The sequence below is a fragment of the Sphingobacterium multivorum genome, assembly GCF_039511225.1.
GTDB lineage: Bacteria > Bacteroidota > Bacteroidia > Sphingobacteriales > Sphingobacteriaceae > Sphingobacterium.
The window spans coordinates 1,210,454-1,268,124 of the sequence record NZ_CP154261.1 but is presented as its reverse complement, the minus strand read 5'-3'; the positions used below and the strand labels follow the sequence as shown (position 1 = coordinate 1,268,124).

Here is a 57,671-nt window from a genome sequence, read left to right as displayed (position 1 = left end):
AAACTTGAAGCACAATACGCAGATACTTTCAACCAAGTTAACCAAGGTGAAATTATTGAAGGTACTGTAGTTTCTATCAACAACAAAGACGTAGTCTTAAATGTTGGTTTCAAATCTGACGGTTTAGTTTCTTTATCAGAATTCCGTGACTTACCAGAATTAAAAGTTGGTGACAAAGTTGACGTATTCGTTGAGTCTCAAGAAGATGCTAACGGTCAATTAGTACTTTCTCGCAAACGTGCTAAAACTCAAAAATCTTGGGAAGCTATCAATGAGGCATTGGAAAATGATGCAATCATTACTGGTTTCGTTAAGAGCCGTACTAAAGGTGGTCTTATCGTTGATATCAAAGGTGTTGAAGCATTCTTACCTGGATCTCAAATCGATATCAAACCTATCCGTGACTACGATGTATACGTAGGTAAAACAATGGAATTTAAAGTTGTGAAAATCAACCACGAATTCAAAAACGTTGTCGTATCTCACAAAGTGTTAATTGAAAACGATTTAGAAAACCAAAAATCTGAAATCGTTGCTAAATTAGAAAAAGGTCAGGTATTAGAAGGAACAGTTAAAAATATCACTGACTTCGGTGTGTTCATCGACTTAGGTGGTGTTGACGGTTTATTGCATATCACAGATATTTCTTGGGGTCGTATCGAGCATCCAAAAGAAGTTTTGTCATTAGATCAAACAATCAACGTTGTTGTATTAGACTTTGATGATGAGAAAAAACGTATTGCTTTAGGCTTGAAACAATTATCTGAGCATCCTTGGGAATCTTTAGATACTGCATTAGAAGTTGGTTCTAAAGTGAAAGGTAAAATCGTAACAGTTGCTGATTACGGTGCTTTCCTAGAAATCATCCCTGGTGTTGAAGGTTTGATCCACGTTTCCGAAATGTCTTGGTCACAAAACTTACGTTCTCCACAAGAGTTCTTGAAAGTTGGTGACGAGATCGAAGCGCAAATCTTAACGTTAGACCGCGATGAGCGTAAAATGAGCTTAGGTATCAAACAATTGACTCCAGATCCTTGGAAAAACATCACTGAGCGTTACCCTGTAGGTTCTAAACAAACAGCTGTTGTTAAAAACATGACTAACTTCGGTGTATTTGTTGAGTTAGAAGAAGGTATCGACGGTTTGATCCACATCTCTGATTTATCTTGGTCTAAAAAAATCAACCACCCTAACGAATTCACTAAAGTTGGTGAAACATTAGACGTAGTTGTTTTAGAATTAGATGAAGAAAACCGTAAATTATCTTTAGGTCACAAACAATTGGAAGAAAACCCTTGGGATACTTTCGAAACGATCTTTACTGAAGGTTCTATCCACGAAGGTACAGTAATCAAAGTTGGTGACAAAGGTGATATCGTAGCTTTACAATACGGTGTTGAAGGTTTCTGTCCTTCTAAACACTCTGTTAAAGAAGACGGTTCTTCATTGAAAGTTGATGAAGTTACTTCATTCAAAATCATCGAGTTCAATAAAGAGAACAAACGTTTGGTAATTTCTCACTCTCGTATCTGGGAAGAAGAGAAAGAAGAAGCTCGCAAAGAAGAGTCTAACAACCGTAAAAAAGACGCTAAAGCTGAGTCTTCAGCTGTGAAAAAAGTAAAAGATTCTGTTGAAAAATCTACTTTAGGCGACTTAGACGTGTTAGCTCAATTGAAAGAGCAAATGGAAAATGATAAAAACGCTAAGTAATTAGCAATTGAATCCATAAAAAGCGGCTGTTCCAAAAGAACAGCCGCTTTGCTTTTATAGGGATGCTTTTGTAATTTTGTAGCAATAAACGTTATTGTTATGTCATTCAATTCAGCCTTAATTAGCCCCACCGAACTTCAGGAATCATTGGGACAGCATACAGACATTGTCCTCCTTGATTGCACCATCGACAAAGTTGGCCAATCCATCAAGGAAGCCAAGTTCGAAGTACTACCTCATTCTCAATTTTTTGACATCGAAGGGAAACTTTCCGATGCTACTTCTAAATTACCGCATACCCTTGTATCGGCAGAAGTATTCGAACAGGAAATGCAACGCCTAGGAATCAATCAGGATAGTACCGTCGTATTATATGACAGATGGGGTATTTATTCGAGCCCAAGAGCCTGGTGGATGTTTAAGGTTATGGGTTTCGAACAGGTATTTATTCTAGATGGTGGTGTTCCCACTTGGAAAAAAAGCAAATTACCACTCGTAGACCAGTATACAGCTGCCGTAAAACCCGGCAACTTTAAAGCCCAGTTTCAAGCAAACCGTTATGCTGATAAAGCGTATATCTTAACACATTATCGGGATGCTGATGTAAATATTTTTGACGCCAGAAGTAAAGGTCGATTTAGTGGTTTAGTCGCTGAACCGCGGAAAGGCCTTCTTGGTGGACATATTCCTCATTCCAAAAACCTCCCTTTCGACGAGTTATTTGATGGAATAAGTTATAAACCCGTCGATGAATTGAAACAGCAATTTGATCATTTTAATGCGACCGGAAATGAATATGTCTTCTCCTGTGGGTCGGGGATCACGGCCTCAATCTTAGCATTTGCTTGTCATCTTGCTGGTCACGAGCGAATCCGTGTATACGATGGTTCTTGGTCAGAATGGGGGCGCGAAGAGCTTAATCTTCCCATCGAAAAATAGTTTAAAACAAGGTATTCCAAGAATAGAGATTATCCTCCAAGCGGATTTTTTCCGCATCTAAGAGATCACGGATGATTTCTATTCTTTTCTTTTCGGTACCTATCGTTAAGCTACCAATCAAATCGTGGATATTTTTAGCTCCAGCGAGCAAACTGCTTTTGATTTCTGCTTTAATATCTGCCCGCTGCTTTTCCTGATGATTGCGGATCAGACATAAATCGCATACTTCACAGAACCCCGCATTTTTCTCGCCAAAATATAACAATAGTGACTGACTGCGGCAATTGCTATGTTCAATGTAACCGATCATGCCATTGACTTCTTCTTCTTTCACCTGATGGCGATCGCGAATAAAAATATGATCGATATGCAGGTGTTTGTAATCGACGCGGTTCTGCAAAAAGGTCAATTGTGGCGCATCTGTAGAAGGTAGATAACTCGCTATTTCCAACAACTCTAACGACTTCAACAGCTCGACAACACGATCATAAGGCAGACCCAACTTACGCGCAAATTCATATTCATTGATGAGAATATAATTTTCAAATACGCCTCCATAGCTACGCAAAATAGCCTTAATGAGCTTATCATATTTGACATACTGCACCTGAACTTTATACAATTCGGCGCTATCAATTTCAAACTTAAAGCGTGAGGGTATTGTTATAGCTTCTGACAAAACCAACCAAGTGTCCCGTTCCAGAAACTTCAGCGCATTCATAACGGGAACCAATGGCAGCTGATATTTTTTGGCAAAAGCAACAACATCAAAATCTACAGTCACTCCTTCTCCAGCACCATAGGGAATCTGAAAATGATTACAAAGGTAATGATAGGTCTGTTGAATAAATGGAATATCAGGAAAACTAGCTTGCAAATTATCGACAAGTTTTTGCTCATCTGTCTTTTGATAAAGAATAACGGGATAGGCCTTCTTGCCATCTCGTCCTGCCCTACCGGCTTCTTGATAATAGGCCTCCAACGAATCGGGCAAATCGAGATGAATCACAAAACGCACGTCGGGTTTATCAATTCCCATCCCAAAGGCATTTGTAGCTACAATTACTCGAACAACATTTGTCATCCACCCGTGCTGTTTCTGATCCCGTTCCTGCCCCGAAAGTCCGGCATGGTAATAATCTGCCGAAATGCCGTTATTGACCAAAATACGGGCTATCTCCTGCGTTTCTCGCCGGTTTCTGACATAGACAATCCCGGATCCGCCCAACTTATGTATAATCCGCACCATACGTCCCATCTTATCCTCTTCTTCAATGGCCATATAAGCCAGATTTTCGCGAAGAAAGCTTTTGACAAATACATTTTCTTTCGGAAAATTCAGTTTCTGCTGAATATCACTGATGACACGCTCCGTTGCGGTCGCCGTAAGAGCTAGAAAAGGGACCTGGGGATGCAGTTCCCGCAACTTAGCGAGTTCTAAATAGGGCGGCCTAAAATCATATCCCCATTGAGAAATACAATGTGCTTCATCTATGGCAAATAGATTTACATTCATAAACCGTATGCGCTCCCTTACCATATCATTGTACAATCTTTCCGGAGAAAGATAGAGAAATTTTATTTGCCCATAGACGCAATTATCCAGGGTAATATCCACTTCCCTCTTCCGCATTCCAGCATAAATTGCGACCGCCTGAATTCCATTTTTTTTCAAATGCTCAACCTGATCTTTCATCAATGCAATAAGCGGTGTTACGACAATACAAATCCCTTCTCGCATCAAGGCAGGTACTTGAAAACAGATCGACTTTCCGCCGCCAGTCGGCAATAAAGCCAAGGTATCTTTACCTGAAATGACCGATTGAATAATTTCTTCCTGCAAGGGTCTAAATGATTCGAATCCCCAGTATTGCCTTAAGATTGATATACTATCTTGCGTCATAAATTCTCCTTATCCCAAACATACGCAAAATTATCTTTCATGAGATAATTCTGTACACCCAAACTATCTAACATGTGTTGAGTTTGCAGCGATTGTTCCATTGAATTGGATCCATCCATTATAACAAGTTTTGGCCTAATTTGCTTCAATAATCGGGGTAAACCATCTAATATATTTTTCCTAAAGATAACGAGGTCAGCATGTGGCATTTTCCCTTGCGTATGTGATAGAATAGCTATTTTACCCAAGGGGAGCGTAACAAGATAGTTTTTACGCTCCCGGCCATTCAAAGCCACAAACTGAACTTCTTTTTTTGTCAATAATTGAATTTCTCTTCCACATGCATATTGCAAGCCCCGGGCTTGCAAAGAATCAAATGTGCTGTAAATGATACCGCGCCCACCTTTGAAATAACCGATCGTCAACTCTTGTTTCGTATTATAGACCCGAAATCGTTCTGCATCTTTATTTTCTAAGCGTTTTTGCACAGTGATCAATAGCATTCCAATTGCACAGCATCCCCCTAACCAAACGTATTTTTTATCTTTCCACTGAAAAGCATATAAACAAGAAAACAGTGCAAAATAGGTCAAAAATAGGAGCTCCAGCCCCATAGGATAAACTTTTATTGTTGAAAAAGCCCAATGGTCAATATGTTTCAATCCGTATAAGATGAAGGCAATGAGATGCTCCAAGAGGAAACCCATTAAATCGTTAAGCCCTTCCATTGGACTAATTGTCATGATAAAACCGAGATACATCGCTAGGGTTGAAGGAAAATCGACTAATAAGTTAGCTACCAGAAAATAAGTTGGAAACTGTCCAAAATAATAAAGGCTCAGTGGCGTTGTCAGGATTTGCGCGGCGATAGACACCGCCAGTGTATCTCTCAAAAGCCGCAATATCGGTCTTTTGACAGGAAGAAGTTCCTCGACAAGCGGCGAACATACAATCATACCTAAAACCGCTAGAAAAGACAGTTGAAATCCCACATCAGCAACCGCCCTTGGAACGACCAGCAGAATCAATACTGCGGCAATAATAAGCGAATTGAGCGTTGAAAAGCCTCGTTTAAAATGCTTTGCACAGAGTACAAAACTAATCATAATAGCCGCCCGCGTAATGGGCGGATCAAGACCTGCAATAAAAGCATATATCCAGATCATACTCAATAACAAAATTAGTGGCAACCATCTGAGATAGGAAGGCCAAGCAATTCGTTTGAAAATAAGGGATAAAAACCCGAATAAAACAGCAACATGCATTCCCGATACACTTAACACATGTATCGTTCCCGTATTAGTGAAGGCCTGTATGCTTTCGGCACTGATATCGCTCCGGGAACCATATAATAAAGCTGACGCAATCGCAAAGTTCTCATCCCCTTTAATATGGGGTCGAAGCTTGAGCAAAAAATATCTTCTCATTTGTAAAGCGAGCGCAATCAACGAAAAAGTCGTTGTTTCTTGCCGGCTGATCAGCTTATATTGACCAGAGACTGCGAAAAGTTCATGGTAGACATGCTGCCTTTTCAAATACGCCCTATAATCAAACTCCATTGGATTGAATGGCGGAGCTATTTCTTGGGGCTGACCTTTTAACCACAGTAGGTCACCAAACTGCAGCGCATTCTTCTGGCTGGATTTTAGGGATAACATAAGTCTACCTGTCGTTTCTATAAATTCACCTTTTTGGTAAGCCCCTATTACCTCTGTAGAAAAACGAACGATACCACGCTTCACTTTGGGCTCTTCAATAATTTTGACCACAAAACGATCTGTCATTATATGGGAGAAATGACCGATTGCAACCAAAGGGTCCTCGCGCCAAAATTGGAAAATCCCCAATAATACAACAGACACATAATATCCGCAGGTATACCCGTATTTGCGAATCGTACCTTTAAAAAAATAACTAAACATCGTTAACAGAGTCATCACAACCAATCCCTGCTGTATATAGTGAAATAAGGAAAGCGACATCGGTAATTTAGGGGTGAAGAGAAGCGTCACAATATATACGACAGCTATCTTAAGAATAGGCAGCCGCTCTAATCTTTGTGTAAAACTCAGCTCTTTCATAACTGCCACCGCAACTGCACCTTAACCTCGGATTTTCTATTGCCCTCAATTTGGTCCAATCCAGTCCCAATACGCTCTCGCCCCGGATAATAATAGACCGCATATTTGGCCCATACCTGAAGATGGCGACTTAACCGATATTGCAGATTCAAGTACATTCTCCATCCTCGTGTATTGTACATTCCAAAACCCGAAGCATATAATACATCCCGCTCATAAGCATAGATCCGATTATCATAACTTGCCGCATCGAAATACGCGATCCGCATATTCGACTGGAACCTTCCAGTGGTAGACTTCCGGAATATATCTTGATAAAACATGTATCCGAAACTATTTTCCTGATACTCTTTTTGAAATAAATTGGCTTCTATACGGGAGCGAATAGTCCACATTGAACCTAAGCGATAATGAAATTCCAGCCTTAACTGCTGTTTACCGGTATTCACAAGCCCATTCTCGGTTTGCCCCTCTCCCTGGTAGTTCACTTGTTTCAATCGGTTACGATAGCGCAACGAAAGTTGGCCTTTCTTGTGCCACATGTAACTCAGCTGACTAAAGAAATCGGCCCCAGTAGATTGGGTATCAGCCTGATACTTTGCTCCGGGAAAACGAAATATATCGGCATAATTGGACCAGAGCAATTTTCTTCCCAATTGATATGTTAACCCCACATAAGCCCCCTGCTCGTTGGAGGTATTATCCGATTCACCAAATCCCTGTCCATAAAAAGTATGAAAATTCTTCTTGTAGTCCCGAAGCAATATTACCGATGATAAACGTGGATGTAAGCTTATGATAGCTCCTGCCACCAATGCCGAACCGCCGTCGATACTATTCGCATATTCACCAAATAAATAAGCATTTCGAATCGTATAGTTTACATATAAACTTATATTTCGCAGCAAATCCCCTTCAAAGTCCGCTTTTTGCCGTATTGCTTTGCCTCTCGTTTTAAAGGCATCCAATTGAGTCTGATTGAAATGAATTCCTATTTTTATCCGTTTATAGCGCCACAATAGATTCAATCCATAGGCTAGTTGAGATGCGGCATGACGGTATTGCTGTTCGGTTGCGGTCCGATGCAGTCCGGTACTCGCGATTGTTGAAATCGTTGCAGGAGAATCGATAAGGTTAACTTTTCCATCAATGGATTGGTAGGAGATATAGGGTGTAATCTCAAATTGACCGATCTGTAGTGTCCCGGCAATACCCCGCATAAAATTTGCTTCATTTAAGGAAGTATATGACTTTACTCCAATCCCTTGTCTTGCTGTATGCTGTACCAGTCCTCCTTTTCCAAAATTCAAACCGTTCCACATGCTGAGCCCTTGTCCAAATTGCAAAGCATAGTCGCCGATTAAGATATTCCTGAAACGGCCAAAATTCTTTATCGATATGCTTAGGCTATAGAAATCGAATCCCATTTTTTGTTTATCCCTAAAAAAGGGTTCCCCAGCATCTTTCTCCATATTGACTGCGAGGTGGACTGCATCGTTCAATTGGGCTCTATACCTAAAAGCATAACGATTGGCATCGCCGAGATAATGGGACTTCGTCGTATCGACTATACGGTACCCTTTTGCTTTCTCGAGTGTCCGGGCATATCGTACCGTAAATTCCTGTTTAAAATTTCTCGATTTCAGGGTCTCAAGAGAAGATCCCGCGCCTACCCTCACGAAAGGTAACAATAAACTGATCACACGATCATTAAACCCTTCAATAGACTGTAGTTCGAGTACGTCAATAAAATTTCCTGAAATGGTTCTATGGTCCAGTAGATGCTCGATTAATAAAGGGTCTAAAAACTGTAATTCTGTGAGTTCTCTTCCATCTGTTTTGTTGAGATCGATCGGGTGTTTGAGATAATGATACCACTTTTCAGTGAATTCACTCAAATCAGCGTCCGCTGGGAACTCTTCCGATAAGCTTTCAAATAAATCTTGGAAATCGATTTTTTCATTTGTTTGCGCCTGGCAGGTTATTCCAATAAAACAACCTATAAAGAGCAAAATTTTGCTACAATATTTCATAATAGGTTTTAATTAATATTGGCTAATTGCTAGGCGATGAACCCTTTATCCCGGCAGAAAAACGATTCACTGGTATGAAATTAGGAAATATAACAGAATAAAAAAAGCCTGATAAAAAATTTTATCAGGCTTTTTTATTCTGTTATGATAAGATCAATTAAATATCAATCTTAGCGTAACGTGCATTTTTCTCAATAAATTCACGACGTGGTGCAACTTCGTCCCCCATTAGCATAGAGAAAATACGGTCACATTCCGCAGCGTTTTCAATCGTCACCTGTCTTAAAGTACGCGTCTCGGGGTTCATGGTGGTATCCCATAACTGTTCAGCATTCATCTCTCCAAGACCTTTATAACGTTGTACGTGTACACTATCTTCTTTACCTGACCCTTTCAAACGCTGAATCGCATTGATACGTTGATCTTCATTCCAAGCATATTCATGTTCTTTTCCTTTCTTAACCAAATATAATGGCGGCGTAGCGATATAGACATATCCTCTTTCAATCAATTCCTTCATGTACCTGAAATAGAACGTCAGGATCAATGTTGTAATGTGGGACCCATCCACATCGGCATCGGTCATGATAATGATGCGGTGATAACGTAATTTCTCAAGATTCAATGCCTTAGCATCTTCGGCAGTACCGACACTCACTCCCAAAGCTGTAAACATGTTCTTGATCTCCTCATTTTCGTAGATCTTATGTTCCATTGCTTTTTCGACGTTAAGGATCTTACCACGTAAAGGCATGATTGCCTGATGTTTTCTATCACGACCAGACTTTGCAGTACCACCCGCAGAATCCCCCTCGACGAAATAGATCTCACACTTTGTCGGATCATTGTCTTGGCAATCGGCCAATTTACCTGGAAGTCCGGAGCCTCCCATAACGGTTTTACGTTGCACCAGATCACGGGCTTTACGCGCAGCAGCACGTGCTTGAGCCGCAATGACAACCTTTTGAACGATAGATTTAGCTTCGCGTGGATTCTCTTCCAAATAGACGCCTAAGATCTCACCTACGGCAACATCTACAGCCCCCATAACTTCAGAGTTTCCTAATTTTGTTTTTGTTTGTCCTTCAAATTGAGGTTCTGCAACCTTGACTGAAATAACGGCTGTTAATCCTTCACGGAAGTCATCACCGGTAATTTCCACTTTTAAGTTCTTAAGCAAACCGGACTTGTCCGCATACGCTTTCAAGGTACGTGTCAAACCACGACGGAAACCGGCAACATGAGAGCCGCCTTCAATCGTATTGATGTTATTCACATAAGAATGGACATTCTCCGAATAGGTATCGTTATATTGTAAAGCCAGTTCAACAGGGATACCTTGTTTTACACCTTCAACATAAATTGGTTCAGGGATCAACGACTGACGGTTACCGTCCAAAAATTTCACAAATTCTTTAAGACCGCCCTCCGAATAGAATGTTTCTTTCTTTTCAGAACCGTCTTCATTTGTTTCACGCTCATCATTCAACGTCAAACTTACACCTTTATTTAAAAATGCTAGCTCACGAAGACGATTTGCCAATGTATCGTAATTATAAACAGTTGTCTGCGTGAAAATTGTCGCATCCGGATGGAACGTTACAATAGTACCCGTCTTATCCGAAACACCAACTTCCTTTACATCATATAAAGGCTTACCAATTTGGTATTCTTGCTGGAAAATTTTTCCATCGCGGTGAACCTCAGCCTTCAAAAGGGTGGACAACGCATTCACACAGGAAACACCGACACCATGCAGACCACCAGAAACCTTGTATGTATCCTTATCAAATTTACCTCCAGCATGCAATACGGTCATTACAAGCTCTAAGGCCGATTTATTCTCTTTTTTGTTGATTCCTGTGGGAATACCACGACCGTTATCGCGGACAGAAATCGAATTATCTTTATGGATAGTAACGAAGATATCTGTACAATATCCCGCTACAGCTTCATCGATTGAATTGTCAACTACCTCGTATACCAAATGGTGCAATCCTTTTACACCGGTGTCACCAATATACATGGATGGACGCTTACGAACCGCCTCTAAACCCTCTAATACCTGAATATTATCGGCCGAATAGGTGGATGCATTTTTATTTTCTTCGCTCATTGAAAACCTCTTAAATGTAATATTCAAAAATACGAAATTTCGGCCGATTTATCAAGTCTATAAGGAAGTATTGACCCGATATTCGGAATTAATGATACATAGGATAATTTTACTTTTTTAATACTAAAAACTAGAATTTCGATTTTTTTATGTTAGGTTTGTTTTCAGTAATAACTTGCAAATAACAAAAAAATGAATACTATATTTTCAATTGTATCGAAAGTTTCCTTTGGCCTTTTATTGGTTGGAACTATTGCATCATGTAATCAAGGTGCAAAAACAGCAAACGAACCTGCAAAAAATGACTCTAATACGGTAAGCAAGGAAAGTCAGGGAAGTAACAAAGATAAAATCGTCTATTTAAACTCGGATTCACTTTCTGAAAAATATCAATATTTTAAGGACATTAAGTCAAAGCTTGAAAACAAAGTAAAGAAAGCACAAACAGATCTGCAATCTAAAAGTACTGCCTTCCAACGCGAAGTTGCCGAATATCAAAAAAATGCAGCCACAATGTCTGCTCCTGATAGACAAGCTACGGAACAAAAACTGGCGCGTAAACAAGATGAGCTTGCACGTTTAGACCAAACAGCTTCTTCTTCCATTGCAAAGGACGAGTCTGAAGAATTCAACAATGTTTATAACAAAATTACCGAATTCCTGAAAAAACATGCTGCTGAAAATGGCTACAAACTGGTGCTGACCTATTCGAAGACCAACCCAACAGTATTGTATGCAGACCCATCTTTGGAAATCACGAATGAAGTAATTAAACAGTTAAATGAAGAATATAAATCTTCAAATAAATAGAAGATCATCCTAATTTAAGAAAGCCATCAACTGAGTTGATGGCTTTTTTTATTTTCTTTCTTATCTTGTCCTTACTAAAATTAGATTTATGGTCAGAACGATTGTTGAAAAAGAAATCGCGAACTACGAATGGATAGATATAGCTGAGCCAACCTCAGAAGACTTCGCCTTCATCAAAGAGCGCTTCAATTTGAATGAAGCATCGATCAAGGATTCCAAAGAACCAGAACATCTACCTAAAATTGAAGAATTTGAGAATTATACTTTTGTCATTCTTCGTGTCATGTCGGACAATTTTAAAGAAAATTCAGACAGTATCGGAGAAATCACCGATCGCCTGACCATCTTCTATGGAAGTGATTTTGTGATTACGGTACACAAACGTCGCATCGAGTTTTTAGAAAAACTTAAAAATATTGAATTCACGTCTATCAAGACAAAAAATAGTCGTAAACTGGCTGTATTTATCACGACTGCGGCTGTATTTACCTTTAGCCAAACGTTAGAACAACTTTCAACACGAATCGATGCTTACGAAGAATTGATATTCCTCAAACGCATGAAACAACAGCCGATACTGAAAAATCTTTATTTTATCAAAAGGCAGATTGATGTTGCGCGAAAGGTCATCTTTCTCTACAGGGAGGTCGTCGAGCATTTCCATTCTTCGTCAAAAAAAGATGTCTATACCCGGGATTTAAAAGACCTGCAGGTCCGGACATCAACCTTGTACGAAAACTTATCGGAAAATGTAGCTCAACTGCTTAATGTGTATTTCAACATCTCATCTAATCACACCAATGAGATTATGCGTATCCTGACAATTTTCTCCGTATTTTTTATGCCCATCACTTTTGTGGCAGGAATTTATGGAATGAATTTCAAAAATATGCCCGAACTGGAATGGTACTATGGATATCCAGTGGCCATGGGGATCATGGTCGCCATATCCCTTGCCATTTATCTGTGGTTCAAAAGAAAAGGTTGGCTATAATAAGCCAACCTTTTTCTTTGCCGTGGTAACCACAAAATCTTTAAGATAGAATGGCTCAAAATACGCAACATCCTCAAACTCTTGCCGCTGAAATTTATCAAAGGCCAACGTCGATAGAAAAGTTGCGGAAACATTAAACCCGCTAAGCACATTCACCCGATCCGATGCGCTGAACAAATCTTCGAATTTATCGGCTCCCGAACCAAATAAATGGACACGATGGTAGTTCTGTAATAATTCATTGAAATAATCGACATCGATAATTTCTGCTGATGTCGCTTTCACCAATGCAGCATTATGGTCATAAACTGCCGTATACACTTCCATACGGCGGGCATCGATCATAGGAAGATAAGCATCACCTGCTGTTGAACCAAATTGTCCCTTATACCCTAGAAACAACGCTTCTAACGTATTAATAGCGATTAAAGGTATATCTAACGCATAACAGAGACCTTTAGCCGTAGATACCCCTATTCGTAAACCAGTATAAGAGCCCGGTCCCATGCTCACCGCTACAGCACTTAAATCCTGCATCGTTCGGTTTGTCTGTTTAAGGACTTCCGCGATCAAAATAGTCAATTTAGCCGCATGAGCATTAGGTTCATCGAGATCGATAACCCGTAGCGTTTGACCATTTTCACTCAAAGCAACCGAGCAAATCGTGGTTGAAGTATCAATTTGTAAAATTAAATTATTCATCGTCATTATTGAAATCAAGGCACAGGATCATGTCCGTGCCCACCCCAGGGGTTACAACGTGCGATTCGTTTCAAAGCCATCCATCCACCTTTAAAAGGACCATATTTCAGAATGGCGTCCTTCCCGTACTGAGAACAGGTAGGCGTGTATCTACAATTGGCGCCTAAAAATGGTGAGATAAAAACTTGGTAGAAACGGATAATAGCCAAGAAAATAAAACTAAACAGGGGCTTAATCCCCTTTTTCCAAATAAGCTTCAGCACATTCATCCTGCAATTTTTTTAGCATTTTATTCATTGCGGCACTAAACATATCATACGCTAAGATTTGCTTGCCTACATATTGAATAGCTAAATACAAAGTTACATTATGTTCCAACAAAAATGGAATCAAATCATTCGATTTTTGTAAACGGTAACTCTCACGCATCATTCGCTTAATCGAATTGCGATCAACTGCTCTTTTGAACCTACGTTTGGATACAGAAATAATAGACTGACTGGAGGGGATATCGTCAGCCGCAGTGTTTTTCTCGAAGATAAAAACAACTCTAAACGGATACAAGACAAAAGAAGAACCGCTTTTAAAAAGCGTATCAATACGCCTTTTCGCACATAACCGTTCTTCTTTTGTAAATGTATTTTTCATACGATGACTTAATCTTATTAGAAAAAGCTCTTATAAGCGGCCACCGATCCTTGTCAAAGATTAACCTTTGTGACGGTATTCGTCAGACACTGTAAGACGTTTTCTACCTTTAGCTCTACGTGAAGCTAATACTCTTCTACCGTTTGCAGAGCTCATGCGCTCTCTAAAACCGTGTTTGTTTCTTCTTTTTCTTTGCGATGGCTGAAATGTTCTTTTCATGACGCTATTATGCTAATTTGTTCTTACTTCAATTAATACAAAACTCCCCAAGAGGAATGCAAAAGTAAAGTTTATTTTAGAGAAAAACAAACAATATTACGAACATTTAAAGTTAATGTGAAGCGGACAAGCTAATTTATTCAGCTACAGCTTCAAAAAACAATTTTCCAAGTACCATAAAATAAAAATCAGCACAGCTTGACTGTACTGATTTTTATAAAATGCAGTATCTATCCTACCCTATTTATTTTTCAGGATATCTCTGATCTCAGTCAAAAGTGTTTCCTCTTTCGTCGGTGCTGCCGGTGCCGCCGGAGCTGCTTCCTCTTTACGTTTCAATGAATTTAATGCCTTAATAACACAAAAAATACAGAATGCTACAATTAAAAATTGTATAACTACATTAATAAAGTTTCCATAATTAATAGATACTTCAGCTTGTTTAGTAGCTTCATCAGCAGCTTTCAAGATCAATTTCTTGGATGAAAAATCAACGCCACCTGTTAAATAACCAATGGGCGGCATGATAATATCATCAACCAATGAGGTAACAATTTTACCAAAAGCTCCACCGATGACAACACCGACAGCTAGATCAACCACGCTGCCGCGCATTGCAAACTCTTTAAACTCTTTTAAAAATCCCATATTTAAATTTTTTAGTCCATGAATTATGACAAAACTAATAATTGTCACATAAATCTAATTAAAATATGCTAATTTTTTATCGTTAAACTCATATTGTGCGCTATTTTCTAGCTTTTGCCCTATTTTATAAAAAAGACGTGTACCCCGTACTCCACTAATTTTTGTTAACTTAATTTCTTATATTTGGCCGTTAACTAGTAAAATATCAAGATATATTGTATATTGTTAGTACTTTATTTCATACAGTAATTAAAGCCAAGCATCAGATAGCGTATCTATGAAAAAGATTCTTATAGCAGACGACCACGGCATTGTACGATTAGGAGCCTCCGTTATTATTAAAGAAACTCTTCAAAAAGCAGAAATATTCCAAGCTGAAACCTTTGACGAGGTTCTTGAAAAAATAAAGGTAGAGGATTTCGACCTATTATTATTGGACATTAATATGCCGGGAGGAAATAATATACGTGTCGTGGAGGAAATCCTTCAAATTCGACCAAGCGTTAAAATTTTGATTTTCTCATCTTATGACGAATCACTTTACGCTTTACGTTATATCGAAGCCGGAGCAGTAGGGTATCTCAATAAAACAACAGCAATGGCTGAACTTTCCAATGCTATTTTGGCTATTCAGGATAGAGGGAAGTACATGTCGAGCAATGTACAGGACTTATACATTCAAAAATTGACGCAGAGCAAGTCTGAACTGACGAAACTAAATCCGTTGGCACGTTTGTCAAATAGAGAGGTGGACGTTGCCAAGCAATTGATAAAGGGACTGGGCATTATTGAAGTATCCAGCTTGTTGGAGTTAAGCCCTTCGACAGTGAGCACATATAAAAGCAGAATCTTTGAAAAGCTCAATGTTTCTAATATTCCAGAACTTATCGAACTTTTTAGAATACACTCCAACAACTAGTCATTTTTGTTGGAGTGTATTTTTATCATACTAAATTAACTCATCCATCGTAACAACAGGAACATCTTTTACGTTCAGGTCTTTTAAAGGTTGAGATTTCTTATAAGAATACCCCACCTCTGCTTCTAAATCCCATAACATCGGTGCCAAAAAGTTAAGACAGGTTGTAAAGCCTTGAACCGTTGCAGAAAAATCACCCGTGTCTTTCGAATTTTTAGCTTCATTTTCAATCTCAAAAGGTCCACTGAAACCACGTTCTTGCAATAAGTCAACAAACCCGCGCCAATCCATACTGTCAGATCCGCCAAAGCCTGGCAACATAGCTTCGTAATGATGTCTATCCCAGTCGTGGCCCGGTATACTTACATTCGCTTTTTTAGCCAATTCGGCGTCAACATGCTGCATGGGATACATACCACCCCAATCAATACGTGCAGCAGTCTGTAGATTACGCGTAGTCTTCACATGTATACGTTGTAAGCGCGTGATGTCCGTATTACGAATAACGTCTATGGGGTTTGTATTTTGCCAGACATCATGTGAAGGATCATAGATCTCACCATGAGCCTTACTTGGTATCATCGCATACATTAATTTACGAGCAGCAAGCACTGCTGGAAGATTGTTATAGGTAGAGCTATAACGTGATGAGCGCCATCCTTCCATTGGGCAGTTCTCATAAAGGATCGTTACACCTAAACTCTCTGCATAATTAACAATGGGCGCAAATACACGCTTGTATTCTTCAAGATTTTTCTGAAATCCATCAATTTGATTGCCCAATTCATGATTGTACCCCACAAATGTCCCTACCTTAACGTTATTTGTATCACCTCCCAGCAAATGTGCAATACGGATCAATTTCAATAAATGATTTTGATTCTTCACTCGTTGCTCAGGATCTCCGCCAATCATATTTTCAAAAGCACCAAGCGAAAGTTTTAAATCAGCCTGATTGAACAGCTCAATGATTTCCCTCGCTTTTGCAGGAGTAAAATCATCATAATCCAAATGCGTTGCGGTATGATCTTCACGGGTCCCATCTTTTCTAAACACACAAAGGTCTATCCCCCCTGCTCCGATTCTTTTGGTCGTCTGAATCAACTCTGGTAAGGATAATTTATCAAATGCAGAACTCATTACCCATACAGGGTTATTTAATTTTGTCGTCATAGCTTGTATAATTGTCTTATTTCGGTATTTAAAGATACTAAAAAAGCCATCCGATTGGATGGCTTTTTGTCATTTTATGGTGAATCAATTAGTCTACATTATCATGTAGAAAAGAATTGTTCGGTCTAATTTCAGTATTTCCGTCTTCAAAGGAAAGTGTAAAACGAGACACCTGAGATTGTGAAGAATGCGGTGTATCTTCCAATGACATTTGTTTCCGCTTATAAGCAGGCTCGTTTTCCAACTCATGTAGACCATTAGAAGATTTTAGTTTCATGCTCAATTCTTTAAGACGCAAGATGCGTTCTTTTGTACGAACCAGCTGATCTTCAAACGAAACTTGCTCTTCTTCTACCTGAGGGACTTCTACTTGCTCATTTGTTGTACTTGATGAAAATGTAGGTTTCTCCTCATATCCTGACGCAGAAGGAGCTGTGTAAGAATCAAACACTGTTGGCATCTGGAATTGAAACACTGACGGTGAGGTTTTCAATTGAAAATCACTATCTCCAAATGAAGTTTCCTCTTCATAACCACCATCAAAGCCCAAATCATGACGTATTACTTGTGGTTCCTCAACAGCTACCTGTTGTTGTACCGCATTTCTGGGAGAAGTGAACAAGTCAGATTGCAAATTATTTGGAGTAGAAGTATTTGTAGAAGGTGCTGGTGTATCCACACGTTGAACCGGAGTTACGAAACTATTCGTAGCAGGAACTTCTCTTGGCGCTACCTGAGAAACAGGTTTGATAAAAGAATTAGCCGGTTCAGCAGTTAAGGGCATAGACACCTTTGTATTTTCACGTTCTTTATCACGTTCTTCAGATGTTTGAAAACCAGTGGCAATAATTGTTACTGACAATTCGTCTTCAAAATTCTCATCAATACAGTTACCCCAGATTAAATCTGCTGACAAACCAGCTTTTTCCTGAATGTAATCCGTAATGATCGCAACTTCATCCATAGTTACTTCTTTCGTTCCAGAAGTAATATTCAATAAAATATAGCGAGCACCTTCAATCTCATTATCTTTCAACAATGGAGAAGCTAAGGCACCTTCCACTGCACGTAATGCACGATCTTCACCTTCGGCAACAGCATTCCCCATAATGGCAACACCACTATCGTTCATAACAGTGCGAACATCTTTAAAATCGACGTTTACATAACCAGGGATAGTTATAATTTCGGCGATACCTTTTGCCGCGGTAGTCAATATATCATCGGCTTTTGCAAAAGCCGCAGTCATCGTCAAATTACCAAAAATCTCACGAAGGCGGTCATTTGAAATCACAAGATAAGAATCTACATATTTACGTAACTCAGATAAACCTTCTTCCGCCTGTGAACGACGGCGTTTACCTTCAAACGTAAAGGGTGTAGTTACAATCGCAACAGTTAAAATACCCAATTCTTTGGCAGCTTTCGCCAATACTGGACTAGCACCAGTACCAGTTCCACCGCCCATACCAGCTGTAATAAACAACATCTTGGTATTGGTACCCAACATACGTTTGATATCTTCAATACTTTCGATCGCTGAATTTTCACCTACATCAGGATCTGCTCCTGCCCCCATTCCTTCGGTCAGACTTATCCCCAATTGAACTTTATTTGGGATCGGGCTCAATTCCAATGCTTGCGCATCAGTATTACACACGATAAAATCTACCCCACTAATTCCTTGTTTATACATGTGGTTTACGGCATTGCCGCCACCACCACCAACCCCAATAACTTTGATTATTGAAGATTGTTCTTTTAACATTTCAAACTGTATTGACATAACTTATCCCTATTTAACTTACAATGAAGATGATATCAAAACGAATCAAACCCACTATATGTAATGTAATAATAATATAATTTCAACAAAAGTTTTCCACATTTGTTAAATTGTGGAAAACTTCAACTATTGTGGAAAACTTACTTCTTATCTAAAAAACTTGCGTCATCGATTTCATTACCGTCTTTGATAAAACGTTTGAACCATGACAATAATCCTTGCTCCTTTTGTTGCTGTTCAGAAACCTCTTTTGTCGTCACTGTAGCGGCCTGCACTTTTTTAGATGGGGTGTGCATTTCTCTACGGCTATCTTCCTCTTCCTCGTGTGACTGGATTCCCTTGATCAACAAGCCGATACTCGTTGCGTACAACGGACTTTTCAATTCTTCAAACAACGGTTTTGGCAAAACCTCATTCTTAGAAAGATATTCATTCGGAAATCCGATACGACAATCTATTCCAGTAATATATTCAACAAGTTGTACCAGATGTTTTAATTGAGCACCACCACCGGTAATTACAATACCACCGATCAGTTTATTTTCATATCCAGAAGATTTGATTTCATAATATACATGCTCAATAATTTCCTCCATTCTAGCTTGGATGATATAAGCTAGGTTTTTAACAGAAATTTCTTTTGGTTCACGACCTTTTAATCCGGGCACGCAAATCACCTCATTTTCTTTGTTTTCATCGGCTAAAGCTGATCCAAAGCGAGTTTTCAACAATTCAGCTTGGGAACGCAAAACAGAACATCCCTGACGGATATCTTCTGTGACGATATTACCGCCTAAAGGAATCACGGCTGTGTGACGAATAATTCCTTCATGGAAGATGGCAACATCTGTGGTTCCACCACCGATATCTACTAATACAACACCAGCATTTTTTTCGTCTTCATCCAATACAGCTTCTGAAGACGCTAAAGGTTCGAGAATTAATTCAGCAACTTCCAGATTGGAATTATCAATACATTTTTTGATGTTTTTAATATCAGTTACACGTCCCGATATAATATGGAAATTTGCTTCAATACGACGCCCTGCCATACCGATTGGTTCGCGAATACCCGGCTCGTTATCTACCGTAAACTCCTGTGGTAAAACATGTATAATTTCTTCTCCTGGAGGCAGTACCAGTTTATACATATCCGAAATCAGTCGTTCGATATCGCGTCGAATAATTTCGTCGTCACCATCAGTTTTGGTAAATATTCCGCGGTGTTGAATACTTTTGATGTGTTGGCCAGCAATCCCCACGTTCACCACTTTAATATCCACATTGGACTGTGCTTCGGCTATCTCAACAGCCTCTAAAATACTCCCCACAGTTTTCTGGATATTAGCAACTACTCCGCGGCTTACACCGGCAGAGTCCGCTTTCCCCACACCTAATAATTCAATTTTGTTTCCTGAGCTACGTCTCCCAACCGTAACACAAATTTTGGTAGTACCAATATCGAGTCCCACGATAATTGGGTTTTCTCTTTCAATTTCTGCTGCCTTTGAGTTCATAATTTCCTGTATTGTTGCTGTATTACTATAATGTATTATTTGCTACTTTTTTTGTTTGATCATCTGAAAAACTCCAGTTTCCTCGCTTTTCACAGATGATCTGACCTCCATATTTCACGTTGACAACACCATAAGCATTTATACCTACCTTTGGCATGATCTGCGTATAAAAGGTGTTTAATAATTCAAATTTTTGTTCCAATGAATCTGCCGATCCAACAATCAATTGCTGTGTCCCTACACGAGGTACAAGTTCAATATCCTTATCCGGATTCACATATATCTGCACCACCTGGTTATTCCATAATTCGTCATTTTTGATAAATTCAACAACCTTGACCAAATCTTTAACCAATGGTGTTGCGATGGTATCCAATGCTTCATTATATCCTTCTGCGATATTACCTGTAGCAACCATGATGTGCGGTATATACTTCAACGTTGTCGGTATCTTCAATCCTTTGGGGTCTACATAAAATTCCTTGCCATTTTTGTTGATGACCCGCATGACAGCCTCGCGCTGATTAATGTTAATTCTGATCGTACCATCCATATCGGCATGTATACTGGCATCGGAAACATACGGTAATTTGCGCAAGGTTTTTTCAACCTTCTGAAAGGGGATTCCATTGACTTTCTTCCCCACGAAACTACCATAGTTCTGTTCGATCAATTTGGAGATATCAGCCTGATCAATAAAAGCTTCTGTGCCTTCAATGACAATCTTAATATCTTTACAAACCTGCTGCTCATCACGTTTCCCAACAATACTCATAATCACGACGACGACTATTACGCCGATAAAAAACAGCGTAAAGTAGAGGACACGATTCCATTGTATGTTACGTAATTTTTTAAGCATGCTCTAAAATGGCCTGTAACGGTTTAACCAATTTGTCAATATCACCTGCCCCAACTGTAACAATTAGTTCCGGCTTTTCATCGCGTGCGAATTCCAGGACTTCTTCTGCTGTTACAAGCTGTTTTTCCGTTGCCGTAATTTTATCCAATAACCAACTCGAATTGATCCCTTCAATGGGAAGCTCCCGTGCTGGATAAATTTCCATTAACAACAGATTGTCTGCCATGGACAATACCTCGGCAAAACCATCCACAAAATCCCGCGTACGCGTAAATAAATGCGGCTGAAACACCACATTTAGTTTTTTTGTGGGATACAATTTACGCATCGAAGTTAAAAATGCACGCAATTCCTCTGGATGGTGTGCATAGTCATCAATATACACCGCTCCAGGTTTACGGACAATATATTCAAACCTTCTTTTCACTCCTTTGAATGTCGTCAACGCTTTCTTGATCGCTTCGTTCTCAATCCCAAGTAAACGGGCCACTGCAATTGCAGCCACCGCATTTTCAACATTATGGATACCAGGAATACCCAAATGGATATCATCGATCTTTCCATTGGTATCTTGATAATCAAAAAAGAACTCTCCATCGCGTACATGCACATTGGAAGCATATGCATCAGCGATTTCATGGCCTGAATAACTGATTTGCCCCTTAAACTCAAGGCCCTTTTTTATAATACGTGTACCTCCTTCAACCACTTTATCCAAGAACATTTGAAACGATTCAAGCAAATGGCTACGGTCGCCATAAATGTCCAAATGATCCGCATCAGAAGAAGTTACTATTGCGATATTGGGGTGAAGCGTCAGAAATGAACGATCAAATTCATCAGCCTCAACCACAACTGTATTATTATTACCATAAAGCACATTGGTACCGTAGTTAGAACTAATTCCTCCCAAAAAGGCAGAGCAGTCGTAACCCGAATCCTTCAATACATGTGCCACCATAGTAGAAGTTGTTGTTTTACCATGTGTACCAGCAACAGCTACTGTAAATCTACTCTCGCTAATGATCCCCAAAACCTGAGACCGTTTATAAAGCGTATGTCCATGTGATTCGAAAAAGGCCTTAATCTTCGAATCTTTAGGAATAGCAGGTGTAAAAATGACTAGTGTCTCTGCTGTTGGGACATGAAAAATACCATCAATCGTATTGATATCATCCTGATAGGAGATCACAATTCCTTCCTCGACTAAGGTTTTAGTCAGCTCAGTTTCTGTACGGTCATATCCATTCACCTCACAGCCCAAATGCTTAAAATAGCGTGCAAGACCACTCATGCCTATACCACCTATTCCGATCAAGTAAACTTGTTTTATTGCATCTAGATTCATACTTCGTCTATTTTTTATTAACCAATTTATACACCTCCTCGGCAATCTGCACGTCAGCATCCAACCTACCGAGTTTTTTGATATTTTCACTTAATTGTGCGACCTGATCAACCTCTTTTAATAAATTTAAAGCAGCAGGTATTAAGTCTCTTTTTGCCTCACTATCCTTCACCAATAATGCAGCACCTTTATTGACCAACGCCATTGCATTTTTGGTCTGATGATCTTCAGCAACATTAGGTGAAGGTACAAGAACAACAGGTTTTCCAACCACACAGAGCTCAGAAATAGTACCAGCTCCGGCACGGCTAATAATTAAATCTGCCGCAGCATAAGCATAATCCATACGCTGAAGAAAGGCTAACATCTTAATATTACCTGGAAGCTTTCCTGCAAGCTCTTGCTGTAACTGTTCAACGTAGAAACTGCCGCATTGCCAAATCACCTGCACTTCTTCTGCTTTCAGCTCATTCAGATAGGCAACGACACTTTCGTTTAATGTTTTGGCCCCCAGACTACCTCCAAGTACCAAAATTGTTTTTTTGTGTGGATCTAACGCAAAGAACGTTAAGGCCTCTTCTCTTTTTCCTGCTATCGCAATAGACTCGCGTCTTATTGGATTGCCCGTAAGCAATATTTTCTCAGCAGGGAAAAATTGCTCCATCCCCTCATATGCCACACATATTTTTGCTGCCTTAGCGCCAACTTTTTTGTTGGTTACCCCCGCATAGGAATTTTGCTCCTGCACCACTGTTGGCACCCCCAGTTTATTAGCCATCATTAACAATGGACCAGAAGCAAAACCGCCTACACCTACAGCCACATCCGGTCTAAAATCCTTGATTATGCTTTTTGCTTTACTTAAACTTTTCATAAGCTTAAACGGCAAAAAGATATTTTTCCACAGCTGCTTTCTATTGATTCCCTGAATGTCGAGTCCAACAATCTTATATCCTGCAGCCGGCACCTTATCCATTTCCATCCGGCCATTGGCACCCACAAATAGAACTTCATTTGCAGGATCCATTGCCTTCAACGCATTTGCAATTGAAATCGCCGGAAAGATATGTCCTCCGGTCCCACCACCACTGATAATTACGCGAATTGCCATGCTTAATTTATTATTATGCAGGAATAGATCCTATAACCACTTTTTTCGGTTTAGGCTTTTCATCCAGCTCTTCTTTACCTTTTAATTCTTCAATATTTCTACTCACGCTCAGGATGATTCCCAAGGCGACACTCGTAAATAAAATCGACGTTCCCCCCATACTCACTAGTGGAAGCGGAACCCCCGTTACCGGTCCTAATCCTACTGCCACAGCCATATTAGCCAATGCCTGAATCGTCAAACTAAATCCCAAACCCGCAGCCAGAAAAGTACCAAAAGCTTTGGGACTCATCGTGACAATACGTATACATCGATACATAAATGCCAAATACAGAAATAGCAGAATCACCCCCCCGACTGTTCCATATTCTTCGATGATAATCGCGTAAATAAAATCGGAATAAGGGTGCGGCAACACATTACGTTGCACACTATTTCCCGGTCCTTTTCCAAAAAGCCCACCAGTTGCTATAGCAATTTTCGCATTGTTTGCCTGATAATTTTTATCATCCTGGAAGGATACCGTTTTATCCACTTTTTCAGTATGAAAAAAAGATTTTACCCGACTGATATAAGTCGTTCTACGGGGACCAAAGAAGATAACCATCATGAGAAGCACCCCTCCGCCACAACAAACAATGGCTATCTGCTTAAAACTAATCCGTCCGATCAAGAGCAATAAAACACTCACGCCAAACAGCATCAATGCGGTAGATAGATTGGCCAAGGCAATCAGAATAAACACACCACACACCGACCCCATAATGGGTAAGAACGATTTTTTCACATCTTTGATCTCTTCCTGCTTCCGGGATAACATCCTTGCAAGAAAGACGATAAGTGACAACTTTGCTAAATCCGATGTTTGAAAGGTCAAACCTATACCAGGGATAGTCAACCAACGACTAGCTTCATTAACTTTACTTCCGAACAACAGCGTAAACAACAATAAAGGGATTGTAATACCCATCATTATTTTGGATATACCCGCATAATACCGATAATCTAACTTGTGAGAAAGATACATCAGGACAAAGCCTATGGCAATAATAGAGAAATGCTTTAACAGATACATTTCAGTCCCTTTCCCTTCTTTATAAGCCAACGTACCCACCGAACTGTATACAGCCAAAAGTGACCATCCCGATAAGATAATCACAATGATCCATATCCATCGATCACCCTTCAATTTAGACATTATATTCTGTAGCATATCCTTCCTCCTCTTATTGGGTTACACCATTTATAATTCCATTACAGCAGCCTTAAATTTATCGCCACGATCTTCATAATTCTTAAACCAATCAAAACTAGCGCAAGCAGGAGACAATAAGACGGTGTCACCTTTTTGAGCCAAGTGAGACGACAATACCACGGCATCTTGCATGGAGGTACTGTTGACAATAATCTCTACATCTTGTTCAAATGCTTTATGAATTGCAGCCGTATCTTTTCCTAAACAAACGATAGCGCGCACCTTGTCTCTGACCAAATCAGCAAGCATACTGTAATCGTTTCCTTTATCCACGCCACCCAATAACAACACGATTGGTGTAGAGAAACTTTCCAAAGCATACCATACCGAATTTACATTCGTCGCCTTTGAATCATTAATGTAATTTACACCGCCGATACAGGCTACATGTTCAAGGCGATGCGGAATATTCACATACGACCCCATACTTTCTTTCATCACTTGATTTCTCAATTCCTGCACTTTCGCAATTAACCCAGAAGCCATGCTATTATAAATATTATGCTTCCCCTGCAATGACAATTCCTCAGCTCTCATAGTGAATGTATCGTTATTTGGTGTATTAATAATTATTGTTTTGTTGGCATTTAAATAAGCCCCCAATTCAACAAGTTGTTCTTGTGTAAAAGGCAAATAGGTCCCTTTACTATGATGTCTTTCCAATCCCTTAACTGTTTCCGGATCGTCCAGGCAGTATATAAAATAATCCTTCTCCGTTTGATTTTGAATCATTCTGAATTTTGAATCCACATAATTTTCCATTTTATGGTCATAGCGATCCAAATGATCAGGAGTAATATTCAGTATAACAGCAACATCTGCTCTAAAATGGTACATATCGTCCAGCATAAAGCTCGATATTTCCAATACATAGCAATCGAACTGTTCTTTAGCCACCTGCAATGCAAAGCTTTTCCCGATATTACCTGCCAATCCGACGTTTAAACCGCCATGCTTAAGCATTTCATAAGTCAACATCGTCGTGGTAGACTTTCCGTTTGACCCTGTAATACAGATTAACTTTGCATCCGTATATTGCGCCGCAAATTCAATTTCTGCAATCACAGGTATATTCTTTGCTCTCAATGCAACGACCAATGGTACGGTCGCTGGAATACCAGGGCTTTTTACAACCAGTGCAGCATTCAAGATACGGCCTTCGTCATGTTGACCTTCTTCGAAAGCTATTCCTTCCGCTTTTAGTTGTTCCTTATAGTGGTCTGCAATAAGCCCTTTATCTGACACAAATACATCAAATCCCTTTTCTTTTCCCAGAATTGCCGTTCCAACACCGCTTTCGCCAGCACCTAAAATGACCAAACTTCCAGATTGAGGATAATATGTTGTTGCAATATTTGACATCATTATCTAATTTTCAATGTTACAATAGTAAGAATGGCCAATATGATTCCTACGATAACAAAACGTGTTACAATTTTTGCCTCGTGATACCCCTTCTTCTGAAAGTGATGATGTAATGGCGACATCAAAAAAATCCGTCTACCCTCACCGTATTTCTTTTTAGTGTATTTGAAATACGACACTTGAAGAATTACCGAAAGGTTTTCCAACAGAAATACACCACATAGAATCGGTATCAATAATTCTTTCCGGATCAGGATCGCGAAAGCAGCAATAATACCACCGATCGCCAAACTTCCCGTATCCCCCATAAAAACTTGAGCAGGATACGTGTTATACCATAGGAAACCCACGCAGGCCCCCACAAATGCTCCAGCGAAAATCACGAGTTCTCCGGAATTAGGGATATACATAATATTGAGGTAATCTGAAAAGATCACGTTACCCGACACGTAAGCTAAAATGGCTAAAGTAACACCAATGATAGCGGATGTACTCGTAGCTAAACCATCGATACCGTCCGTAATATTTGCGCCGTTTGAAACTGCCGTAACGATAAAAATAACAACAACTAAAAAGACGATAAAAGTCAGATAATCACTTTGTAGTCCGAATATCTTAAACACCTTAGCATAATCAAACTCGTTATTTTTATAAAATGGAATATTTGTCTTCGATGATTTCACGTTTTCAGCGTAGGTTTTCTCACCTGTACCTTCATTGATAACCACTTCAACGGGTTTAGTGGAGGTTGGTTTATCCACCCCTTTTCGGACAACGATATCTGGATGAAAGTACATCGTACAAGCAATAATCGCTCCCAAGCCAACTTGCCCAACAACTTTAAACTTACCAGCTAAACCTTCTTTGTTATGTCTAAAGACCTTTATATAATCATCTAAAAATCCAATTGCGCCCATCCAAAGTGTTGTCACGATCATGATAATCACATAGATATTCGTCAATTTCGCAAATAACAAGGTCGGTATAAGGATACCTGCAATGATGATGATCCCACCCATTGTCGGCGTACCAGCTTTCTTTTTTTCTCCTTCAAGCCCCAAATCACGAATTGTCTCTCCAACTTGCTTATTATGCAAGAATTGAATCAATTTTCCCCCAAAAACCGTGGTAATAATCAATGAAGCGATTACAGCCATAGATGTCCGAAAGGAGATGTATTGAAACAAACCTCCTCCAGGTATATGAATATATTCGCTAAGCCACGTAAAAAGATGGTACAACATATTTCTATTGTTCGTTAAATGTATTCTCTAAAACTTCTTTATCATCAAAATGATGCTTTACACCGTGTATATCTTGATATTTCTCATGCCCTTTTCCTGCCACTAGGATAATATCTCCAGGACTAGCCAGCTGATAGGCTGTCCTTATTGCTTCCTTACGATCAGCTATAGAGAGCGTCTTCACCTTCTGGTCTGCCGCCACACCCGCCTCAATATCTCTAATAATCTGGTAAGGATCTTCTGTACGTGGATTATCGGACGTAATCAAAAAACGATCACTATAACGCAGCGCTGCCGCTGCCATTTCAGGTCTTTTGGTCTTATCCCGATCTCCTCCGCATCCCAACACAGTGATGATTTTTTGTTCTGGACGTCGCAATGAACTTATGGTCTTCAACACATTTTCAACCGCATCAGGTGTATGCGCGTAGTCTACGATTCCAAAAACACCCGAAGCTGATTTCATCGTTTCAAACCGTCCCTCTGCTCCCTTCAATGTACTGAGCGCGGTTAGCACTTTCACCGTTTCCTGCTCTAGCAAAATAGCGGCAGCATAAACCGCTAAAAGATTATAAGCATTGAAATCGCCGATCAATTTCACCCACACTTCCTGCCCGTCAACGCTCATCAACATACCATCGAAATGGCTTTCGATCACCTTTGCTTTAAAATCCGCTCCAGAACGTAAGCCATAGCTTTTCCGATGTGCCACTGTATTTTGAAGCATGACCTGACCATTTCTATCGTCAGCATTCGTCAAAGCAAAAGCATTCGCATCCAAATCATCAAAAAACTTTTTTTTCGCTTTAATATAGTTATCAAAAGTTTTATGAAAATCCAGGTGATCATGGGTAATATTCGTAAATATTGCGCCCGCAAACACCAAGCCTGCAATACGTTCCTGAACGACAGCATGTGAACTAACCTCCATAAACGCATAATCACAGCCATCATCAACCATATCCCGTAACAATTTATTCAATTGAATAGGGTCTGGCGTTGTGTGCGTTGCGGGTATAACCTTCGTTCCAATCTGGTTTTGTACCGTAGATAATAAGCCAACATGGTAGCCCAACTCAGTAAACAGCTGAAACAACAATGTTGCGACTGTCGTTTTACCATTTGTACCGGTTACACCGACAAGTTTCAACTGCTCAGCAGGATTGCCATAGAAATTAGCAGCAGCGACACCTAAAGCATAAGCAGAGTCCGCCACCAAGATATAGACGACAGAATCCAACGTTTCTTTTGGCAACTCTTCCACAATAACGGCTCTAGCTCCCGAGGTAATTGCCTTGTCCACAAACAAATGACCATCTGTCTGAACACCTCGCACTGCGATAAACAAACTTCCCAACTCCACTTTTCTGGAATCAAAGCACAAAGAGTGCACATCGACCTCTTCGAGGTTCCCTACAACCTGCTGTACAGGGATAGCATGCAATACTTTTTTTAAATCCATCATTTACTTAAGTTCTAAATTTATCGCCGTTCCAAAAGGCAGTTTCTGCCCCGCAGCTAACGACTGCATTCCAACTCTTCCTTTTCCCGTCACGTGCGCCTTAAATCCGGCATTCTCCACAACATATAAAGCATCCATCAACCCCATGCCAACCACATTCGGAACAATTCCTTCTTTATATTTTAAATCCATGAATGGTACGCCTCGTGTAGAGCTATCCACCTCTCCCCGCGCGATCGTATCCCAATTCACGGTATTAATCCCCAATCTATCGTACACTTTTTTACTAGCTTCCTTCGAACCCTGCAAAGTCAATGGCATTCTTCCGCCTACATTGACTGCTTTAAACGTCTTTTTCCCCTCCATTTCCATATCGTTTGCATATACCATGTCTGCAAGCTCTTTAAACACGGGTCCAGCAATCGATGCACCATAGTATCCATTTCTCGGGTTACGAATTACCACAATAATGGAATATTTTGGATCTTCAGCCGGAAAATATCCAGCGAATGAAGATTGATATCGTCTAGCACCGTATCCTCTCGAGCCGTCAGCCATCTGTGCTGTACCTGTTTTACCACCAGAGCTATACAACGGACTAGCAACACTTCTACCTGTCCCTTCAGTCATAACACCTTCCATCATTCCCCGCACCTCTGCTAAAGCATGATCCGAAGCGATCTTTTCGTTAATCACTTTCGCTTGAAACGTTTGAATTGTATTTCCTAAATGCCGAATTTCCTTAACAAATAGCGGCGCTATCAACTTCCCGTTATTTGCGACAGCATTATAAAATGTCAACGTTTGCAATGGCGTAATTTTCATTTCATAGCCGTAAGCCATCTGTACCAGCGACAACCCGCTCCAGCTTTTACTTTTCGACGTTTTCACCAAGGGTATACCTTCCCCCGGAATCTGTAGATCGAGCGTCTTACCAAAACCAAAAGAATGTAGCTTTGATGTAAACTGATCCGGGTTATCCTTATAGGCTTGATATACAAACTTCGTAACACCGACATTGGACGACTCCTCAAAAGCCCTTTTCGCTGAAATTATAGACTTCTTAGGCGCATGTGAATCACGAATCGTATGCTTATAAATTGGCCAATTACCATTACCAATATTCACTGTTGTACTCGAGTCTATTTTCTTATCATCAATCAAAGCCAAATAAGAAGCCAACTTAAACGTTGAACCTGGATCTGCACTTTGCGCAATCGCAAGATTGAACTTTTCACGATAGACTCCATCTTTATCGCGCATAAAATTGGCTACCGCACGCACCTCCCCTGTTTTCACTTCCATCATCACCACACAGCCCTCATCCGCATTACTCGTAATCATTTGCTTCTCCAGCGCCCTTTGAGCCATATCCTGCATATTTACATCAATGGTAGAAATAATATCAGACCCATCAACCGGAGCAACCTCAATATCTTTGTTAACAGGAATCCATACCCCACCAGCAATACGTTGCATCAACCTCTTCCCACTTTTTCCGTCGATATATTCTCCATATGCCCCTTCCAATCCAACATGAATATTTTCTTTCACATTTTTATAACCGATGGTTCTTGCAGCAAGATTGACAAAAGGTAAAATGCGCTTATTCTGCCTATCTGTAATCAAACAACTTGGAAACCGTTCCTTATTGACACGAGCAGATTTAAGTAAAGGAAATTGTTTTACCCGTTTTAAATCCTGATGTGACACATTGCGTTTGAGCAACAAGTAGCGCTGTTTTTTGTTCCGCGCCTGTTTTAATAATGTCAAATACTGTCGAGATGATTTATCTTTAAAAAAATCAGCAAGTTTAATAGCCAAGGAGTCAACTTTCAAATTGAAATACTCCTCATCCTCTTCGGAAATCGCCATTGCATCAAAACGAAGTTCATATTCAGGCACTGAAGTAGCCAATAAGCTTCCGTCGTTTGAATAAATATTACCACGAGCAGCTTCCACCTCTCGTTCCTGAATAGAAAGGCTATCCGCTAAAGCTTTCCAATGCTCTCCATCGACATACTGCAACTTGGTCATTTTTCCAAATACCAAAAACGCAAGTAGCACGATAAGCCCAAAAGCAAAGTAGACACGAACAAGAATCGTATTTCTGATACTCATAACTCTTCCTATTTATCTTCTTTATTCTCTATAACTTCAACCTTGATCGGTGGCTCCACACGCTCTTTCAACCCCAAAGAATCCACACGTTTGGCAATTTCTGTCTGTGTAGACATTTTCATCAGCTCAGCAGAGAGGGACTTATGATCCCAGCCCAATTCCTTTACCTCTTTACTCACTTTATCAATACTCCGGATAGTTCGCTCGGCAAAATGACGGTTGGAAATATATAACAACATCAGAAAAGCGATAAAGGCACCAAAAGGCAAGTACTGCAATATTTTATTTAACGAAAGGTCTCCAACGGTAAAAAGCGTTTTAATAAACGCTTCTGTTTCTTCCGCCTTTTCTTCGACAGTTTCTTGTAGTTCCTCCTGAACTTCTTCACTCAATTCTTTCTGTCTTATCGTATTTCTGCTCATCCTCTCGCTCCATTTTTAAGACAAATCCAACTTTTCAGCAATACGCAGTTTCGCACTGCGCGATCTATTATTTACCGCCAACTCTTGTGCAGATGCCGTAATTGCTTTACGGCTCAATACATGAAATGGCTTAATTTCATTTCCAAAAAAATCCTTTTCAACTTCCCCTTTAAACTTACCTTTGGCCATAAAATTCTTAACCAAACGGTCCTCCAAAGAGTGATAGGACATCACAGCCAATCGGCCCTCAACACGGAGTACATCAACGGTCTGCAACAAAAATTCCTGCAAGGCCTCCAACTCGCGATTCACTTCGATACGAAGCGCCTGAAATACCTGTGCATGATACTTATGTTCTTTACCCTTTGGAACCATACGTTGAATCACCTCTTTCAATTCGGCAACAGTCTGGATCGGCTGTGACAAACGCGCAGTAACAATTGTTTTCGCAAGCGACTTGGCGTTCATGATTTCACCATACATACCAAAAATACGATGCAGATCCTCCTCCGAATAGGTTGCCAACAGCGACTTTGCATCCAAATCGCCCACCTGATCCATACGCATATCCAAGTCTGCATCAAAGCGAATAGAAAAGCCACGATCTGCAGCATCGAATTGATGCGAAGAAACACCTAGATCTGCTAAAATACCATCTACAGAACGTACACCTTCCAAACGAAGGCTATTCTTTAGAAACCTAAAGTTTTGGTGTATCAACGTAAAACGAGGATCGTCAATTGCATTTTCTAATGCATCCGGATCCTGATCAAAAGCAAACAGCCTCCCTTTCGGCCCTAACCTCTTCAGAATCTCCCGAGAATGGCCACCACCACCAAAAGTCACATCTACATAAACACCATCTGGCTTAATAGCCAATGCATCCATGCATTCTTGCAACATTACCGGAACATGATATACATTCTCCATACGCTTATAGTCCAAAATTAATATCTCCCATTACCTCTGCCGCCAAAGATGATATATCCTCAACACCGCCATCACCCATCAATTCATCATACCCCTCTTTTGACCAAACCTCAATTTTATTAAACTGACAAGCCAAAACAAGCTCAGTGCTTATTCCCGCAAATTCCAGCAAACTTTTCGGTAATAAAACACGACCCGCAGCATCCAATGTCAATTCTGTGGCGCCACGCGTAAAAGCACGAACAAACGCCCGAACTTTGGGATCGAACTGATTTAATTTCGCCAGCTTAGCCGTCATTAAATCCCACTCCTCCCTTGGATAAAACACCAAATGCTTCTCAAAACCGCGATTCACTACAAGACCATCCCGCTCTACATGAGGCATTTGCCTCTTGAGCGCAGCTGGCAACACCATTCTTCCTTTGGTGTCTAACTTGCATTCGAATTCTCCGATCAACTGAGTCATGTCGCCAATTATCCTATTCTAATTTAAATGTAAAAGTATACACTTTCTCCCACTTTCCCCCACTTTATCACATAAAAAAGTTTTCCACATCGAAAAATAGCTACAACAAACGGAAGTCGACGTCAAAGAAAAATACCATAAAACCTTATTTACAAACAGTTAAACCCCTATTTACTCACAAAACAAGCTAATACAAGAAACATGATTTTTCGTTCTTTTCTTTGTCAAAACCAATAACGAATTGTAAAAATTCACTCTTTAGAAATCTAATTTCACTCATTTTTTTCCCAAAAAGGGGGAAAAGTGGGAGACATCAAAAACAGCGGCAAAAGATGTGGAAGAAAGTGGGAGAACGCTACTCAAATAACCTGAACAGAATTCGTTATTGTCGAGTAAAACCAATAATTTTGCGTCAAATATAATTTTCATAACGATATGCACAGAACACACACTTGTGGAGAATTAACACTAGCTGACTTAGGGAAAACGGTTACCCTAAGTGGATGGGTTCAAAAATCCCGCGATTTGGGCGGTATGACTTTCATCGATGTTAGAGACCGATATGGTATCACACAATTAACGTTCAATGCAGATGATGATGCTTCCTTGCGCGCAAGTGCCCGTGAGCTCGGAAGAGAATATGTCATCAAGGTAACTGGAGAAGTTATCGAACGCTCTAATAAAAATGCTAAAATCTCCACTGGAGATATTGAAATCAAGGTTTCAAATCTTGAAATATTAAATGCTGCTAAGTTACCTCCTTTTACAATAGAAGATGAAACAGATGGTGGTGATGACATCAGAATGAAGTTCAGATACCTGGATTTACGGCGTAACCCCGTACGTGAAAACTTGATTTTACGTCATAAAACCTCCCAAGAGGTACGTCGTTATCTTGATTCCCAAAACTTCCTGGAAGTAGAAACCCCTTATCTGATTAAATCAACTCCAGAGGGCGCACGCGACTTTGTCGTACCTTCCCGTATGAATCCTGGAGAATTTTATGCGTTACCACAATCCCCACAAACCTTCAAACAATTATTGATGGTTTCGGGCTTTGATCGCTATTTCCAAATTGTAAAATGTTTCCGTGATGAAGATTTACGTGCAGATCGCCAACCAGAATTCACGCAAATAGACTGCGAAATGTCTTTTGTAGAACAGGAAGATGTGTTAAATATCTTCGAAGGTCTTGCAAAACATATCTTCAAAACAATCAAAGGAATTGACCTAGGTACTGTTCCTCGTATGACTTACGCGGATGCGATGCGCCTTTACGGATCAGACAAACCAGATATCCGTTTCGGAATGCAGTTTGTTGAACTAAACGAGGTCGCCAAAGGAAAAGGTTTTCCTGTATTTGATGCCGCAGAATTAGTTGTTGGTATCAACGCTGAAAACTGTGCACATTACACCAGAAAACAATTGGATGCGTTGACAGATTTCATCAAACGTCCACAAATTGGCGCAACAGGATTGGTATATGCACGCGTGAATGAAGATGGTTCAGTGAAGTCCTCTGTAGATAAATTTTTTACACCAGAACAACTAACTGCCATTGCAGCTGCGTTCCACGCGAAACCTGGCGACCTATTGTTAATTATGGCTGGTGGAACAGACAAAGTTCGCAAACAACTCAATGAACTACGCCTTGAAGTTGCATCACAACTTGGTTTCCGCAACAAAGAAACCTTTGCACCATTATGGGTCGTTGATTTTCCCCTATTGGAATGGGACGAAGAAAATGGCCGCTTCCATGCAATGCACCACCCGTTCACTTCACCAAAACCGGAAGACATCCCGCTTTTAGATACCAATCCTGGGGAAGTAAGAGCAAATGCTTATGACTTTGTTTTAAACGGTGTAGAAGTCGGTGGTGGATCAATCCGTATCCACGACAGGGAGCTGCAATCGATCATGTTCAAACATCTAGGATTCAGTCCTGAAGAAGCAAAAAAACAATTTGGATTCCTGATGGAGGCCTTTACCTTCGGTGCTCCTCCACATGGCGGATTGGCTTTTGGTTTTGACCGACTCGTATCCTTATTGGCAGGTTTAGATTCCATCCGCGACGTGATTGCCTTCCCAAAAAACAACTCGGGAAGAGATGTTATGATTGACGCACCGTCAACCATTCACCAAGAGCAGCTGGACGAGCTAAGTCTAAATATTGCGGTAAAAGCATAAATTATTTAACTCGATTTTCGAGAAACAATTTATTAACAGTATATTTAAAAGTTGGTAATTTTTACCAACTTTTTTTGTGAAAAATTAGCAGATTAGATGGCAGAGAGTACCGCTAATACGTTTATTAAGGAAAGTGCGCAAAAAGCATTTGACACCAAACACCGCGATATTATCAATTACAATATCGACAAATACAGCATGGCTTTTGAAAAAGGTAAGAGCAAATTTGCAGACCTTGAAAATAGCAAGATAAAAGCGAATCTGATCAAATGGAAGGTCATGGAAAATCTCGATCGCTATTTGTTGCAATTTGAAGCGAATTTCACGGCTCGAGGTGGAAAAGTAATTTGGGCCAATGACGCCACGGAAGCCTTGGACGAAATTTATTCGATCATTGCGCGTAAAAAAGCAAAATCTGTTGTCAAGTCAAAATCCATGGCGACTGAAGAGATCGAGCTTAATCATTTTCTAGCCTCAAAAAATATTGAAGCTGTAGAAACTGATCTTGGCGAGTATATCATTCAGCTGCTGGATCAAAAGCCTTATCATTTTGTTACGCCGGCTATGCATTTGAGCCTGGAAGATATTGCCAAGCTTTTTCACGAAAAATTTGACACACCACTAGATGCATCTGCGGAGCAACTTACAATGAAGGCCCGTGAATTACTTCGAGATCGCTATCTATCGGCAGAAATTGGGATTACTGGAGCCAATTTCTTAATTGCCGAAACTGGAAGTATAGCAATTACCGAAAATGAAGGAAACGCCCGATTGACATCGACCTTCCCCAAAACACATATCGCCGTCGTTGGAATAGAAAAAATCATTCCCAATGTACAAGATTTAGAAGTCTTTTGGCCACTCCTGTCCACACATGGCACGGGTCAAAATCTAACAGTATACAATACGCTACTCACTGGGCCAAAACAGCCTTATGAATCAGATGGGCCCGAAGAAATGTATGTTATACTGCTTGACAATGGCCGCAGCAAGCTCTTAGCGCAGAAAGAACAACGTCAGGGTTTGTACTGCATCCGTTGTGGCGCCTGTCTGAATGTATGTCCAATCTACCAGAACATCGGTGGACATACCTATGAAACGACTTATCAAGGACCTATTGGATCGTTGATATCGCCGCATTTAAATGGCATGAAGGAATTCAAACACCTGAGCTACGCCTCCACACTCTGCGGCAAATGTACAGAGGTCTGCCCCGTTGGTATTGACATACAGCGCATGCTTCTCGTCAACAGAAAAGATTCCGTTGATCAGGGGCTGGCAACAAAAACGGAACAAAAAGTATGGCAGTGGTTCACCTACGGGATAATGCGAAGAAAACTGATTGATTTCTTTGGCGGAAAATTCAAGAATTTCTTCCTCAAGAAATTCTTTCAGAAAACTTGGGGAGATCAACGAGAGCTACCCAAATTGGCCGATAAATCATTCTCCAAACAATGGAAAGAACATCAAAAAAATAAAGAATAACAAAAAAGAAAGAGGGAACCAATGGTTCCCTCCTCTACTAACACTCACCACTATTTAATATGAAAACTATCCTTTTTTTTAACACTTAACCAGCTTTAACTTCAGCATCATTTGTTTTATTTATCTCAGTCTTTTTAAAGTCCCTTTTCTTTAGCTGTCTGTCTTTTTTCCAATGTTCTTTATGCATTTTACGATTTTCAGCGTAGGAATCCTTTAACGTTTTTTGTTGCTCTGGAGTTAACATTCCCATCATTTTTTCATGTTCTGCCACACGTTGTTTTTTCACTTTTGCTCGATATTCTTTGCGTTCAGCAGCTAATTTCTGATGGTCCTTTGCTTGCTTCAAATTAAAAGCATAGATATCTTTACGCTGTTTATCTGTAAATTTTAACTTTTGGTCCATGCGATCAGTTTTCATTTTAGCAACTTCCTCTGGAGTTTTATTTTGAAAACTATCGTGCATTCTTCCTATTTTATGTTTATGCACCGAAGCTTGCACTTCTTTCATTTCTGGTTTAACATCTTTTTTTTCTTGAGCGAAACCGGCTAACATCAATCCAGATAGCGCCAAACTTAACATCAACTTTTTCATTTCTTTATTTTTTATAAAACCAACAATCATTCTTTTTAATAAGTACTCTTTTTCAACTTATTTATCAGTAAGAGTCGTCTCGGCTATCGAAAGTTTAATTGATGATCTGTTAAATAAAGTTAAGAAGCATTTATTGTGAGACAGCACTTAAACGGATCGGTAAAGTATACGCTACACGCACTTTAAGTCCATTTTGCACCCCAGGTTTCCATTTTTTCGCTTTCTTCAATAAGTTTATAGCAGCATCTCCCGTACCAAATTTCATATCACGTTTAACAGCAATATCTGTCAATGATCCATCTTTCTCAACGACAAAAGAAACCTCTATAACACCCGAAACTCCTTGGTCTAAGGCCTGTTGTGGAAAGTTGTAATTCTCGGCGATCCACTTCATAAAAGCAGGCAGTCCCCCCACAGGTGTTGGCATAATTTCTACTGATGTAAATGTATTGTTAGCATTATCATCAGTTCCGCCTCCCGATAATGAACCATCTTTAGAACCAGTAATATCACCATCTCTTTTTGAAGAACCAAATTCACCGCGCGCAATATATGTTCCCGATGGACTTGCTTTCAATGTGATCCTTGAAGTCATTGTATTGGGGTTTTTCAACTCATCCTGACTCACAAGCTCTTCGGTAACTCTGCTCGCTGCGGTCACTTTTATATCGGGCATCCGAACCAGATCAAATTTGGATACATCTTGGGCAACCTGCTGCGGGGCTTTCTCCTGCATCATAACAGGTTCTTCAGGAACCTCCTCTTTTTCCTCCACCTTCTTTTGAATTTCTTCCAGCATGTCGGGGCCAATATCTTGTACTTCATAAATCACGGCCGGAACAGTTTGCTTAAAATATTTATTATATGCATAGGATCCTGCAATCAGCAAAACTGCAAAAGAAACAACAATTCCCAAACCCATATTTGTTGCTCTATCAGAGAGATTTCGCAACTCGTAAGCTCCGTACATTTTGTTGCGACCAGCAAAAATAACGTCCAGCCATTCTTTGCGGTAGATATTCAATTTAGAGTTCATCATAACATTAAAGTTTAAATCTTTTCATTATGATGAGCGAAAGCCTTATATTTCACAAAAAAATTCAAAATACTTATGAAGTCACTTTTTTCAGCTATTTTTCTACTTACATTGTATGCTTGCGGGAACAATCAAAATCAATCCAAAACTGCAATCAAGCACGAAAACAAGGAAAAGACTATTTCGCCATATTTTGGTTTTTTAAACCAACAAAAAGATTCACTTATCGCTTTACCTATGGATCAAGCGATGGAAGGACCTGAAAAATACAACTATGTGATTGTGGAAAATCAGGTAAGCCCGCTTGAATTTGTTCAGAATAAAATGGACAACAAAGAGAGTAACGGAAGACAGACCGCCCAGAACTTTGCGAATAGTGAAGGTTCGTTATTTAAAATTAGTGACGCGATCAAGTCTGGCGAATTCGGCATGCTTGTCAATAAAGCTTTTATAGACCAGTATAAAATTGAGAAGTTTACAAAAGTTCAAAAAGAAACTTCTCCAGAAATTAAGGAGCAGCTTGAAAAGAAATACAATAGGAAGATTAATAAAAGTACGACAGTTGCGATCCTCAGTGATCAGTCCGAGTTTAATCTTACGGTGTTTGAAAATCAACAAGACTCTGCTTTAGCTGTATTTTCCTACGCAAAGGACGAACAGCTGATCAATTTGGATTTCCCGGCCTTATACGATGATATCAGCACTTGGCGTGTTGATGATGGCGGTCAGTTTGACAACGAGGCTTTTCAGATACTAACCGTATTGCGTTCTGAGCAAGGAATTAGTTTTATCAGCATTTTTTGGGGTGCCGAGGGTTACGAACTGAACTTTTACCAGCCAAAGAAAAACTTATTTACCTCTACGGCGCAGGCCTATGGGTATAGTTCCCCCTTATAAATAAACAAGTTTAAGTTTCCTCAGCACAAAAGGACAGTGCCCGAGGAAACTCCTATATCGGTATAAACTACAGATGCATCCTAGCCATAGGAGCAACGTCCTGACCAACGAAATCTTTCTTTAAAAACTTGTGATAACCTGCAATAGCAATCATCGCTGCATTATCAGTACAATATTCAAATTTTGGAATAAACACTCTCCAATTGTATTTCTCGCCCATTTCAATTAAGCTTTGCCTCAGGCCAGAATTGGCCGAAACGCCACCCGCGATGGCAATATCCTTTACACCTGTTTCCTTTGCTGCTTTCTTTAATTTATTCAGCAGGATTGATACAATACGCGATTGTACACTAGCACATAAGTCGGCCATATGGTGTGTCAGAAAATCCGGGTTCTGCTTCAATTGATCTTGAACCAAATACAATATCGCAGTTTTCAATCCTGAAAAACTAAAATTAAGACCTGGAATCTGTGGTTCGGGCAGCTTATAAGCGGCTGAATTACCTTCTTTTGCAAATTTATCGATAAGCGGTCCGCCGGGATAAGGTAGATTCAGGATTTTAGCTGTTTTATCAAAAGCCTCTCCTGCCGCATCATCCAATGTTTCTCCCAAAAGCTCCATTTCAAAATAATCTTTCACCAATACAATTTGCGTATGACCACCAGAAACAGTAAGACATAAAAACGGAAAATTCGGTTTCGGATCCTCAATAAAATGAGCCAGGATATGCGCCTGCATATGGTTTATATCAATTAAAGAGATATTCTGTGCAAGTGCAAAAGATTTAGCAAATGAGGTTCCTACTAAAAGTGCACCTAATAATCCAGGCCCACGCGTAAAACTCACTGCATCTATTTGATTTTTGCTTACTTTTGCTTGGCGAATGGCTTCTTCCACTGTTGGAATAATATTTTGTTGATGAGCACGTGAAGCGAGCTCGGGAATCACTCCACCATATTTTGCGTGGATTGCCTGAGTTGCAATAACATTTGAATGAATTTCACCGTTAATACAGATAGAAGCGGAGGTTTCATCACAAGAGGATTCAATCCCTAAAATAATAGCCATAGCTTGAGGTAATAAATTTTAATACAAAAGTATCAAAAAAATAATTAAAATAGTGTCAATAGTCCTTGGTAGTATATTCATTATACTGCTTGCATTGGCGTTATCACTACAGTTGAAACCGGTACAAAATTATGTTGCCCAAAAAGCTGTCGACTATTTATCCAACGAACTAAACACCAAAATAAGCCTCAAAAGCATCTATTTCAAACCTTTTAAATCTATTGTAGTAGAAGATTTTCAACTCTATAGTCCAGAGGGAAAAGAAATATTAAAATCAGGAAGGTTAGAAGCCAACGTCAACCTTTCTCAATTCATTGAATTGAACAAAATTGTGATCAACAAACTAACCATTGAAGATACCGAAGGCACTTTTGAGCAATTTCAGGACAGCTCCAATATCTCATTTTTAATCCGTTACTTTAACCCACCTAAAAAAGAAAAAAAGAAAAGTTCAAAAAAAATCATCTTCGATATAAAGGAACTGATTATTAAGAACAATACATTTAGCTATGTTAACCATAGACGTAAGCATTACAATAAAGTGGTCGATTTTGGAGATTTAGGTATTTCCAAACTTAACGCCCATTTTGATAAAATAAAAATAGATTCCAATCAAATTTCGGCGAACATAAAGACATTCAATCTGCGCGAAAAGAAAGGTCTAGTAATCAAAGGCCTTCTTGGACAAACGACAGTAAGCAAGACAAGCATTGAACTCAGCGAGCTTATGCTAGCCACCAACCGTTCTACATTCAAAAATTACATCAAGCTTAGCTACAACAGCTTTGACGATTTTTCGGACTTCATCAATAAAGTTCATGTAAAACTTCGTGCTCGGGACTCCCGTATTCACTCCGAGGATATTGCTTTCTTTTCCTCTCCTATGCACCAAGTCAAATTTGACGTGAATATCAAGCGCGCAAATTTAGAAGGAACGGTATCTTCCATCAACGCATCACAGGTCGATTTAACAATTGGAAAAAAAACCAGTTTGGCAGGTGAGCTGCAGATTATCGGTCTACCAGATATTGACAAAACTAAATTTATTGTTCCCAGTGTAGCAATTTCATCTGAGCATAAAGACTTAAATGCCGTTATTAGCGATCTCGGAAATCTAAAAAATTTTAAACTCCCTGAAATTGTCCAGATATTCGACAAATTTTCATTCAAAGGTAGCCTAAATGGGTTCTACAATAAATTTAAGACCAAAGGAGTTTTTACGACTGCGATCGGTAATGTTGAGGCGGACGCCTTATTGGATATCAAGAAGGAAATAAAATATGCAGGCAATTTTCAATCTAAAAAGTTCGATGTAGGTAGGATAACAAAACTAAAAGATCTGGGAACTACAGGCTTCAACCTACAGGTTGACGGAACAGGTACCGACCCCAAGAAACTGAGCTTAAAGATAAAAGGAGATCTCAGTAATTTCAATTTCAAGAATTACAGCTATCAACATATACAAATTGAAGGAAATACAGATAAACAGTTAGTTCTTGCTTCAGGGCAAATATATGATCCAAATGTAAAACTACAGTTTACCACAGATATCGATTGGTCTGTCAAACCCAACTATCACCTGGATGCTGATATCCAACAAGCGAATCTAAAAAAACTTAACTTCTTTCAGGGAGATTCCATCAATATTATTAACACAAAATTCCATACCAGTTTAATTGGGGACAACATCAATAATATTACCGGTGAATTTAAATCAGACAGCGTCAATTTCACTTCCTCTAAAGGCCAATTCGTTATCCGCGATATCAATTTCCTTGCCGAAGGAGATGAAAATGCACGCTCCCTTACCTTGCAGTCGGCTATCGGACACATTGATCTTAAAGGAAGAATAGACCTCAATACAATCGTTCCTTATTTTAAAGCTTTAGCTATGCGCTACGCTCCGGCAATCGGGTTTGAAAACAACATTTTTAATCGCCAGGACTTTGACCTGAATATTAATATAACTTCTTTTAAACCGATCGCAACATTCTTCCGAAAGGACATTGCTTTAGACAGCGGCGCTACACTCAATGCAAAATTTGAAAGTGAAAAACAAACGGCCAGTTTTAATTTTTACGCACCCGAATTCAAATACAATGGTATTCGATTAACTCACCTGATTGTCGATCAAAATGCCAATCTGAAGAATATGGAATTGCAGACCTCCATCGATCGCATCAATTTTACCGACAGTACCTATATTAAAAACGTCAATATTTCAAATACCTTGGCAAACGACAGTTTACAATTTAACATCAAAATGTCGGAACTTGAAGCAAGCAATAGTCTGGATCTTAATGGCGTCATACGCTTTGCCCATGCCAAACCTGCTTATATCAATTTCTATCCATCGAATATCTTAATCAATAGAGAGCGGTGGCTTGTCAATAATGATGCGCAATTGAAAATATCGAAAGGAAAATGGTACTTTGAAAAACTGACGCTGAGTCATGACGAACAAAAAGTTCATATCGATGGCATCCTGTCAAACGAAGTCAGTGATCAGATCAATCTCAAATTTCAGGACTTTAATCTGACGTCCTTAAATGGGATTACCAAACCCCACGGCATCAATCTCTCCGGCAACTTAAACGGAAATATTGAAGTTAATTCTGTATTCAAAGCTCCATTTGTTGTAGCCAATATAAAAACTTCACCTATCCTCTATAACAATATTCCAATCGGCTCATTAGTACTGAATGCAAATTACGATCCCGAAAATCAATTGGTTAAACTAGATAGTAAAATAGAAGAAGGCAACAAATTGATTCAGTTACAAGGTTCCTATAACCATCTAAGCGAAAACAATAAGCTTAATCTGAAAGCTAAACTAGAAAATACCGATGTATTTGTTTTTCAGCCATTTTTAAGAAGCCTAGTATCCAATATCCAGGGCAAGATCAATGCAGATCTGGCTATTGAAGGAGACATTCTGAATCCCAAAATTACCGGTTCTGGAAAATTGGACAATGCTTCGATGGTCATTAATTACCTAAAAACGCCATACCGGCTTTCTGACGAAATTGCAGTGACCAATAACCGAATCTTTTTGACAGGACTAAAAGTATACGATCCCAAAAACAATGTAGCAACCATTGATGGCGTTGTCGATCTTAACAAACTGAGTGATCCCGATATCGATGTTACTGCAGAAGCGAAGAACTTTCTGGTATTAAATACCACAATGAAGGACAATAATGTATATTATGGCACAGCTTACGCTTCGGGCACTTTTCAGTTTAAAGGACTAACGTCTGCCATGAACATCAATATACGGGCTAAATCCGAAGAAAACACGATTATCAATATTCCCTTTAATAGTGCCAGTACAATCTCAGACACGGACTTTATCTACTTTATTGAGAAAGACTCGACCAAAACGAAGAAAAACGTTAAGAAACGAGATTTCAACGGTCTGACGATGAATATGGACCTTTTGATTAACCCGAATGCAGAAATAAATCTATTCTCCAGTATGGGCGAATTATCGGGAAGGGGAAATAGCAATCTCAATATGCGGATATCTTCTTTGGGAGATTTTGAAATGTTTGGGGATTTTATCATAAACAGCGGAAAATTCAATTTCACCGCTCAAGATTATATCAACAAGATTTTTGATCTCAAAGAAGGCGGAACAGTACGATGGGCGGGAAACCCAACAGAAGCGAATATTAATATCAATGCCATCTACCAACAAAGAACAAGCTTAGCGCCGTTGTATAATGCAGCAGGCCGGGAAGAAAACCCCGAGCGTGTATTGGCACAGGCCGACATGATCCTAAAAGGGCAGTTAAGTCAGCCGGAAATCACGTTTGACATCAACTTTCCACAAAACCCCGGAGTTAAGGATGAACTGCAGGGATACTTTTCAGATGCCAACAATGTCAATCAACAGGCGCTTAGTCTGATCGTGAGACGAAGTTTTACACCTGGCACACAGACAGACTTTGGTAAAGAAGTCAATAACACCTTGCTATCTGCTGGAACTGAAATAGCATTCAACCAAATCAACAACATCATAGCCCAATCGCTCAACATCAATTTCTTTGATATTAATATCAAATCTTTAAATGACGCATCCGCCTCACTTCGTCTATTCAACGACCGACTTGTTTTGACAGGCGGTATCTCCGACCGTAGAAGTCAGGCACTAACAGATTTAAATGTATTTTCAGATCGCGTCTCAACCGATGCCGAGGCTATGTTTTATTTGAGAAAAGATGGACGTTTGGTCCTCCGGGCTTCCAATCGCCTAAATACACGTAACTTTCTTCTTAGCCCCAACGACGGCGAATACATCAGTGCTTTCGGGTTACTCTATCGGCAGGAATTTAACACCTTCTCAGAATTCCTAAAAAGGCTATTCCCTTTTGGTAAGAAGACGATTACAACAGCTCCTGTTGAAACAAAGAAAAGCAAGGTCAATTAACTTTTCCGAATAGTCCCTTTACGATTTCAACAGATCACTTCCAACTCTAGCAGACCGCTTTCAATGCTCGCTTCCACCTCTTATCCCAACCGCATTGTCCCTATCCTGAGCTCCACCTCGATTCTGCCAGTAGACCTTTTCCAGCGTCATATAACTTCCTATACAGGCGATCTGTGGATGAGCTGAACAACTATAAACGAATAGTGTATAATCCGCTACCGGACTGCAATAAAAAAAGTCCCTCCAAATAAATGGAAGGACTCTTTTTTTATTTAAAAAATTCGCTTATGCTAATTTCTCGAATTCTTTGTATTCAATGTCCGTAGCATTCAATTTCACTAAACCTTTCAAGTGATCAAATACTTTTAAAGCTTTAGCTTCTTCGAACAAACGATTACCTTGCTCTCTATCTTGTAACAATTGAATTGCAAATTGGTTCAACTGCTCATCAGAAGGCTCTTCGTTGATGTTATACATCTTGATTTGCGCGTAGATACGTTCTTTTGCTAAATTGATAACTTCATCATATTTAACTTCAAGACCATTTTCAGTAACAACGCGGTTTTCGATGATTGTCCATTTCAAGTTGTTCAAGAAGTCAGCAAAACCTTCGTTCAATTCTTCTTCAGAAATGCTTGGGTTAGTTGCTTTCAACCATCTTTTCAAGAATTCTTCAGGGAAAGATACATCAACTTTCTCCATACCAAAAGTATACATATCATTACGTAATCTTTGATCTGAATTTTGTTTGAATAAGTTCTCAACTTCTTCTTTCACTTTTTCTGTGAATTGAGCTTCTTCTGTTACTTCACCTTCTGCGAATAATTTATCGAAAAATTCTTGGTTAAGATCAGCTTCCTCTAAACGGTTGATATTCTTAACAGTCAATTCAAATTTAGTAACGTCTAAAGCAGTTGCTTCCTCTTCAGTGATACCTAAGATACGTGCTAAATCTTCAGTTTTGAATGCTTTTTTAACATCAATCTTAACAACATCGTCCTTTTTAAGACCAACCAATGATTTTTTGATCTTAGCATCTTCTACGATATCTGTACGGATAGAAGTTGTTTTTTCTAGACCTTCCTCTTTATCTTGTTTCAATGTTGCATACAATACATCACCTTCTTCAGATACTTCTGGATTAGTCATTTTTCCATAGCTACGACGCAAGTTCTTGATACGATCTGCCAATGTCTCTTCATCAGCTTTGATTTCGTACGAAGTAAATTCAGTCTCAGCAGTAAAAGGTAATTCAAAAGCTGGAGCAAGACCAATTTCATATTTGAAGTTGAAATTGTCTTTATAATCCCAGCTGTATTGTGCATCATCTTCCAAAGGAAGTGGTTGACCTAAAACTTCTAATTTATTCTCAGCAATATAATTGGTGATTTTCTCATTCACTAATTTATTGATCTCATCAAATAAAATAGATTTACCATAAGTACGTCTGATATGTCCCACTGGAACTTGACCTGGACGGAACCCTGGTAATTTTGCTTTTTTAGCTTGCGCTTTAATCTCTTTGTCGACTTGAGGATTATAATCTTCAGGTGCTAATGCGACGTTGACTACCGCATTGATTGCATCTACATTCTCGTGTGAAATATTCATACTCTTTTTAGCTATATCGCATTCATAAAAAAATCCTCCCGAGGTTTTAAGTTCGGGAGGACATCAAGTGCGGAAGAAGGGACTCGAACCCCCACGCCTTGCGGCGCCAGATCCTAAGTCTGGTGCGGCTACCAATTACGCCACTTCCGCATTAGGATTTCTTTTGATGCCACAAAGATAGAAACCAAACCTATATCCTGCAAGTATTTTCTACTCTTTTTTTTATTTTTTTTCAATATTCTCCCAACCCCTTGCATAATTCATTATTATTCATTTACTTTGAATATCAAAGTACTTTTATGGAACAGAAAGATTTATTTAGAGAACTTGGACAGATCAGATCATTAATGGAAAAATCGTCCAAATTTGTTTCAATAAGCGGATTATCAGGTGTACTCATGGGCTGTTATGCTTTGCTGGGAACGCTATTGGAATACTATATTCTACATCAACCCGAAAGTACCGCGCTACTCTTGGGCGAAAATCTGAATAAGCCCCTACTGTCTTTAATGATTGCGCTCATCGTCCTCTTATCATCCCTGGTGACCGGCTGGCTAATGGCACGTAAAAAGGCGAGAAAAAATAAGCAGTCGATTTGGAACATTACAAGCAAATCTCTTTTATTTGCAGTTTCAATCCCCTTACTAACGGGTGGCATGATATCCTTATTGTTTTTTGTCCAAGGCTACTACCAGCTGATTGCTGCTATGCTGCTGATCTTTTATGGACTAGCACTGACTGCGGGGAGCATCTATACCTTTGCCGAAGCAAAAGGCCTGGGTATACTGGAAATCTGCCTGGGTTTGATTGGCATATGTTTTCCAGAAAACGGATTACTATTGTGGGGATTGGGATTTGGTGTGTTACACATCATCTATGGTTTTATCGTTTACAAAAAGTACGAATCGTGAAATTAGATCTTTCCCTATATGACAAAATATTTGAAAACAGAGTTCGCCTCCAAATTATGAGTGTTCTCGCTGCCAATGAAGAATATGATTTTAATTCATTGAAAGAATTGTTGGATGTAACCGACGGTAACCTTGCTTCCAACCTAAAAACGTTGGAAAAAGAGGAATACATTAGTGTCGAAAAAAGCTTTGTAGACCGGAAGCCGAACACCCGATACAAAAGAACGACAAAAGGACTTAAAGCCTTTGAGAATCACCTTATTGCACTTGAAAATTTAATAAAACAACAATACAAATAATTTTTTTATTCATTTACTTTGAAAATCAAAGTACTTTTAAAACATGATTAAATGAAAGGAATTCGATTAAAACTGATGCTGCACCTCTACAATTGGTCTTCCAAAGTATATGCAGACATCTTTAAATGGAACAAAAAAGCTTGGGGAATATCTAAGGCAGATTTTATGACCTACCCCGTTGGTAGCATCGGCCATAATCTGGGGCTCTTTTATGAAAGTAAAGGTTTTGATGTCATGCCCAAACTGGAAAATCACGATGTATTTCATATCCTGACTGAAACCGGAACAGAGATACAAGATGAAATCGCCATGCAATTCCTCTTACTTGGTAATGGAAAGATCAGCCTCTATCTCATGGCAATGATTTTTATTGGCGGAATCTTATTTCCCGAGCATTTCGGCTATTATAAAAGACATTTTCAGAAAGGTCGATCGCTCCAAAACTTTCATCATTTAGAATTTAAAGAAATCCTTCATTGGCAATTAACGGAGCTTCAAATTGCCTTATACAGTAAAAACATTCAAATAAATTTAAACAACTAAAACCATGGACTACAACAATTCATCACCGATAGAGCAATCCTCATTTTTTGAGAAAATCAGTAATTCCACTGTCCTAAAGTTATTTGTCATTTTCTTTCTTTCCTTGATATTGCTCATTCCACTTTCATTAATAAGCGATCTAATCGAAGAACGGAAAAATAGGGAACAGGAAGTTTCTGGCGGTATTGCATTAAACTGGGGAAAGGAGCAGGTTATTTCCAGTCCCGTGTTAGCTATCCCTTATCGCGAGACTATCTCACTTTCTACCGAAAAAGCCGAAAAATCTAACCTTAGAGAAGAGCTAAAATGGATATTTATCTTACCCAAAACATCCAATATCACAACCGATATAACGCCACAGCATCTCTCTAGAGGTATTTATAATGCTGTAGTTTACAACAGCAGCATCACATTAGATGGTTCTTTTGACAAAATATCCCTAGAAAAACTCGATATTCCGCATGAGCAAATTGACTGGAAAGGCAGCAAGCTTATTTTCGGTATCCAGGACTTTAAAGGTTTAGGCAAGCGTCCATCCTTAAATTGGGATGGAAACGAGTTAACTTTCGACCCAGACTTCAATACTCTCAAATTATTTACGCAAAATTTAGTCTGTCCTGTACCTTTGGATCCGCAGAAAACGGACAATCGTTTCAAGATAAAATTAAGTCTAAAAGGATCCAAATCATTGAATTTTCTTCCGTTGGGTGATCAGACAAATATCCAGGCTAAGGGTAACTGGGCTAATCCAAGTTTCACAGGTGCATTCTTACCGGGGAAACGTAATACCGAAACATCCAATTTTTCGGCTTCCTGGGAAATCCCTTCTTTCAGTCGGAAGCTGCCACAACAATGGACAAGCGATGCCCGTCCGATCTTTCAGTTCGATAACAACCTCGAAAATGGAAATGAGGGCAATAAGCAAAAAGCAGCACAAACCGTCAGCACTACAATTGCCTCTGCAAATAACCTATTGGATAACGCAGACATGATTACAATTAACTTCCTACCAGATATCAACAACTATCAAAAAACAACACGGGTCGCCAAATATGGTATTTTAGTTATCATCCTGACCTTTACTTCGCTCCTATTCACCGAGGTGATCAAGAAAAAACGGATCCATATCATCCAATATATTCTGATTGGAGCAGCGATGGTTCTTTTCTACACATTGCTGCTCGCGCTATCCGAGCATATTGGATTTAATCTAGCTTACTTAACGGCTTCCGTCGCTACAGTTATGCTGATTGGCAGTTTCATTAAATCAATTACCAAAGACCAGAAATCGGCGCTATTGCTGAGTTCTATTCTGGCTTTATTTTATCTTTTTATCTATATCCTCATGCAACTTCGGGATTATTCCCTTATCGCCGGAACAATTGGCATCTTTATCATTTTGGCGATTTTGATGCGCGTTTCAACAAAAATAAACTGGTATCAATTTGATAATAGCCATGTGGATCAATAAACAACGTCTTCGACTTTATTGGGTATTAATTCAGATACTATTAAAAAAATAAGGATTTACAATTCTAATAAGCCATTTCTAAATGAAAGAGATGGCTATTTTTTTACTCGACTTAGCATTTATGACCAAATTCTGTAACTTGCGAAGAAATTTTTCAGCGGCATAGATATGTTTAAACAGATGAAAAAACTTACAATACTTACATTAGCGATTATTATGGCGTGTAACCTAAGCAATGCGCAAGAAAGCAAAGACGGAAAAAATAACTCCAAATTAGTGTCGGAATCGCCACAACCGATCAACCCAACTACACTTTGGGACCTTGGTCGTGTTTCGGCCGAAGGACTTTCTGCAGACGGCAAAACATTGGTATACGGTGTTTCCAATTATAATCTGGAGAGCAATTCAAGTGAAAAAAATCTCTATACAGTTTCACTCACAAACGGGACTGGCAGTCAGTTCACAGACCAAAAAGGTGGTGAAACAGTCGTCCAGATCGAACCAAATGGCGACGTCATTTATTTGTTAAAGGGGCAGTTATGGAAGAAGAACCTATCTAAGGGTGAAGCAGTTCAATTGACGAATGGTGATATTGCCTTAGAAAATGTCAAGTTTTCTCCTGATGGAAAACAAATACTCTTCAGCCAGTCCGTGCTCGTAAAAAAATACCACAGCACGGATAAATATCCCGAACTACCAAAATCGGACGCTTATATCTATGACAACTTAGACTACCGACATTGGGATACCTTCAATGATGGCAAATTCAGTCATCCTTTTGTGGCGAGTTATATTGATGGTAAAGTTGGCGAGCCGGTAGACCTATTAAAGGATCAAGCTTTCTACAGCCCTCAGGCACCATTTGGTGGCGCAGAAGATTTTGCCTGGTCTCCCGATAGCAAGGCAGTGCTCTATGTCTGTAAAAAGAAATTCGGAACAGATTATGCTGTCAGTACCAATACCGATATTTATCGCTATGATCTCGCTAGCGGAACGACGTCTAACCTGACAGAAGGAATGAATGGGTATGATACAGCCCCAACCTATTCTCCCGATGGGAAAAGCCTAACGTGGCTCAGCATGAAGACCGATGGTTATGAATCGGACAAAAATGACATCATGCTATTTGATAAGAATAGCTCGATTCGACTTAACCTAACAGCACATTGGGATGGTACCGTCAATAGTTTTATCTGGAGCAGCGACAACCGGAAAATCTATTTTACAGCTGCAACGAAAGGCACAGTTCAATTATTTGAACTTGAAGTACCGACCAATATCAAAGCTAAAAGTTTACCAAAAATACATCAAATTTCAGAAGGTGACTTTGACATCACTGGTATTGTAGGCCAAGTAGCTGACAAATTAATCGTTAGCTCGACAAAGTTTACCCGTGCAACAGAAATCTTCAGCTTTGATCTAAAAACCAAATCTTTAACTCCGGTCACTAAAGTCAACGATGCAAAATATGCAAGCATCAGCGAAAACAAAATTGAGAAACGTATCACAAAGGCATCCGATGGAGCCGATCTGTTTTCATGGGTAATCTATCCGCCAAGCTTTGACCCTGCAAAAAAATATCCAACCATACTTTACTGTGAAGGCGGCCCTCAATCTGCTCTGACGCAATTTTACTCCTTCCGTTGGAATTTACAATTGATCGCATCACAAGGCTATATTGTCATCGCTCCAAACCGCAGGGGTATGCCTGGCTGGGGCGTTAAATGGAATGAAGCCATTTCTCAGGACTGGGGCGGTCAGCCAATCCGGGATTACTTGGCAGCGATAGACGATATCTCCAAAGAATCCTATGTAGATACAACTCGTCGCGCGGCGATTGGAGCTAGTTATGGTGGGTACTCGGTTTATCAGCTAGCTGGCGTGCATCAAAACCGTTTCAAAACGTTTATTGCGCACAATGGTTTATTCGACATGAGAAGCTGGTACGGCACCACAGAAGAACTCTTTTTCGCCAACCACGAACTGGGTGGAGCGTACTGGGATAGCAAAAATGAGAAATCCTATACCGCATTCAACCCCATTGAAAAAGCAAATAATTGGCACACGCCAATTTTAATCTTTCAAGGCGGAAAAGATTATCGTGTTCCAATCGGACAAGGGTTAGCGGCATTCCAATTGGCTCAACTCAAAAAAATTAAGAGCCGCCTGGTCTACCTACCGGATGAAAATCACTGGGTACTGTCAGGACAAAACGCACAAGTTTGGCAAAGAGAATTCTTTACCTGGCTTAAGGAAACTTTATAACGAGGCATGCAAAATCCGCTTGTAAAATCATGTATTTTCGCAACTGACAAAGTCGACCTTCACCTGTTTAAATTCCAAAAAGCGTTACTCAGGGAGTGGACATATAAAAACAAAAAGCCTGCAATATGCAGGCTTTTTTATGTATCCTATTTGATCTGATTGCTGAAATCTATTTCTCGCCTTTTTTTCCAAAGATGGAAAGTTTGATATATTTCCCAGGTTTCTCTTTCACATCCTTCATCAAATTATCCATTTCCTTTGAAGCATTATTGAGATTATTGTATAACGCTTCGTCATTTAACAATAAACCAATAGATCCTTTACCACTATTGATTTTTCCCGTGATCTCCTGAAAATCATTGACTGCGGCATTTACTTTGTTCATGGTATGTTCAAAATCCAATCGGGCGGCCTTATCGGTAATATTATTCAGATTAGACATGATCGCATTGATTTTCTCGCCATTTTGTGAAAAATTGGATGTAATTGATTCGAGATTGGCCATGATTCGATTGAGCCTCCCCTTTTCATCCCCCACTAGACCTTCGACATCTTTGGTAATGCCTTCTACATTTTTCAAAGAAGTGGAAATACTATGAATACTTCTTTTAAAGTCATCCTGAAACTGTTTGTCTAAGACATTATTGACAACCGATAACGTTGAATCCAGTTTAATGGTAATTGTTTCGATCCGTTTTTGAATGGGTTCAACCTTATCCATAATATTCGGTTGGACACCCGATGCTAAAAAGTCCCCATCCTTTGCCAATTCCTTACTGTTGCCCATTTCGAAAACAATGGCCTTACTGCCCAACAAATCTGTGCTTGAAATCCGCGCAATTGTATTCTTTGGAACATCATAATGGGAATGTATTTTGAACTCTGTCTTAATTTTGCCATCAGGTAGGAGAATCATTTTTGATACACGACCGATTTGATAACCATTTACTAAAACAGGTTTTGATGGAGTTAGGCCATCGACAGCTTCATAAGTTGTGTAATATGTGTTGTCGCTGCTAAAAACATCATTTCCTTTTAGAAAGCTATAGCCAATAAATAATAAAACTATCGCAACTGTTGCTAATATGCCGACTTTTGTCTCGTTTGAAATTTTCACAAATAATCTATTTAGTAATGATCATTAATTTAAGTTTAAAACAGCATAAAAGCAAATCTGTTTAGCGTTCTACAGAATTTTTATAAATTTTCAGAGCCGAAACTAAATTATTGACAATTTCCTGTTGACCTTCATCAGACAATAGGTAGCTCTCTTCTTCTCTATTACTAATAAAGCCAATTTCTGTAAGCACAGCGGGCATACCTGCTTCAGCCAATACAGCTAAGCCTTTCTCCCAGAATCCTCTACTATATCGCCCTGCCTTCACATACTCACCTTCAATCATCTGCGCCAGACGAATACTTTTTTCACGGAATCGGTTTTTCATCAAGGAGAAGATGATAGCACTTTCAGGGTCTTTTGGATCAAATCCTTGATAATTTTCTTTATAATTTGATTCCAGTAACAAGGACGCATTTTCACGAACTGCAGCATCTTGCTGTCCCAAACGATGCGAGCCAGAGACCAATGTTTCGGTACCATGTGCGCTAGCACCACTGGAATTACAGTGTATTGAAATAAATAAATCTGCTTTATTGGCATTTGCCAAGCGAATACGTTTGTAAAGCTCAACAAATTCATCCGTCGTTCTCGTGTAGATGATCTTGATACCCGGAATATCTTTCTGAATCTGCTTTCCCAATTTTAACGCAACTTCAAGGGCTACATTTTTCTCCAACGATCGCCGCCCTTGTGCTCCGGTATCTTTACCACCATGGCCCGCATCAATTACAATCGTTTTTATCTGGTAGTCTGGAGGCAATGCTTGCCCATTGTTTAATGTGAAAGAATTCAATAAAAAAAATCCCAAAGTAGCGAACACAACGCTACACCATTTTCTAATTCTTAAATCTGATTTCATTGAATAATTATTTGCTCTACTATAAACGAATCAAAATGCGTCAATATTATTTCTTTAATAGATAACGATATTTAACATATTTTCTATTGCTTTTTTGACTAATTTTGTCTCTCGAAGTTTAACATTATTTCACAAAAATAACATTTGTCTTTAATTTTGAAGTCGTTAATCAACATTTTAACACTATTTATCATTCTTGCAATGAGCAATGCTAGCTTTGCTCAAAGTAATATTCCATTAAAACAGAACGGACTTCAAGGTAAAGATCCTATTTCGGCGACCAATAAATCGCAAGATACGAGTAAATCGAAAACTGCAGATACGACCAAATCTGTAAACGATACAACCAAGAAAAAAGGAAGTGGCTTGCAGGCCGAAGTGAGCATTATTGCGGTTGACTCGCAGAAATCTGAAGTTGCCAAGAATATCAGTCACCTTTATCGCGGAGCAAAAGTAAAGTACCAAGATTTTGAACTTTCTGCCGATTATATCCGTCTTGATCGAAACAAGAAACAGATTTTTGCTTCGGGGATCTACGACAAAAGTGGTAAATATGTAGGGCGTCCTATTGTCATCATGGGTAATGGTGAATCACCGAAAACAGTAGATTCACTCTACTACGATTACGAAAAGCAAGAGGGAAATACCTACGGTATTATGACCGAAGTTGATGGTGGATTTATCCAGGCCAATGTTGTTCGAAAGAATATCTACGACGAAATGTCGATTTACAAGGGATTATATAGTACCTGTAATCTACCCTATCCGCATACCCATTTTGGTATTCATATCACCAAAGGAATTGTCACTAAAAACCAGATTATTTCTGGTCCGGCCTACCTTGTCGTGATGGGTGTACCGATGCCCGTGGCATTTCCATTTGCATTTTTCCCAAAACCAGATAAAAGAGCATCCGGGTTTCTCTTCCCTTCTTTTGGAGAAGATTATACCAGAGGATTCTCCATGCGGGATATCGGTTGGTATTTGGCCTTCAACGATTACTGGGACAGTGAGATTAGAGGTTCCTTGTATTCTAAAGGTTCGTGGGAAGCTTCCATCAATACGCGCTATACCGTCAACTATAAATTTAACGGTGGTTTTAATATCCGTTACGCCAATACCAAAACAGGTATTGAAGGAACATCCAATTACGGCTCCAATAAGGATTTTAACGTCACATGGAACCATACCCAACGGCAGGAAGCCAATCCAGGAACATCTTTCTCTGCAAGTGTTAACTTTGGTACAAGTTCTTTCTTTCAAAATACCGGAACTGGAAGTACACAAAATACCTATGAAAATCTTGCCCGTAACCGTATGGGATCGTCCATCAGTTATGGAAAAGTATTTGCCGATGGTAAGGTAAACCTCACGGCCAGCTTAACGCATAACCAGGACATGGCTACACGCAGTATACAGATGAGTTTACCCAACATCAGCTTAAACGTATCCTCTTTCAATCCATTTGACAGCAAAGATCGTGTCGGTGAACAAAAATGGTATCAACGCATCAATGTCGGTTATAGTTTCCAAGCGCAAAACTCGGTCAGTACCATTGATACATTGTTGTTTAAACCAGGAGGTTTCAAAAAATTCCAAAATGGTTTCCAACACAATATTCCAATCAGTCTATCACTCAATGCTTTTAAATATTTCCAGTTCAATACCAGTGTAAACTATACCGAACGTTGGTATTTACAAAGTACACGACAAAGCATCGACAATACCGCTGCAGGTTATAAACAACGTATCGATACCGTTCAGGGATTCAATCGTGCATACGATTACTCGGTATCGACCGGACTTTCGACCAAGGTTTATGGTAATTATTTCCCTAAAATAGGTAACCTTAAGCAGATCAGGCACGTTGTTACACCGTCGATCAACTTGAACTATAGACCCGACTTTTCGGATCCAAAATATGGTTTCTATCAGCATTATAACGATCAATATGGAAACAGAAATGTATACTCAATCTTTAGCCAGGGTGTCTACGGTTCCCCTTCCGCAGGAAAATCTGCGGGGATAGGTTTTTCCATCGACAATAATATCGAAGCAAAGGTCAAAAGTAAATCTGACACCACGGATGGCGGTATGAAGAAAATCCCTATTCTTCAAGGTCTGACGTTCAGCGGAAATTACAACTTTGTAGCCGACTCGCTAAAGTTGTCCCCAATTACTTTCTCTGGCCGTACAGCTTTTTTCGACCAAAAGATGAATGTAAACTTCAACGGTACATTTGATCCCTATTCGGTCAATGAAAATGGTGTCCGTGTCAATCGCTACGCCATTAAAGATGGTAGCCTTGCGCGCCTGACAAACTTTGGTCTTTCCTTTGACTATAGTCTGAATCCTAAGGCTGCGAAATCACGTAATAACAATATTGATTCTTTAAGAAAAGAAATGACAGGAGCGGGTATGACTCCCGAACAGGCACAAGCCTTAGCTCGAATCAGCTCAGATCCAAACGCATTTGTGGACTTTAACATCCCATGGAACCTTGCGGCATCGTTCAGTTTCAATATGGCAAAATCGTTCAACTCCAGTACACGAAGAATGCAGAGCCAGATCACAAGCACATTGAATTTACATGGCGACTTCAGTGTTACGCCAAAATGGAAAGTCACCTTTCAATCGGGGTACGATTTCAAACAGAAGGAAGTGGTCATGACCTCTTTCAATATCTATCGCGATCTGCATTGTTGGGATATGTCATTTGGCTGGATGCCTTTTGGGCGGTACCGAAGCTACAACGTTACTATTCGTGCTAAGGCTTCAATATTACAAGATCTTAAGCTCACCAAAAGAGCTAGTTCAGGAGGCAGTTATTTTTAAAATAGCTGCCTTTTTTTTGAAATGCTGTACCTTTATTGAGCAGCAAAACCTTCAGTTTCTTAAAAAAACTTCTTCCATCAAATAACAATTTAACATTTCGTTGAGCCGCAATTTTATGTAAGTTTATATGCTGAATCTTCGGGTATTGAATGTTCATTTTTTAGGCTCCGGCGCATGGACATCTTAACGCGAAAAGATTGAGAAAATCCAACACGATACATACCAACATGTGTATTTTTCAACGTAGGGATGTGTCGCATAATTATTTTAAAGATGAAAGCAGAGATTATTACCATAGGCGATGAGATTCTCATCGGTCAGATTATTGATACCAATTCAGGCTGGATTGCCAAACAACTGCTCCAATTCGAAGTCGATATCGTTCAAATGACATCGATCCCTGATACCGAAGAGGCTATTTCAACGACATTGAAAGAGGCTTCAACTCGGGCAGATCTTATTTTAATCACTGGAGGTCTGGGTCCGACGAAAGATGATGTGACAAAAAAAACGGCCGCAGCATATTTTGGAACCACCTTGATCCGCGATGAGCATGTACTTCGGCATGTGACAAACATATTTGAATCGCGCAATCTAAAGATGCTCGACATTAATCTACAGCAGGCCGATGTTTTAGCAAATTGTGAGGTCCTATTTAACAACTATGGCACCGCGCCCGGCATGCTGGTCCATCAGGACCAAAAAAGGTTTATTTTTATGCCTGGCGTGCCCTTTGAGATGAAATTTCTGATGGAAAAACATGTGCTACCCTTATTAGCCCAACAGGATCCTGACTTATTTATCTGTCACGAGACCATTTTGGTTGGCGGAATCGGAGAATCTTATTTGGCAGAAGAAATAAAGGATATCGAAGCAGAACTTCCTTCCAGCATAAAATTGGCCTATCTACCAACCCTGGCCTTTATCCGATTGAGACTCTCCGGAAAAAGCAGGAATAAATCTGACATTATGCTCCAGGTTGCCCTTTTTAAAACAAAGCTACTCCATCGTTTACAACACTATGTCATCGCGGACTATGACACAAGCATCGAGCCCTATCTGATTAAAGAGCTTGGCCGCCGAGGTGCGACATTAACGACCGCGGAAAGTTGTACCGGGGGTAGCCTCGCCGCTTCAATAACCGCTGTAGCGGGAAGCAGCACGATATTCCTTGGTGGTACCATCCCCTACTCCAACGCGTTAAAACAACAATTGTTGAACGTCGAGGAAGAAACACTAATCCAATATGGAGCAGTAAGTGAGCAGACTGCTATC

At 39.6% G+C, this 57,671-nt stretch carries 45 protein-coding genes and 1 tRNA gene (2 of these 46 running past the window's edge); 16 read left to right on the top strand and 30 right to left on the bottom strand.

What is annotated here, in order from left to right:
• A protein-coding gene (gene rpsA / locus AAH582_RS05105; protein WP_286849831.1) for a 30S ribosomal protein S1 crosses the window boundary here: on the top strand, positions 1-1,710 show its 3' portion. Its footprint begins 222 nt before the window's first position; only the last 1,710 of its 1,932 coding nucleotides appear in the window; its start codon lies beyond the left edge, outside the window; the stop codon is at positions 1,708-1,710.
• 99 nt (positions 1,711-1,809) lie between these two features.
• Positions 1,810-2,649 carry a sulfurtransferase gene (locus AAH582_RS05100; protein WP_343321367.1) on the top strand — a complete coding sequence of 280 codons (840 nt, stop codon included), beginning with the start codon at positions 1,810-1,812 and terminating at the stop codon, positions 2,647-2,649.
• A 1-nt stretch (position 2,650) separates the two neighbouring features.
• Here the strand turns inward: AAH582_RS05100 and AAH582_RS05095 are convergent, their stop codons facing one another.
• The 4 genes from AAH582_RS05095 to gyrB all read right to left on the bottom strand — a co-directional run bounded on the left by AAH582_RS05095 (position 2,651) and on the right by gyrB (position 10,782).
• On the bottom strand, positions 2,651-4,552 hold the full coding sequence (locus AAH582_RS05095; protein ID WP_046673985.1) for a RecQ family ATP-dependent DNA helicase: 1,902 nt from the start codon (positions 4,550-4,552) through the stop codon (positions 2,651-2,653).
• Positions 4,549-6,633, bottom strand: a complete 2,085-nt coding sequence (locus tag AAH582_RS05090) for a ComEC/Rec2 family competence protein (RefSeq protein ID WP_343321366.1) — start codon at positions 6,631-6,633, stop codon at positions 4,549-4,551. The genes AAH582_RS05095 and AAH582_RS05090 overlap by 4 nt, the downstream gene beginning before the upstream one ends.
• The gene (locus tag AAH582_RS05085; RefSeq protein WP_343321365.1) at positions 6,630-8,666 is read right to left on the bottom strand and encodes a hypothetical protein; all 2,037 of its coding nucleotides are present in this window, start codon (positions 8,664-8,666) and stop codon (positions 6,630-6,632) included. Before AAH582_RS05085 ends, AAH582_RS05090 begins: the two co-directional genes overlap by 4 nt.
• A 157-nt stretch (positions 8,667-8,823) precedes the next feature.
• Positions 8,824-10,782: a DNA topoisomerase (ATP-hydrolyzing) subunit B gene (gene gyrB, locus AAH582_RS05080; protein WP_046673982.1), complete on the bottom strand. Its 1,959-nt coding sequence runs from the start codon at positions 10,780-10,782 to the stop codon at positions 8,824-8,826.
• A 192-nt stretch (positions 10,783-10,974) separates the two neighbouring features.
• On the opposite strand from gyrB, the gene AAH582_RS05075 reads away from it, so the two are divergent.
• Both AAH582_RS05075 and AAH582_RS05070 read left to right on the top strand, forming a co-directional pair.
• Positions 10,975-11,592: an OmpH family outer membrane protein gene (locus tag AAH582_RS05075; protein WP_046673981.1), complete on the top strand. Its 618-nt coding sequence runs from the start codon at positions 10,975-10,977 to the stop codon at positions 11,590-11,592.
• A gap of 88 nt (positions 11,593-11,680) precedes the next feature.
• A complete protein-coding gene (locus tag AAH582_RS05070) occupies positions 11,681-12,586 on the top strand; it encodes a magnesium transporter CorA family protein (protein WP_046673980.1) in 906 nt (301 codons plus the stop codon).
• Here AAH582_RS05070 and tsaB read toward each other — a convergent pair.
• The 5 genes from tsaB to mscL all read right to left on the bottom strand — a co-directional run bounded on the left by tsaB (position 12,581) and on the right by mscL (position 14,803).
• Positions 12,581-13,288 carry a tRNA (adenosine(37)-N6)-threonylcarbamoyltransferase complex dimerization subunit type 1 TsaB gene (tsaB, locus tag AAH582_RS05065; protein WP_343321364.1) on the bottom strand — a complete coding sequence of 236 codons (708 nt, stop codon included), beginning with the start codon at positions 13,286-13,288 and terminating at the stop codon, positions 12,581-12,583. The two genes, AAH582_RS05070 and tsaB, sit on opposite strands and share 6 nt — an antisense overlap.
• A 14-nt stretch (positions 13,289-13,302) precedes the next feature.
• Positions 13,303-13,557: a membrane protein insertion efficiency factor YidD gene (yidD, locus tag AAH582_RS05060; protein ID WP_084823159.1), complete on the bottom strand. Its 255-nt coding sequence runs from the start codon at positions 13,555-13,557 to the stop codon at positions 13,303-13,305.
• Positions 13,520-13,936 carry a ribonuclease P protein component gene (locus AAH582_RS05055; protein WP_046673979.1) on the bottom strand — a complete coding sequence of 139 codons (417 nt, stop codon included), beginning with the start codon at positions 13,934-13,936 and terminating at the stop codon, positions 13,520-13,522. The genes yidD and AAH582_RS05055 overlap by 38 nt, the downstream gene beginning before the upstream one ends.
• Before the next feature lie 60 nt (positions 13,937-13,996).
• Positions 13,997-14,155, bottom strand: coding sequence for a 50S ribosomal protein L34 (rpmH, locus tag AAH582_RS05050; RefSeq protein ID WP_075991291.1), 159 nt, complete (start codon positions 14,153-14,155; stop codon positions 13,997-13,999).
• 240 nt (positions 14,156-14,395) lie between these two features.
• On the bottom strand, positions 14,396-14,803 hold the full coding sequence (gene mscL / locus AAH582_RS05045; RefSeq protein ID WP_046673978.1) for a large-conductance mechanosensitive channel protein MscL: 408 nt from the start codon (positions 14,801-14,803) through the stop codon (positions 14,396-14,398).
• A 277-nt stretch (positions 14,804-15,080) separates the two neighbouring features.
• On the opposite strand from mscL, the gene AAH582_RS05040 reads away from it, so the two are divergent.
• Positions 15,081-15,722: a response regulator transcription factor gene (locus AAH582_RS05040; protein WP_343321363.1), complete on the top strand. Its 642-nt coding sequence runs from the start codon at positions 15,081-15,083 to the stop codon at positions 15,720-15,722.
• Positions 15,723-15,752: 30 nt separating this feature from the next.
• On the opposite strand, the gene AAH582_RS05035 is transcribed toward AAH582_RS05040, so the two are convergent.
• The 14 genes from AAH582_RS05035 to mraZ form a co-directional block, all read right to left on the bottom strand.
• Positions 15,753-16,895 (bottom strand): sugar phosphate isomerase/epimerase family protein, encoded by a 1,143-nt coding sequence (locus AAH582_RS05035; protein ID WP_343321362.1) that lies wholly within the window; start codon positions 16,893-16,895, stop codon positions 15,753-15,755.
• Between the two features lie 88 nt (positions 16,896-16,983).
• Entirely contained in the window at positions 16,984-18,681 is a 1,698-nt protein-coding gene (gene ftsZ, locus AAH582_RS05030) for a cell division protein FtsZ (protein ID WP_046673976.1), read from the bottom strand.
• Between the two features lie 140 nt (positions 18,682-18,821).
• Positions 18,822-20,198 carry a cell division protein FtsA gene (gene ftsA, locus AAH582_RS05025; RefSeq protein ID WP_046673975.1) on the bottom strand — a complete coding sequence of 459 codons (1,377 nt, stop codon included), beginning with the start codon at positions 20,196-20,198 and terminating at the stop codon, positions 18,822-18,824.
• 25 nt (positions 20,199-20,223) lie between these two features.
• Positions 20,224-21,060, bottom strand: coding sequence for a cell division protein FtsQ/DivIB (locus AAH582_RS05020; protein WP_343321361.1), 837 nt, complete (start codon positions 21,058-21,060; stop codon positions 20,224-20,226).
• The gene (murC, locus tag AAH582_RS05015; protein WP_343321360.1) at positions 21,053-22,408 is read right to left on the bottom strand and encodes a UDP-N-acetylmuramate--L-alanine ligase; all 1,356 of its coding nucleotides are present in this window, start codon (positions 22,406-22,408) and stop codon (positions 21,053-21,055) included. Before murC ends, AAH582_RS05020 begins: the two co-directional genes overlap by 8 nt.
• A gap of 7 nt (positions 22,409-22,415) precedes the next feature.
• A complete protein-coding gene (gene murG, locus AAH582_RS05010; protein WP_046673972.1) occupies positions 22,416-23,519 on the bottom strand; it encodes an undecaprenyldiphospho-muramoylpentapeptide beta-N-acetylglucosaminyltransferase in 1,104 nt (367 codons plus the stop codon).
• A gap of 13 nt (positions 23,520-23,532) precedes the next feature.
• On the bottom strand, positions 23,533-24,732 hold the full coding sequence (locus AAH582_RS05005; RefSeq protein ID WP_046673971.1) for an FtsW/RodA/SpoVE family cell cycle protein: 1,200 nt from the start codon (positions 24,730-24,732) through the stop codon (positions 23,533-23,535).
• 30 nt (positions 24,733-24,762) lie between these two features.
• Positions 24,763-26,136 carry a UDP-N-acetylmuramoyl-L-alanine--D-glutamate ligase gene (gene murD / locus AAH582_RS05000; protein ID WP_046673970.1) on the bottom strand — a complete coding sequence of 458 codons (1,374 nt, stop codon included), beginning with the start codon at positions 26,134-26,136 and terminating at the stop codon, positions 24,763-24,765.
• A 2-nt stretch (positions 26,137-26,138) separates the two neighbouring features.
• Positions 26,139-27,383 carry a phospho-N-acetylmuramoyl-pentapeptide-transferase gene (gene mraY, locus AAH582_RS04995; RefSeq protein ID WP_046673969.1) on the bottom strand — a complete coding sequence of 415 codons (1,245 nt, stop codon included), beginning with the start codon at positions 27,381-27,383 and terminating at the stop codon, positions 26,139-26,141.
• Between the two features lie 4 nt (positions 27,384-27,387).
• Positions 27,388-28,848, bottom strand: coding sequence for a UDP-N-acetylmuramoyl-L-alanyl-D-glutamate--2,6-diaminopimelate ligase (locus tag AAH582_RS04990; protein WP_343321359.1), 1,461 nt, complete (start codon positions 28,846-28,848; stop codon positions 27,388-27,390).
• Positions 28,849-30,966, bottom strand: coding sequence for a penicillin-binding protein (locus AAH582_RS04985; RefSeq protein WP_046673967.1), 2,118 nt, complete (start codon positions 30,964-30,966; stop codon positions 28,849-28,851).
• Between the two features lie 8 nt (positions 30,967-30,974).
• Positions 30,975-31,388 (bottom strand): FtsL-like putative cell division protein, encoded by a 414-nt coding sequence (locus AAH582_RS04980; protein WP_046673966.1) that lies wholly within the window; start codon positions 31,386-31,388, stop codon positions 30,975-30,977.
• Between the two features lie 15 nt (positions 31,389-31,403).
• Positions 31,404-32,318, bottom strand: coding sequence for a 16S rRNA (cytosine(1402)-N(4))-methyltransferase RsmH (gene rsmH / locus AAH582_RS04975; RefSeq protein WP_046673965.1), 915 nt, complete (start codon positions 32,316-32,318; stop codon positions 31,404-31,406).
• Positions 32,319-32,322: 4 nt separating this feature from the next.
• A complete protein-coding gene (gene mraZ, locus AAH582_RS04970) occupies positions 32,323-32,784 on the bottom strand; it encodes a division/cell wall cluster transcriptional repressor MraZ (protein WP_046673964.1) in 462 nt (153 codons plus the stop codon).
• 435 nt (positions 32,785-33,219) lie between these two features.
• On the opposite strand from mraZ, the gene aspS reads away from it, so the two are divergent.
• Positions 33,220-34,971, top strand: a complete 1,752-nt coding sequence (aspS, locus tag AAH582_RS04965) for an aspartate--tRNA ligase (RefSeq protein WP_046673963.1) — start codon at positions 33,220-33,222, stop codon at positions 34,969-34,971.
• 96 nt (positions 34,972-35,067) lie between these two features.
• On the top strand, positions 35,068-36,456 hold the full coding sequence (locus AAH582_RS04960) for a LutB/LldF family L-lactate oxidation iron-sulfur protein (RefSeq protein WP_343321358.1): 1,389 nt from the start codon (positions 35,068-35,070) through the stop codon (positions 36,454-36,456).
• Between the two features lie 85 nt (positions 36,457-36,541).
• Here the strand turns inward: AAH582_RS04960 and AAH582_RS04955 are convergent, their stop codons facing one another.
• Both AAH582_RS04955 and AAH582_RS04950 read right to left on the bottom strand, forming a co-directional pair.
• Positions 36,542-37,078 (bottom strand): hypothetical protein, encoded by a 537-nt coding sequence (locus AAH582_RS04955; RefSeq protein WP_053003666.1) that lies wholly within the window; start codon positions 37,076-37,078, stop codon positions 36,542-36,544.
• A 100-nt stretch (positions 37,079-37,178) separates the two neighbouring features.
• Positions 37,179-38,087, bottom strand: a complete 909-nt coding sequence (locus tag AAH582_RS04950) for an energy transducer TonB (protein WP_343321357.1) — start codon at positions 38,085-38,087, stop codon at positions 37,179-37,181.
• Between the two features lie 72 nt (positions 38,088-38,159).
• Here AAH582_RS04950 and AAH582_RS04945 point away from each other — a divergent pair, with 72 nt between their 5' ends.
• Positions 38,160-38,981: a hypothetical protein gene (locus tag AAH582_RS04945; RefSeq protein ID WP_343321356.1), complete on the top strand. Its 822-nt coding sequence runs from the start codon at positions 38,160-38,162 to the stop codon at positions 38,979-38,981.
• A gap of 67 nt (positions 38,982-39,048) precedes the next feature.
• On the opposite strand, the gene tsaD is transcribed toward AAH582_RS04945, so the two are convergent.
• Entirely contained in the window at positions 39,049-40,050 is a 1,002-nt protein-coding gene (gene tsaD / locus AAH582_RS04940; protein ID WP_343321355.1) for a tRNA (adenosine(37)-N6)-threonylcarbamoyltransferase complex transferase subunit TsaD, read from the bottom strand.
• Positions 40,051-40,102: 52 nt separating this feature from the next.
• Between tsaD and AAH582_RS04935 the strand changes: the two genes are divergently transcribed.
• A complete protein-coding gene (locus tag AAH582_RS04935; RefSeq protein WP_343321354.1) occupies positions 40,103-44,482 on the top strand; it encodes a translocation/assembly module TamB domain-containing protein in 4,380 nt (1,459 codons plus the stop codon).
• A gap of 285 nt (positions 44,483-44,767) precedes the next feature.
• Here the strand turns inward: AAH582_RS04935 and AAH582_RS04930 are convergent, their stop codons facing one another.
• Entirely contained in the window at positions 44,768-46,093 is a 1,326-nt protein-coding gene (locus AAH582_RS04930; RefSeq protein WP_046673958.1) for a trigger factor, read from the bottom strand.
• A gap of 68 nt (positions 46,094-46,161) precedes the next feature.
• Positions 46,162-46,243, bottom strand: a tRNA-Leu gene (locus AAH582_RS04925).
• Positions 46,244-46,392: 149 nt separating this feature from the next.
• On the opposite strand from AAH582_RS04925, the gene AAH582_RS04920 reads away from it, so the two are divergent.
• From AAH582_RS04920 to AAH582_RS04900, 5 genes are all read left to right on the top strand, one after another.
• Entirely contained in the window at positions 46,393-47,004 is a 612-nt protein-coding gene (locus AAH582_RS04920; RefSeq protein ID WP_343321353.1) for a hypothetical protein, read from the top strand.
• Positions 47,001-47,303, top strand: a complete 303-nt coding sequence (locus AAH582_RS04915) for a winged helix-turn-helix domain-containing protein (RefSeq protein WP_046673956.1) — start codon at positions 47,001-47,003, stop codon at positions 47,301-47,303. The genes AAH582_RS04920 and AAH582_RS04915 overlap by 4 nt, the downstream gene beginning before the upstream one ends.
• 51 nt (positions 47,304-47,354) lie before the next feature.
• Positions 47,355-47,846: a hypothetical protein gene (locus tag AAH582_RS04910; RefSeq protein WP_046673955.1), complete on the top strand. Its 492-nt coding sequence runs from the start codon at positions 47,355-47,357 to the stop codon at positions 47,844-47,846.
• 4 nt (positions 47,847-47,850) lie between these two features.
• Entirely contained in the window at positions 47,851-49,317 is a 1,467-nt protein-coding gene (gene creD, locus AAH582_RS04905) for a cell envelope integrity protein CreD (RefSeq protein WP_343321352.1), read from the top strand.
• Between the two features lie 180 nt (positions 49,318-49,497).
• Positions 49,498-51,582, top strand: coding sequence for a S9 family peptidase (locus tag AAH582_RS04900; RefSeq protein WP_343321351.1), 2,085 nt, complete (start codon positions 49,498-49,500; stop codon positions 51,580-51,582).
• 169 nt (positions 51,583-51,751) lie between these two features.
• Here the strand turns inward: AAH582_RS04900 and AAH582_RS04895 are convergent, their stop codons facing one another.
• Positions 51,752-52,699 (bottom strand): MlaD family protein, encoded by a 948-nt coding sequence (locus AAH582_RS04895; RefSeq protein ID WP_046673953.1) that lies wholly within the window; start codon positions 52,697-52,699, stop codon positions 51,752-51,754.
• A 61-nt stretch (positions 52,700-52,760) separates the two neighbouring features.
• Complete coding sequence (locus AAH582_RS04890; RefSeq protein WP_343321350.1) at positions 52,761-53,561, bottom strand: N-acetylmuramoyl-L-alanine amidase family protein; 801 nt, start codon at positions 53,559-53,561, stop codon at positions 52,761-52,763.
• A 201-nt stretch (positions 53,562-53,762) separates the two neighbouring features.
• On the opposite strand from AAH582_RS04890, the gene AAH582_RS04885 reads away from it, so the two are divergent.
• Together AAH582_RS04885 and AAH582_RS04880 are read left to right on the top strand one after the other, a co-directional pair.
• Positions 53,763-56,396, top strand: a complete 2,634-nt coding sequence (locus AAH582_RS04885; protein ID WP_231585259.1) for a putative LPS assembly protein LptD — start codon at positions 53,763-53,765, stop codon at positions 56,394-56,396.
• 273 nt (positions 56,397-56,669) lie between these two features.
• Positions 56,670-57,671, top strand: the 5' portion of a protein-coding gene (locus tag AAH582_RS04880; RefSeq protein WP_343321349.1) for a competence/damage-inducible protein A. 258 nt of this gene lie beyond the right edge of the window; the window shows 1,002 of its 1,260 coding nt (coding positions 1-1,002); it begins with the start codon at positions 56,670-56,672; the stop codon falls past the right edge of the window.

Bases quoted from the DNA above. Each gene is read 5' to 3' on its own strand.
- AAH582_RS04930 (WP_046673958.1), bottom strand. From the start codon at position 46,093: ATGAATATTTCACACGAGAATGTAGATGCAATCAATGCGGTAGTCAAC.
- AAH582_RS05100 (WP_343321367.1), top strand. From the start codon at position 1,810: ATGTCATTCAATTCAGCCTTAATTAGCCCCACCGAACTTCAGGAATCA.
- AAH582_RS04960 (WP_343321358.1), top strand. From the start codon at position 35,068: ATGGCAGAGAGTACCGCTAATACGTTTATTAAGGAAAGTGCGCAAAAA.
- murD (WP_046673970.1), bottom strand. From the start codon at position 26,136: ATGTCAAATATTGCAACAACATATTATCCTCAATCTGGAAGTTTGGTC.
- AAH582_RS04990 (WP_343321359.1), bottom strand. From the start codon at position 28,848: ATGATGGATTTAAAAAAAGTATTGCATGCTATCCCTGTACAGCAGGTT.
- AAH582_RS05055 (WP_046673979.1), bottom strand. From the start codon at position 13,936: ATGAAAAATACATTTACAAAAGAAGAACGGTTATGTGCGAAAAGGCGT.
- tsaD (WP_343321355.1), bottom strand. From the start codon at position 40,050: ATGGCTATTATTTTAGGGATTGAATCCTCTTGTGATGAAACCTCCGCT.
- AAH582_RS04910 (WP_046673955.1), top strand. From the start codon at position 47,355: ATGAAAGGAATTCGATTAAAACTGATGCTGCACCTCTACAATTGGTCT.
- AAH582_RS05090 (WP_343321366.1), bottom strand. From the start codon at position 6,633: ATGAAAGAGCTGAGTTTTACACAAAGATTAGAGCGGCTGCCTATTCTT.
- AAH582_RS04980 (WP_046673966.1), bottom strand. From the start codon at position 31,388: ATGAGCAGAAATACGATAAGACAGAAAGAATTGAGTGAAGAAGTTCAG.
- AAH582_RS04945 (WP_343321356.1), top strand. From the start codon at position 38,160: ATGAAGTCACTTTTTTCAGCTATTTTTCTACTTACATTGTATGCTTGC.
- mscL (WP_046673978.1), bottom strand. From the start codon at position 14,803: ATGGGATTTTTAAAAGAGTTTAAAGAGTTTGCAATGCGCGGCAGCGTG.
- tsaB (WP_343321364.1), bottom strand. From the start codon at position 13,288: ATGAATAATTTAATTTTACAAATTGATACTTCAACCACGATTTGCTCG.
- AAH582_RS05035 (WP_343321362.1), bottom strand. From the start codon at position 16,895: ATGACGACAAAATTAAATAACCCTGTATGGGTAATGAGTTCTGCATTT.
- AAH582_RS04950 (WP_343321357.1), bottom strand. From the start codon at position 38,087: ATGATGAACTCTAAATTGAATATCTACCGCAAAGAATGGCTGGACGTT.
- AAH582_RS04985 (WP_046673967.1), bottom strand. From the start codon at position 30,966: ATGAGTATCAGAAATACGATTCTTGTTCGTGTCTACTTTGCTTTTGGG.
- yidD (WP_084823159.1), bottom strand. From the start codon at position 13,557: ATGAATGTGCTGAAGCTTATTTGGAAAAAGGGGATTAAGCCCCTGTTT.
- AAH582_RS04890 (WP_343321350.1), bottom strand. From the start codon at position 53,561: ATGAAATCAGATTTAAGAATTAGAAAATGGTGTAGCGTTGTGTTCGCT.
- AAH582_RS05040 (WP_343321363.1), top strand. From the start codon at position 15,081: ATGAAAAAGATTCTTATAGCAGACGACCACGGCATTGTACGATTAGGA.
- AAH582_RS04885 (WP_231585259.1), top strand. From the start codon at position 53,763: ATGAGCAATGCTAGCTTTGCTCAAAGTAATATTCCATTAAAACAGAAC.
- AAH582_RS05095 (WP_046673985.1), bottom strand. From the start codon at position 4,552: ATGACGCAAGATAGTATATCAATCTTAAGGCAATACTGGGGATTCGAA.
- rsmH (WP_046673965.1), bottom strand. From the start codon at position 32,318: ATGGAGAATGTATATCATGTTCCGGTAATGTTGCAAGAATGCATGGAT.
- AAH582_RS04920 (WP_343321353.1), top strand. From the start codon at position 46,393: ATGGAACAGAAAGATTTATTTAGAGAACTTGGACAGATCAGATCATTA.
- AAH582_RS05070 (WP_046673980.1), top strand. From the start codon at position 11,681: ATGGTCAGAACGATTGTTGAAAAAGAAATCGCGAACTACGAATGGATA.
- AAH582_RS05020 (WP_343321361.1), bottom strand. From the start codon at position 21,060: ATGCTTAAAAAATTACGTAACATACAATGGAATCGTGTCCTCTACTTT.
- rpmH (WP_075991291.1), bottom strand. From the start codon at position 14,155: ATGAAAAGAACATTTCAGCCATCGCAAAGAAAAAGAAGAAACAAACAC.
- murC (WP_343321360.1), bottom strand. From the start codon at position 22,408: ATGAATCTAGATGCAATAAAACAAGTTTACTTGATCGGAATAGGTGGT.
- murG (WP_046673972.1), bottom strand. From the start codon at position 23,519: ATGGCAATTCGCGTAATTATCAGTGGTGGTGGGACCGGAGGACATATC.
- AAH582_RS05005 (WP_046673971.1), bottom strand. From the start codon at position 24,732: ATGCTACAGAATATAATGTCTAAATTGAAGGGTGATCGATGGATATGG.
- mraY (WP_046673969.1), bottom strand. From the start codon at position 27,383: ATGTTGTACCATCTTTTTACGTGGCTTAGCGAATATATTCATATACCT.
- gyrB (WP_046673982.1), bottom strand. From the start codon at position 10,782: ATGAGCGAAGAAAATAAAAATGCATCCACCTATTCGGCCGATAATATT.
- creD (WP_343321352.1), top strand. From the start codon at position 47,851: ATGGACTACAACAATTCATCACCGATAGAGCAATCCTCATTTTTTGAG.
- AAH582_RS04900 (WP_343321351.1), top strand. From the start codon at position 49,498: ATGAAAAAACTTACAATACTTACATTAGCGATTATTATGGCGTGTAAC.
- aspS (WP_046673963.1), top strand. From the start codon at position 33,220: ATGCACAGAACACACACTTGTGGAGAATTAACACTAGCTGACTTAGGG.
- AAH582_RS05085 (WP_343321365.1), bottom strand. From the start codon at position 8,666: ATGAAATATTGTAGCAAAATTTTGCTCTTTATAGGTTGTTTTATTGGA.
- mraZ (WP_046673964.1), bottom strand. From the start codon at position 32,784: ATGACTCAGTTGATCGGAGAATTCGAATGCAAGTTAGACACCAAAGGA.
- AAH582_RS05075 (WP_046673981.1), top strand. From the start codon at position 10,975: ATGAATACTATATTTTCAATTGTATCGAAAGTTTCCTTTGGCCTTTTA.
- ftsA (WP_046673975.1), bottom strand. From the start codon at position 20,198: ATGAACTCAAAGGCAGCAGAAATTGAAAGAGAAAACCCAATTATCGTG.
- AAH582_RS04955 (WP_053003666.1), bottom strand. From the start codon at position 37,078: ATGATTGTTGGTTTTATAAAAAATAAAGAAATGAAAAAGTTGATGTTA.
- ftsZ (WP_046673976.1), bottom strand. From the start codon at position 18,681: ATGTCAATACAGTTTGAAATGTTAAAAGAACAATCTTCAATAATCAAA.